23 protein-coding genes, 1 tRNA gene and 1 pseudogene are annotated in these 40482 nt (G+C 43.1%); 19 read left to right on the top strand and 6 right to left on the bottom strand.

Annotation, left to right across the window (positions count from 1 at the left end):
- The coding region (locus F9K33_13360; protein KAB2878419.1) for a GNAT family N-acetyltransferase at positions 1–1186 on the bottom strand (1186 nt) is incomplete at its 3' end.
- Between the two features lie 177 nt (positions 1187–1363).
- Between F9K33_13360 and F9K33_13355 the strand changes: the two genes are divergently transcribed.
- A complete protein-coding gene (locus tag F9K33_13355; protein ID KAB2878418.1) occupies positions 1364–2152 on the top strand; it encodes a hypothetical protein in 789 nt (262 codons plus the stop codon).
- 76 nt (positions 2153–2228) lie between these two features.
- Here the strand turns inward: F9K33_13355 and F9K33_13350 are convergent, their stop codons facing one another.
- On the bottom strand, positions 2229–7211 hold the full coding sequence (locus F9K33_13350; protein ID KAB2878417.1) for a T9SS type A sorting domain-containing protein: 4983 nt from the start codon (positions 7209–7211) through the stop codon (positions 2229–2231).
- 225 nt (positions 7212–7436) lie between these two features.
- Here F9K33_13350 and F9K33_13345 point away from each other — a divergent pair.
- From F9K33_13345 to F9K33_13335, 3 genes and pseudogenes are all read left to right on the top strand, one after another.
- Positions 7437–8647 (top strand): annotated as a pseudogene (locus F9K33_13345) (divalent metal cation transporter).
- A 182-nt stretch (positions 8648–8829) separates the two neighbouring features.
- Positions 8830–9267, top strand: a complete 438-nt coding sequence (locus F9K33_13340) for a universal stress protein (protein ID KAB2878416.1) — start codon at positions 8830–8832, stop codon at positions 9265–9267.
- Positions 9268–9598: 331 nt separating this feature from the next.
- Positions 9599–18541: a T9SS type A sorting domain-containing protein gene (locus F9K33_13335; GenBank protein KAB2878415.1), complete on the top strand. Its 8943-nt coding sequence runs from the start codon at positions 9599–9601 to the stop codon at positions 18539–18541.
- A 161-nt stretch (positions 18542–18702) separates the two neighbouring features.
- Here the strand turns inward: F9K33_13335 and F9K33_13330 are convergent, their stop codons facing one another.
- The 3 genes from F9K33_13330 to F9K33_13320 all read right to left on the bottom strand — a co-directional run bounded on the left by F9K33_13330 (position 18703) and on the right by F9K33_13320 (position 20175).
- Positions 18703–19344: a DedA family protein gene (locus F9K33_13330; GenBank protein ID KAB2878414.1), complete on the bottom strand. Its 642-nt coding sequence runs from the start codon at positions 19342–19344 to the stop codon at positions 18703–18705.
- 21 nt (positions 19345–19365) lie between these two features.
- Complete coding sequence (locus F9K33_13325) at positions 19366–20049, bottom strand: glycosyltransferase family 2 protein (protein ID KAB2878413.1); 684 nt, start codon at positions 20047–20049, stop codon at positions 19366–19368.
- 52 nt (positions 20050–20101) lie between these two features.
- Positions 20102–20175, bottom strand: a tRNA-Arg gene (locus tag F9K33_13320).
- Positions 20176–20368: 193 nt separating this feature from the next.
- On the opposite strand from F9K33_13320, the gene F9K33_13315 reads away from it, so the two are divergent.
- From F9K33_13315 to F9K33_13275, 9 genes are all read left to right on the top strand, one after another.
- Positions 20369–20719: a helix-turn-helix transcriptional regulator gene (locus F9K33_13315; GenBank protein ID KAB2878422.1), complete on the top strand. Its 351-nt coding sequence runs from the start codon at positions 20369–20371 to the stop codon at positions 20717–20719.
- A gap of 6 nt (positions 20720–20725) precedes the next feature.
- Positions 20726–21826 (top strand): permease, encoded by a 1101-nt coding sequence (locus tag F9K33_13310; GenBank protein KAB2878412.1) that lies wholly within the window; start codon positions 20726–20728, stop codon positions 21824–21826.
- A gap of 7 nt (positions 21827–21833) precedes the next feature.
- The gene (locus tag F9K33_13305; protein KAB2878411.1) at positions 21834–24170 is read left to right on the top strand and encodes a T9SS type A sorting domain-containing protein; all 2337 of its coding nucleotides are present in this window, start codon (positions 21834–21836) and stop codon (positions 24168–24170) included.
- 105 nt (positions 24171–24275) lie between these two features.
- On the top strand, positions 24276–24470 hold the full coding sequence (gene rpsU / locus F9K33_13300) for a 30S ribosomal protein S21 (protein ID KAB2878410.1): 195 nt from the start codon (positions 24276–24278) through the stop codon (positions 24468–24470).
- Between the two features lie 70 nt (positions 24471–24540).
- On the top strand, positions 24541–25872 hold the full coding sequence (locus F9K33_13295) for an NAD(P)/FAD-dependent oxidoreductase (protein KAB2878409.1): 1332 nt from the start codon (positions 24541–24543) through the stop codon (positions 25870–25872).
- Between the two features lie 71 nt (positions 25873–25943).
- Entirely contained in the window at positions 25944–27266 is a 1323-nt protein-coding gene (locus tag F9K33_13290) for a 4Fe-4S binding protein (GenBank protein KAB2878421.1), read from the top strand.
- A 144-nt stretch (positions 27267–27410) separates the two neighbouring features.
- The gene (locus F9K33_13285; GenBank protein KAB2878408.1) at positions 27411–29843 is read left to right on the top strand and encodes a DnaJ domain-containing protein; all 2433 of its coding nucleotides are present in this window, start codon (positions 27411–27413) and stop codon (positions 29841–29843) included.
- Between the two features lie 12 nt (positions 29844–29855).
- Entirely contained in the window at positions 29856–31199 is a 1344-nt protein-coding gene (locus F9K33_13280) for a HAMP domain-containing histidine kinase (GenBank protein ID KAB2878407.1), read from the top strand.
- Between the two features lie 16 nt (positions 31200–31215).
- Complete coding sequence (locus F9K33_13275; GenBank protein KAB2878406.1) at positions 31216–31902, top strand: response regulator transcription factor; 687 nt, start codon at positions 31216–31218, stop codon at positions 31900–31902.
- On the opposite strand, the gene F9K33_13270 is transcribed toward F9K33_13275, so the two are convergent.
- Complete coding sequence (locus tag F9K33_13270) at positions 31903–32976, bottom strand: T9SS type A sorting domain-containing protein (GenBank protein KAB2878405.1); 1074 nt, start codon at positions 32974–32976, stop codon at positions 31903–31905. It lies immediately after the preceding gene.
- A gap of 257 nt (positions 32977–33233) precedes the next feature.
- Here F9K33_13270 and F9K33_13265 point away from each other — a divergent pair, with 257 nt between their 5' ends.
- The 6 genes from F9K33_13265 to F9K33_13240 form a co-directional block, all read left to right on the top strand.
- On the top strand, positions 33234–33686 hold the full coding sequence (locus F9K33_13265; protein ID KAB2878404.1) for an Hsp20/alpha crystallin family protein: 453 nt from the start codon (positions 33234–33236) through the stop codon (positions 33684–33686).
- 66 nt (positions 33687–33752) lie between these two features.
- The gene (gene lon, locus F9K33_13260; protein ID KAB2878420.1) at positions 33753–36218 is read left to right on the top strand and encodes an endopeptidase La; all 2466 of its coding nucleotides are present in this window, start codon (positions 33753–33755) and stop codon (positions 36216–36218) included.
- Between the two features lie 50 nt (positions 36219–36268).
- Positions 36269–37507 (top strand): response regulator, encoded by a 1239-nt coding sequence (locus tag F9K33_13255; GenBank protein KAB2878403.1) that lies wholly within the window; start codon positions 36269–36271, stop codon positions 37505–37507.
- Between the two features lie 119 nt (positions 37508–37626).
- A complete protein-coding gene (locus F9K33_13250; GenBank protein KAB2878402.1) occupies positions 37627–38292 on the top strand; it encodes a carboxymuconolactone decarboxylase family protein in 666 nt (221 codons plus the stop codon).
- A 5-nt stretch (positions 38293–38297) separates the two neighbouring features.
- On the top strand, positions 38298–39815 hold the full coding sequence (locus F9K33_13245; GenBank protein KAB2878401.1) for a response regulator: 1518 nt from the start codon (positions 38298–38300) through the stop codon (positions 39813–39815).
- Positions 39816–39829: 14 nt separating this feature from the next.
- Positions 39830–40482 (top strand): sigma-54-dependent Fis family transcriptional regulator (locus F9K33_13240; GenBank protein ID KAB2878400.1); only part of this gene is annotated, 653 nt, incomplete at its 3' end.

The raw sequence follows: 40482 nt of genomic DNA, 5'->3' as shown, positions 1-40482 counted from the left end.
GAGCTACTTCTCGCGCAAATTCCGTCATAGGCGGAACGAAAATGGCCATCATGGAATCGACATTGGGATCGGCCAGTAGGATTTGAAGCGCCTTTCCGTAGATAACGGCGTTTCCCCCTGCCGTCGTGTCGATCGGATTGGTGACGCTTGCATCGGGCGAGAGTATCTGACGCAGATCGTCTTTTGTTTTTTGAGATAATTCCGCTAAGGTCAATCCGTTACTGATCAATGCATCGGTTGCCATGATAGCCGGCCCGCCTGCATTGGATAATATCGCGACGCGGTCGCCGTGCGGCAAAGGCTGCTTATCAAAAGCCATCGCAAGGTCGAATAACTGTTCAATCGAGGGAACCCGGATCACGCCGGCTTGACGGAACATCTCGTCAACTATGATATCCGCTCCGGCTAAGGCTCCTGTATGCGACGATGCCGCGCGTGCGCCTGCTACAGTTCTTCCCGATTTCACGGCAATGATAGGTTTGAATCGGGTGATGCCACGCGCGATCTCTATGAACTTCTTCGGATTACCGAAGCTCTCCAGATACATAAGAATCAATTTGGTGTTTGATTCGTTCTTCCAGTATTCTAAAAGATCATTTCCCGATATATTAGGTTTATTGCCTATGCTGGCGAAACACGAGATCCCAAGCTGAAGTGCGGCGGCATTCTCAAGAATCGCAACGCCCAATGCGCCGCTCTGAGAAATAAAAGCGATCTGGCCTTTACTTAATCGGGTCGGGGCAAACGTGGCGTTCATTTGTACCTGCTCATCGTTATTGATAATGCCCATACAATTGGGGCCGACCATACGCATGCCGTACTGCTTGATTTTATCAACCAATTTTTGTTCCAGAGCGGCGCCTTCGGCTCCAACTTCCCTAAAGCCAGCAGTGATGACGATTAGCCCTTTAATTCCTTTTTCTCCGCATTCATCCACGACACCTAGAACAAGTTGTTTTGGCACGGTGATGATGGCCAGATCAATCTCGCCAGGGATTTCTTTCACTGAAGGGTAACATTTAACGCTGTGAATGGAGTCGGCGTTTGGGTTAACGGGATAAATGGCCCCTGTAAATTCATATTCGATCAAATTATGAATGATTTCACGTCCGATGGTTTGCTTCCTTCTCGATGCTCCAATGATCGCAATGGAGCGGGGTTTGAAGACTTTGTCCAGGTTGTTCAAGTTCTATTCCTTACTATATGAGATTGAGTATGTTGTTTTTTAACACTTACGCCGCCAACATAATACATTTTTTATAAACATGCACTTGTTTTTTGCAGGATAAATTTGAAAAAGGGGACATTTTTGTCGTATATTTATTCCGATGTAATTAAATGATGTTGTATTGGAGAGTGTAAAATGCGAATTGGATATTATCAATTTCGGCCGGGTTTTGGCCAAATAAAGAAAAATTTGGTTAAAGTAATTAATGCGCTTCATGAGGCAACGGCCGACTTGATCGTTTTACCGGAACTACCATTTACAGGTTATTATTTTCGCGATAGAGAAGAGACCATGAAGCTCTCAGAAGATCCGTCGGGATCAACTATTGTCGAAGCGTTAAGGGCATTGTGTAAAGAACGAAATTATCATATAGTCACGGGGTTTGCTGAAAGAAAAGCGGATAAATGTTTTAATAGCGCTTTACTCATCGGGCCGGAAGGACTTATGCACACATATCGAAAACTACATTTATTCAATGAGGAAAAGAACTGGTTTGATCCGGGAGATACTACTCTGCAGGTTCAAACGGTGCGCGGCGTAAAAATTGGAATGATGGTCTGTTTCGATTGGATTTTCCCGGAAGTCATGCGCACGCTGGTTCTGCAAGGCGCGCAGGTGATTTGTCATCCGTCTAATCTGGTGATGAACTATTGTCAGGATGCGATGCGTACGCGTTGTATAGAAAATATGGTTTATTCGGTGACAGCAAACCGTTTCGGGTCAGATAAACGTACTCACGGTGAATTGAAGTTTACCGGCCAAAGCCAGATCACGGCTCCAAAAGGTGTAGTCATTCACAAAGCGCCGTCTCAAAGGGAAATGTTATTCATAACGGAAATAGATCCTGATACCGCCTTGAATAAAAATATAACCGCTCTGAACGATCTGCAAAACGACCGCCGTCCTGAATTTTATTCTTTATAATCTTGTGATGAATGAAATAAAAAACGGATAACCGACATTTCGGTTATCCGTTTCATTGATTGAATTTCTTCTAGAATTATTTCATCAAAATCATTTTTCTCGACGTGTTAAAATTTCCGATTTGCAGACGATAAATGTAAATACCGGTGGAAACGGTTGATCCGGCGTCATTACGGCTGTCCCATAATACTTTCTGAACTCCTGCGCCTTGTAGCTCGCCACGAACCAGTTCCCGAACCTTTTGACCAAGAACATTATAAATCGTCAGTTGCACCCGGCTTTGTTTGGGTAACTTATACGAAATCGTAGTCGAAGGATTAAAAGGATTAGGATAATTCGCCAGAAGTTCAAACCGTTCAGGTACTTTTAATCTCAAAGATTTTTCCCAGTGAAACGTAATATCGCCATTGTATGCAATATCGGCCAATCGATAACTGACACTGTCGCCCGGCTTAACATCGGTATCCACGTATTGGTAATCCGTCGAGGAAGCCTTCGATCCTTGTCCGTCAATCGTTGCGATAGTCACGAATTCGGTATTAAGCGTTTTCTTTTGTACAAACCAATATGCATTTTCAATTTCTGATTCCGTTCTCCAGACGAGTTTTACATGTCCTACATTTTCTAATTCCGCTGCTTCGAACAAAGTCAATTCGACCGGCAGCGAGACGTCTGTATTCAATCCGCCAAAGGTTAGAAAATCTGTGTTCCCGTTCGTTAACGTAAACGACGTGCTGCTCGTCACAGTTCCTGTATTGCTGTTGGGTCCATCCACGTAGGAACCCGTAAATGCGGTTTGACCGCGGCTCGTCCAAAGACCGGTTCCGTTTATGCGCTGGGCTATGACAACATCTGTTGAACTGGATGTACCGCCGCCGGGTCTGCTGGCAACACCGTCTGCGATACCGCCGGCTCCGTTATTATCCCATGACAAACGAATCGTAGGATTGGTCATACTGCCGCTGTTATCAAAGTAAGTTACGTTCCAATGACGAATCTGAGAAACTACGGCTAAAGTTCCGTCAAGAATTCCGGATGTGGATGTAAGAGGCGGAACAATATTCGTTTCGATCTGCTCAACCGTGATGTGCTGGCCGGCGCCTGTAACTGTACCTACCGCTATAGTAACTGGCTGGTAACGGCCGCTTGGTTTTCCCACCGGAAATACACCCGAGACATTTGAACCCGTAGCATAGACCTTACGGACTTTGCCGTTAACGTAAGATGACGATGATCCGCTAGATACGGAAGAGGCGCTGTTTAGAGTGAGATAATCTGCGCCATTTGCAAAATTAATTAATCCGTCTGTCAGCGTTAGGGTTCCCGTTACCGTCGGCAAGCTCCCGTTGCCTATTGTAACGCCGTTTGAATTATTAATCGTCAGAGAAGGAAATGTGACAGCGCCAGTGATGGTTTGACCGGTTCCTGTTTGAAAAGATAACGTTCCGCTAGATGTAACAACCGATCCGCCGTTGGTTTCAAAATCTTTTGAATTTCCGGTAAATGAGGAATTGGATGATAGGGTTAGAGCACCGCCAGTTACAGTCACATCGCTTTGGAATATCAGAGTCTGCGAACCAAATGTTGCGTTGCCGCCAGGACTGAAATCGCCACTGAAAGTAACGTCAGGAGTTGCCCCCGTAGCTGAAACTGTCCCGCTGCCAGAATAGTTGCCTGTAAAGGTAACCAGACCAGCACCCGTATTCATTGATATGGTTCCGGTATTTGTCAGAGTATTAGAAAACGTAGTTGTGCCGGAACCGCTCACATTCAGGGTGCCACCATTAGTGAATGCGCCGCTGAATGTGGAGTTGCCTGTTGCCGTTGCTGCAATGGTCAATGTGCCGCCTGTGGTATTTGTTGTAGTGCCGACATTAATTCGACCGCTGCTTCCATCTACCGTGAGGATTCCACCGCTAACCGTTGCCGATGCTGTCGTATTGCAATTTCCGCCGCTTATGGTTAATGTCCCCGAACCCGATTTGGACAAAGTACCGGTGATTGTCAGATCACCTGTAATCGTAAGGCTACCAACGCCAGATTTAGTGAAATTTTGAGAAGATACATTTCCGCTGGTACTGATGGTTCCGCTGGAATTCGTCACGTTGAGGATGCCGTAAGTGGCTGGGTCAAGGGCTCCGGAACTTGAACTTGCAACGTTTGTTGTACTTGTTGCTCCAAAAGTCCGTTCGCCTGTAGTTGCTAAGCCCGAACCAGTAGTGATATTAAGCGTTGCTCCGTTTGCGAAATTGAAACCCGCATTATTTAACATACTGATTCCGCCTGTAGTTCCATTTATCGTCAATGTACCGTCGCTCAAGACGGACAACGAATCAGTGGATCCACCGGACAGAGCCGTGATGGTGATTGGCGTTGCATTTGTATTTGTAATGGAAAGCGCTACGGTATTTCCCGCACCGTCCCCAATAACTAACGACTGAATGGTTTGTGCCGTTGATCCGGACAAGGTTGCAGTGTATGATCCCGCTACTATCGAATTATCAAGAACTACATCATCAATGGAGCCAGGCAACACATCTCCATCCCAGTTTAGCTGGCTCGTCCACTGTCCATCCCCTGCTCCCGCGTCCCACTTTACTGTTGCACCACCTGAACCAAATGTGATTATTTGGTTATTAGTTGGAAATGCGGTAATGCCTGCAACTCTTATACTATCTACAGTTTCATCGCGCGTTTCTCCGGTTAGCAGCAAATAACTGGGATTAGTTGTCAAAGCTGCATTTTGCAAAAGCAGACGGTTACGGCTTTCCGGATTAAATCCGGCGTCCGTATAACGAGCCGTAAAATCGTAAGTCACACTACTTGGAGCTGTGCCTCCTACCCGTCGGAGTGTGTAGTATGCTGTCGTAGAAATGGATGAAACGCCAGGAGGTACATTACCACCTGGATTGGAGTTAAAATATTTCGCTTCGATCGTATCGTTGGCGCCGCCTGTAAAATCCTGATACCGGAATGTGGCTAACCGGTACTTAGTTCCAGTTTGCACACCTGTTGGAAATCTATAGGTACTATTATCCACCACAACAAAGCGAACTGCACCAGCCACAAATAAAGTTGAACTCTCGCCCCTGAAACCGCTGAGAACGGTCAAAGAGCCGTTCCCTTCTTGGACGAGAAGGCCTGAAGTAAAAATCACAGAGTCGACGATCACATTTTGTGCACTCAGAGTGACGTTCCCTGGATTTGATATCTTGAGTTTGCCATATGTGGGTATAGTGGATGGCACGGTTTCACCAGTGGAACCATTGAACTGAAAAGTACTTCCCGTTGCAAGCGTAAATATCGGTTGAGAAGCGGTGTGTCCAAAAAAAGTCTTACCGCCGGTAATGATGCTTGACGTACTATTTGCATCAACCGCGGGTAATGTAAGGTTATTAGCGCCAGTTGCCAACTCGAAGATACTGGAATTGTTAATGACAATTTTGCTGCCGCTGAGATCTGAAATAGTAAGAGTACCGGAACTATTAAGGAAACGCCCCCGTTCAATGACCAGCCTGCGTTTGACGGTCACTGCAGAAGCGCCTAACGTAACTGTTGAATCGTTCTGGGCAGTTCCAAAAGGTTTGTTAACATAAATTGAATTAATGGTCGAAGATCCAGTGATGGTTTGGTTTTGTGAGCCGATGAAGGCCAAAATTCCATTCAATGCCGTGGTATCGTAGGCGCCGCCGCCGCTGAGTCCTCCGACAAGATTGCCGCCAAGATAGAGTGTATCGTTACCAGCAGAAGGGTGCTTGATTTCGCCTGAATTGAGAGTGAGCACTTTATTTACAAAACGACGCCCTGAAGTAATAGTTACTCCGGCGGAATTATTCATGTAAAGGCTGTCAATGCTGGACGTGGTTGTCCATTCGTATGCTACAGTATGTGCTACGGTGCCATTAAATACAAGCCCTGCTCCGGATCCATATGTGATGCTTCCTGTTCCCGCGCTTAAAGACGGATTAGCTGTTGAACCGTCAACGATCAGTGTACCGCCATCAGGAATTGGTTTTGCCGAATTGATCGTATAAGTGCAGCTAATTGAAGGCGCAAACCGTACCTGGCTGGGCGCCTCGGTTGAGGAGGTCGGCCATTCATTGGAAATAGTCATTGCTGCACCGCCGTTGTTATACAAGAGTTTGCCTGAAGAACCGTAATCCAATAAAACGGGTTGGGTTAAACTGCTTCCAAAAGTGGGTTCACCCGATGTGCGTGCCAATGTACCATTGACGGTGAATGTTCGCGTAGTACCATTATTGCTACGAAAATCAACGGCACCATTCCCGGCGGATGTCGCCGCGGTACTGTTGATCGTGATGTTATTGTATGTTACATTGCGGTCAGACCGTACAACAGCTCGCCGGTTACCGACAAACTCTAACGTACCACTCGAAAAATCAGTTGCAGCAGTAATATCAATGACAATCATTCCGTGCGTTACTGAGTTATTGATATTGATATTACCTGAACCCGAAGTAAAACCTCCCGTTGTAATAGTCAAAATGGTCAAATCGATGTCAGCCGATGTATTGGCCGTCAACCCGCCTGTATTACTTACCGTGAGCTCACTGAATATTGTTTTTTGAGTGCCCTCTATTTTTTGGGCACTACCCCCTTGAAATGTTACTATTCCACCAGAGATATCGACGTCTCCGCTGGCAGACGAATTATTAGTGAAGTGACTGTTGAGGGAAACGTTAAACCCGTCGTTGGTGAGAATTCCACCTGAATTGATAGTTAGACTGTCAACAGTAATATCTTGATCGATATTAACGGCATGGGTATTCTGAATAATAAATGTGCTGTTGCCATCGGTTAGATCGGATGCTATTGGATTACCACCACCGCCACCTGCAATGTTATTCCAATTGGATAATGTACCAAAACTGGCGGTCCCTTGAGAATACCACGTTTGAGCGTTCAGTTGTATAGCTGATAAACACACAAATCCAAACAGCGAAACATACAACAATACTTTCGATCTGTTCCGGCCGCTTTTTGCACAGGACACATTTCGATTCTTAGGATAAACAGGTTCACTGTTACAATCTCTCATGATCCCTTTACTCCAAATGGTGATAGCTAACCGCACCAACTGACTTGTGATTAGTTAGTAATAAAGCGACAGCATGTATCTTAAATTCGATTATTAAGTATAATATCCTTTCCTTGGTACGAAAGCAAGCTTTTTTTGATAAAAATTGAGATTTTTAAGTATATGTATATTCTGCTAAATAGGCGCGATTTTGCCAGGATTTAGTCCCATCTTGCTCAATCTTAAATTAAGACCAAAAATTGCGTATCGTTCTGTTCGGCATTCTGGGCGACGGATCTTGCCGCGGGTTCGAAATACAATTACACACTCTTATCCGTCATTATGATTTCCAATTTGATGCCGATTTTGCTTCAGTCGCTTTCCCTAAAGTTAGGCATCGTAACAGGGCGTGATCTGGCGCAGGCTTGCCGTGATCACTACAGCAAGCCCGTGTCGTTTGGTTTGTGGGTATTGTGCGAAGTGGCTATTGCCGCGTGCGACCTTGCCGAGGTGATCGGTTCGGCGATCGCTTTAAATTTGTTATTCGGCATTCCGCTGATTTGGGGCGTGTGCATAACCGCACTGGACGTATTGCTGATATTGTTTCTGCAAAATAAAGGGTTTCGATATATCGAAGCTCTGGTCATCGCTTTGATACCAACGATCGGAACATGTTTCGGATTGGAAATTTTGTTTTCAAAACCTGAATTCGCCGGCATCATGATGGGATTTATTCCGACTACGCAGATCATCTCGGATCCTGATATGTTGTATATCGCGATGGGCATACTTGGCGCGACGGTCATGCCGCATAATTTATATCTGCATTCCTCGATCGTTCAAACGCGGAAGTATGAACTCAACACTGCTGGAAAACGGGAAGCGATCAAGTTCGCCACAATCGACTCGACGTTTGCCTTAATGTTTGCTTTATTTATCAATGCGGCAATTCTCATTGTCTCCGCGGCGACTTTTTACAGACAGGGTTATAATGAAGTAGCGGAAATTCAGGAGGCGTATCAATTGCTTAGTCCGCTCTTAGGAGTCACCGGCGCGAGCACGCTGTTTGCGCTTGCTTTATTGGCATCCGGCCAGAACTCCACACTAACCGGTACGCTGGCCGGGCAGATAGTCATGGAAGGATTTTTAAATATCCGGATGCGCCCGTGGCTGCGTAGGCTTATTACACGCCTGATCGCGATCATTCCCGCCGTTATAGTAACCGCCATATCCGGCGAACACGGCACGACGCAGCTTCTGATCTTGAGCCAGGTGATCTTAAGTCTGCAATTGAGTTTCGCGGTATTCCACTCGTGATGTTTACCGGCGACAAATTAAAAATGGGCGATTTCGTCAATTCATTGTGGATCAAAATTTTAGCTTGGATTGTTGCGGTGATCATCGCTGCGCTCAATGTGTGGTTGTTGGTTCAAACATTTATAGATTGGTTGAGTTGAAAAAAAATCGTATAATATCTTAACAAGTAATTTTTAAGAAGCTCCAAATCACAAAAAACAAATTTCAAATAAATGCAAACACTCCAATAACCGAGGTTCTATTTGAGATTTCGTATTCGGGTCATTGGAAATTGTTGTTTTTTGAGAATGGTGATTTTAGTTTTGGATAATTTGAATAATCAATTAACCGAGTAACTCATGCAAACATTCTAATCCCTTTGGAAAATAAAGAGACCGATAGCACCATACTGGATCATATCCGGTCACTGGGCAAACTAACGCATTCGAAAATAACGCTTCTTCATGTGGCGGACGGCTGGGCGGCGCGAAATTACGACCAGCTTGATCTGCAGGAAAGCGTAGAGATGAAGACGGATCGTGTTTATCTCGAAAGCCGTGTACAGGAACTTTTGAAAGAAGGATTTGAAGCAAGTTATGTTCTCGCTATGGGCGATCCGGCCGAGGAGATCATTAAAATTGCCAAAGAAATAAAAGTTGATCTGATAGCGATGGCAACCCACGGCCATAGATTTCTCGGCGATATTATTTACGGTAGCACGGCCGACAAAGTGCGCCACCAGGTAGACATGCCTATGTTGCTCCTGAAAGCCCGCAAATAGGGCATCTGCCGAATATACCGTTGTTCCAAAAAATACTCACAGAAATACTGACCGTTTTGTCATTTTAGGGTAAAATTAACCTAAGAACAGTGAAGTATAACATTTTGAATTACTTAATAAATTTTGTTGACTTCATGGGGCTAAAGTATTATTTTAATGGCGATTAAACCAATTTATCCCATTTTTTGGTAATTACATTTAGGTCTTAGAAACACAACATAAAATCGTTACCGGCCACGGAGAGGATACGATTTTGCGTTCAAACACATAAAAATTCAAACACGAAAAAAATATGAAAAAAATAAATTCCAATAACAGAAGGAACTTTCAAATGAAAAAGGTTACAGTTCTGTTTTTTCTTGCAGGTCTTTTTTTTAATAACCTCCCTACTTTTGCTCAGGACGTTTTTACATCAGCCGCTACAGCAAACTGGAATGTCGGCGGAACTTGGACGGTGGTTCGAGACGGTGATAATCCCGGTACGTCGGTCTATCCTGGCCAAACTGCAGGAAGTGTGGACGGAGCCGACATAGTGGTTATTAACGGAGGCTTTACGGTCACGCTCGATTTTAATTTTACTTTATTAAACCCACTTGGCGCGCTGACGGTCGGCGGAGGAACCGCCGGTACTTTGAATTTTCCCGCTTCAGCGGCTGTTGGAGGAAATCGTACCATAACATTTTCAAGTAATGTGACTGTCAACGCTAATGGAACTATACAGACATCTGAACCAGGAACCCCAACGTCACGTACCCACACGATGATTGTTCAAGGCGATTTGTCCAACGCCGGCGTTATCGATCTCGAACAGGTAACAACGGTTAATCGTTTTGTGAATTTGCAGTTCACAGGCGCAAGTAATTCGACGATCACTGGCAGTGGAACTTGGGATACACGCGCAATTACCTATAATAAATCCAGCCAGGCTGTTCGTATCATAAATCAATCAGTAAACTATACGACATCCGTCGGCGGCGGATTGTCGACATTCACATTAGGAACGTACGAACAAGATGTAGATGCGCTGTATACTGCTACGACGGCGGGAGCGCAAACGGTTAATGGAAGATTACATATCAAACAAGGTAAATTCAGCGTTGTTGGCGGTACGTTAACAGCCAACGATTCCGTGACGGTCAGCGGGGACACGTTGTATGCACAAAATCTTACCATTGGCGCTACTAATGGCCGTTTGGTCATTACAACAGGCGGACGCGTCGAAGTTGGCGATGGAACTGCGGGCGGTTTAATTACAATGAACCCTCTATCTCGATTTTTTATTGACGGAAGCACATCTGTTTTTCAGTTACTGACCAATAGCGGATACGTCGGATCATCTTGGATTATTAACGCCGATGTGAATATCACCATTAACAACGGCACCGTAAGTATTGGCGGAAATGAATCTTCTGCAACGGCGCGCATTGCGTTGGAAGTCAATGGACCGAGAGACACTCTGACCATGAACGCGGGCACATTCACCGTTTTTCCGAATGTTATTGCCGACAACTCGCGCTGTATTCGTATAGATGCGGGTGATTGCGAATTTCATTTTCTCGGGGGAAATATCGATTTCGGTAATCCTGTCTCGGGTGAAGGTCGAATCCGTTGGAATAATCTTGTCGGTGATCACACCCTCTTCCACGTTTCCGGAGCCACGACGGTTTTTAATATTGCGGATAATTTTGACAACAATAATAATTCCGACGCAGATTTTATTATCGAAAACGGAGCCACGATTCGTACCGGATACGGTGGAGGTCCCGGTTCTTCTGCAAATGAAATTACCGGATCATGGACCGTTGACAACGCGACCGTTGTTTTGACGCCTACGGGACTAAACATGACTATCGGCACTGCCGGCGTTGTCGATGATACAATGCGTATTCAAAATGGCGCATCAGTCTCGGTTGGTTCTACAACCTCAGGCAATCTGACTTTTAATGCGATCGGTTATATTTCCGGAGCGACGTCGGATTTTCTGATCGGAGGGTCATTGACGATTGGAAGCGGCGCACAGTTCTATCAGTCGGACGGAACTTTCCGCGTAGGTCTTCTTGCCAACAGCGCCGGTAATGTGACTTGGCCCGCTAACGCCACGGCGCCGACCATTTTCAAGTTGTCTGGCGGAGCATTTACATTAGGCGACGGTAATGCTACTTTTAATATGGGAAACAACGACAATAACCCAGCGCTTGGTACAACGACGGCTTTTGACTCGCTTCATATTACCGGCGGCACGCTCAATATTAACGGGCGAATGACAGTTGCCGATGCCAATGCCCGATTCCACATGACGGGCGGTAATATCTATCTGAATCCCTCGGATACCTCGGCAATTCTAGCCCAACAAACATTATTATATTTCCAGCGAGGTATTGTAAATATCACCGGCGGCACGATCACTTTCAAAAACCCAAAAGGTGTTACAGGTACAGGCGTTACAATAAACTTCACGCTCTTGGGAGATCCATCTGCAGCAGCGCGACTGAGCGGCTCTACAACGCCAAACACTCCGTTGGACCTCACCGGCAGTACTCTTCAATTTGGAGACGGAATTGAAAACAGAACGGGTTCAAGTGAAGGTTTTGATATGTCATTGAATAATTCACACAGCTACGGAACCTTTAAAGTGAACAATCCATCCGGATCTAATCGTTTTGTTGTTCTAAACGGCGCCGGAGTGACCTACACTTTTAACGACGGCTTCGATGTAGCTGCAGGTGAACTCAGAATAGGTACTAATATTATCGTTGGGGATGGCGCCGGCACTTTTAACATCGGCCCGACAGGCGTATTGAAAATCAGCAACACCAATGGTGCGAATAACTTCCCGGGAACGTTTGGAGGCGCCGGTGCATACACGCTGGATATTGCCAGCACGGTAGAATATGACGGAGCAACCGGTACTGCCTTTGTTAATTGCCCGGCGGCAACCGGATGGGGCAATCTGACTATTTCCGGTTCAGGAACAACTAAAACTTTGCAGGGAGCCAGCAATATTGTAAGAGGAACTCTGCAGTTAAACGGCGGTACACTTGCGGCAACGAACTTGCTGACTATGGCCACCGGCTCACGCATTGTACGAAATGGAGACGATGCGTCAGGTATATTAACAGTAAGTACCAACGTAGGGACCAACGCCTATTTAATCGAATATGCAGGCGTTACTAAAACGACGCAGGCTGCGGAGTGGAGCGGTTCAGGAGCCAAGTCGCTCAGAGTCAATCTTAATTACGACGACACGTTGACCTTACATACGACGTTTACACTGGGCGACAGTATTATGATCAACGAAGGAAGTTTTTTAAATACAAACGGAACGAACATCACTGCCAGCAAGAATGCGTCTTTTTCAGGTCATAAGGTAGGAACCGGACGTATCATCTTAAATGGCTCATCTGCAAATATCTACGGAAATGGGCGCGGTATCATCAATGCGCTATTGATAAATTCAGCCGACAGCTTAGAAATGCTTGGAGACTCTCTTCGGTTAGACACGCTGGTATTAAGCGCGGGTAAATTGGTTGTAGGAGACAAAGCGCTTGAACTCGGATCAAACACATCGGGTTCGAATGGCGTAGTTTCCGTGTCGTCCCCCGGAACATCAAAAATGATCCAGGTTTCAGGATCTCTAGGTGCAGGCGGCGTGACAAGATATTACACCGGCACATCAAGTTTCACCTGGCCCATAGGCGTAGTAGGTAAATATACACCGGCCGCTATAAATGTTTCATCCACAGGTTTAGCCGGCGCTATTACAATAAGAGCGGTTGATGATACTGTGGCGACAAAAACAAATACCCCCACCTATGCTCCAGCCTTAGTTTATTTTTGGAATGTATCCAGCACGGGATTCTTAAACCCGCAAACTACTCATACATATACTTGGGTAAATGTAGACACGCTGGAGGCAACTTATTCAGGGACGTATGCGTTCAGAAATTTTGTTCCGGGAAGATATGTAGCTTCCGAGACGTCCTGGTTTACGGAGGCGCAAGCGAATGTTTCATTGGCCGGACACACAATTACGTTCAATGGCAATGGAACTTTTCTCAACGCAATTGACGGTAATTATACCATGGGACAAACGAGTATTTCAGGAGCACCGGACGCTTTTGGTTTGGTTACGGTTTACTATAGCAGACAAAGCGATCACTGGGAGATAGTCACCACTTGGTCAAATTTGGGATATGGCGGCGCTGCTGCAACTTCGGCTCCAGGACCGAATAGTCCGGTCAAAATTCGAGCCGGCGACTCAATAACTGTAGACAATAGTAACACACGTTGTGCAAGTTTGGTTGACTCCGGCGTGGTCAATGTATTAGCAACCACAGGAAACAACTTCGGAACCGTGACCGGGAATGGGAAGATTACTTTAGAAAGCGGGAATTTTCCAAGTGGGACTTATACGTCGTTTTTGGGTTCTTCGGGCGGGACTGTGGAATATGGGGGAGCTGGATCTTACACGATTTCAGGTCTTATTAGTATTTACAGGAACCTTGTTTTTTCGGGAGGTGGTGTTAAGACTGGTCCAAATGTAAACGTAATACCATCAGGAAACATTACAATTACCGGCGGTACTACCGTTCTTTTATCTTCCGCCGGAGTGAATGGTAGTTTTTCAGTTTCAGGTAATCTATTATTAGAAGGATCTGGAGATGTTTTGCGATTTCAAAACGGCAATGCGCGTGGAGTTACAGTAGGCGGCAATGTTACGATTAATTCCGGCGCCAAGTTTGTGGTGACTGCTGCGGGGACCGTTGTTGCAAACGGCGTGACAGTCAGTGGTAATCTCGTTAATAATGGGATATTTGATATGAGTGTCGCTGGCGGCAGGTTTGCAAATGTTACGTTTACTGGAAACTCAAGCGCATCTATTTCAGGCACGACAGCCGACACAACCGATTTTGAAACTCTTATCGTTAATAAAGGCACTGGCGTTTCAGCCGACACATCCAACATATTGGACGTTAATATCAATAGGTTTACCATTTCTGGCTCTGCCGGCGGCACAGACAAACCACTGCGTCTGTTAAGAGGCACATTTAAACTAACGAGCCAGGGTACAAGCCCGATTCTTGACCTTAGTACCGGTGGCGGAGATTTCCCGATTCTGGGCGGAACAAGATTATGGATTGCAGGCGGGTCAGCACAGCTAAGCGGAACCGGTGATAATTTAAATCTTAAAGGCCAATTAAAGATATCTGCAGGGTCGTTAAACATCGGAACGAGCACTTCCATATCGAGTTCTATCTTTTATGATTCCACCGCTGCGGGCGTTGAAGTGATCGGGACGGGAGTTCTGCGTGTATCCGGAGCCTTAAGGCCTGCAACAGGAACTATATTCTCTTACATTCAGTCCGGTGATTCTGTTATTGTTGGGCGATACACTACCGTTGCTGCGGGCGCGACATTTCAAGTCGCAAGTAATGCGGCGAGCGTTTTTCAGATGTCAGGCGGGGTCCTTGCTTTGCGAAGAGCTGTTAATAATCAGGCTATTATTGATATTGGGGCATTGGCTGTTCAAAGGATCAGTGGAGGCACGATTCACCTTCTTGATCCGAGCTTGGTAACGGCCAATAATTATTTGATGAGCGCCGCAGGAGCAGTTGACACCGTCAGGATGTACAACCTGACAGTTGGCCCATGCGCTGGATTTACGGGCAATGTATCATTAGATGACCGAATTGACATTCGTAATAATTTTACATTGAATATTGGCGGGACATTCCGTACTGCGAATGGCGGCGGCGCAGCTAACCGCGATTTCCTAATTGGTGGGAATTTCACACGTACTTCCGGGACATTCTCGACTGGAGTTGGCACCGGTACAACAACGGTTGTTTTTGACGGTAATGCCGGTAAACAGACCATTACCGGAACATCAACTTTTAATAATGTCACTATCAATAATACTTCGTCGCCAAGCGATACTGTTATGTTAGGCGCAAGCACGGATTTGACCGTCGCAGGTAATTGGACGATGACGGCAGGAAAATTTGATGCGATCACCAATAAACGTCTCGTGACATTTGCAAGTACGACTGTAGCGCAAAGTATAACCGGATCGACGATATTTAATAATCTAACGCTGGATAATACATTTGGTAATATCACATTAGCCTCAGGTGTCTTGACCGTTGACAGCGTTTTGACACTGTCGAACGGGGTTTTGGCTATCGGAGCTAATTCACTCGTTCTAAATGAGACGGATGTTGCGGCCATTCAAGGAGCCTTTGGTGCTACGCGAATGATTCAAACGGGCGGCCTGGTGGGCGATTTGGGTGTGACTAAAGCTTATCCGGCAAGCACGCATGGTTTCAGATTTCCTGTAGGAACGGGAGCCAATTACACTCCGGCAACGATTCGAATTACCAATGCGGGAACAACTCCGGCCGCGGGCACCATAACAGTTATACCGGTGAATTCAGCGCATCCGAACTTGGCTGATGGTTCTATTGCTTTGCCTTATTATTGGAAAGTTACCAAGACCGGTCTTGCTGCTGATGCGGCTGCGCAACATTATTATGTTTACGGTTCCGGCATTACTCCTTTAGGGACCGAAGCCAGCTATATTGGCGGCTATTTTATTCCATTTACATGGACAAAGCCGACATCCAGTATTAGCACTGCGGGCGACAGCATCACGATTTTTAATCCGGATTCAGCAGTAATAGCGGCAGAGTACACGGCAGGCGAGGATGCGGCTTATGGTACTCCGACTGTATTTTATAGCAGAGCCAACGGTAATTGGCAAACCCTGACCACATGGGCCACCGGGAGCTATGGAGGTCCGACTGCGTTATTTCTACCGAATGGCCAAACCCCTGTGGTAATCGGAGACAGTAAAACGGTTACAATTCCGACTGGCCTGTCGGGCCGAACGGTCTTGGCTGTAACGTTTGACCAGTATGGAGGATCTACACCTGGAGCAGGAACCGTTCTTATTCAGAATACAGCTACCAATGACTTTGGAAATGTATCCGGAGTTGGTACCATTATACTTGATAACACATCGGCAACACCGGTGTTGCCAACCGGAACGTACACAACTTTTGTTGCGAAAGACAGTGGAACAGTTATTTTTGCCGGTTCATCGAACTATACGATACCTAATGGGCAAACGACAACTTTTAATGATGTGGTATTTGCAAACAACACGACAAAGACGATCGGGGCGAATATCACGGTTAACGGCACGATGAGAATCTTAGGCGGCCAGGTAAGTATGGGCACATTTACAGCAAACCACAACGGCGGTGTGGGAGATTCGCTGACCATGGCGGCAGGAACGGTTTTGCGTGTTTCTGGTGCAGCTAATTTCCCGGCTAGTTATAATGTATATGATCTTAATACGACGAGCAAAGCTCTATATGATTTTAATGGCACAACGACTGTCAGCGCGCTGAATGGATACAATTACGGTCGACTTCAGTTTCTTGCGACGGCAGCAACACGAACAAGAACTCTGGCAGGAAATATTAATGTAAGAGATTCTTTGGCTATTGGCGATTTTAATAATCTGTATACCGGTCTGAGCAATTATAATATTACACTTGGCGGGCACCTCCATCTAGTGCATAATACAAGAAGCCTCCTCACGCTGGGTACGAACACGGTTACATTTAACGGTTCCTCTTTGCAGCGAATTACAAGAGCCACTGCTGCGGGCGGCACTGCCAGTTTCTACAATCTAACTATCAACAACAGTGCCGGTGTTTCGTTTATTTACAGCGGAACGCCGGGGGTATTTCAGCAATTGGATACCGTCCAGAATGTACTGACAATTAATGCTGGAAATAATTTGTCGTTGGGACGAGGAAATCGGTGGGTCTTAGGAGGAAATATAACTTATCCGGGCGGTACCGGCACGATCACGTCATCCGACTCGACTGATCTCAGTATGAGCGGCACAACGGTTAACGATACGCTAAGATTTGCCAGCGGCGCCGTGGCCAGATCGTTTAGAGATTTTTCAATTAATAGGACGGCTGCCGGAGCGAAAGTGGTTGTTACCGGAACTAACGATAGCTTACAACTTACTCGTACGTTGACCCTCACTAAGGGAATCATTCGCATGGGAAACAATATCATGCGATTAATGAATAGCGCCATTACTCCGATATCAGGGGGCGATTCAACGTCCTATGTTGACGGCAAAATGGCTATCACGTTCCCGGCTTCGACTAATAATGTTGGAAGAAATTTCGAAGTTGGAAACGGAAGTTTCTATCGACCGGTGAGAGTTACGGGTTCAACAGCTGCTTCAAGAACAAGAGTTCGGGTCGAGATCATACCCAGGGGCGTGACAGTTTCATCTAAACCCGCTGATATCAATGCCATATCGACTGCTCGCTTTTATCGAATCTCAATTGATAGCGGGTTGGTTTTTAATGCTACGTCCGATACAGTACGCATAAGTATAAAAACGAATGTTGGTATCGGTGGTGATATTGAAGGTGTAAGTAAGCCGGACAGCATCCGGGTGATGCGTTCAGCAGATAGTTTAAACTGGACCACACTTGTTGGTGCCGGTTACCAAACGATATCTCCTGCCGGGCGTGATTCAGGCGGTAATGCTAACATTCTGTTTACAAATTCTTCCGGAACAGGAACCTATTATGCTTATGGAACGCTAAGTCCGGACAATAGTGTGCCGGTCTTATTAAGCGGCAAGTTCAAAGCAGTTCCGTATGAAAACAAAGTGCGGCTCGTGTGGAGAACAGAGAGTGAACTTGACAATGCCTACTGGTTTATAGAACGAAAAGAGGTTTCAGCCGATCTCAGTAAGAATCAAGCATTCCAATCCATTATGACGGTTGAAGGCCAAGGCTCAACTAGTTCGGCTACGGATTACAGTGAGATTGATTATTCTGTAGAATTAGGTAAGACCTATCTCTACCGGCTGGCAGACGTTGCTTTTGATGGAAGCGTTACATACCACAATGACGTGACCGTCACGGTGGAATTACCGAATAAATTTACCTTAGAGCCCAACGCGCCGAATCCGTTTAATCCTGAAACGACAATCAAATTCAGATTACCCGTGTCGGCAAAAGTATCTCTGAAGGTGTATAATATTCTCGGGCAGGAAGTCGTGACGTTAGTTGATCGCCGTATGGATGCCGGGTTCCAACAAGCGGTATGGAACGGATTGAATAAATACAATCAATCGGTTGCCAGCGGTATCTACATTTATCGATTAACGGCCGTTTCAGCTGACGGTAAAGATAAATTCACGCAGACCCGCAAGATGATCATGCTCAAATAGCCTTAAGAATAATTGATTACAAAAAACCCCGTAAGATTTTTCTTACGGGGTTTTCTTTTTTATACAATTTTACAAAATTAATTAGAGGCGATTCGCTGTGAGGGTGAGGTTTCGCCTCAATGAAAATTGCTTACAAGTATTAACGTGAGTAATTGCCTTCGTTATTCTCTTTTTATCTTTGCTTGCAAATAGGCAACGAGTCCCGGCAGAATAGAAATAAAAATAATGGCAAGGATCACGAGAGAAAAGTTGTCCTTTACTATCGGGATGTTTCCAAAAAAGTAGCCCGCGTACAATAATGAAACGATCCAAAAAATTCCACCGAAAATATTATATAGTATAAATTTTGAGTAAGTCATGGCTCCTATTCCGGCAACAAAGGGTGCAAAAGTTCGGATGATAGGAATAAAACGCGCCACAATAATCGTCACGCCTCCGTATCGTTCATAAAACTCATGTGTGCGTATAAGATGTTGTTTGTTAAAGAATTTAGAATCTTCATAATGAAATACTTTTGGACCTATTCTTTTACCGATAGCGTAATTCACCGAATCTCCAAGCACAGCGGCCGCAGTCAGCAGGACTGCTAGTGTATGTACGTCCAATTCTGTCGTTGCAGCTAAGGCTCCGGCCGCAAATAGCAATGAATCACCGGGAAGTATAGGGAATATGACTAATCCAGTCTCACAAAAAATAATTAAAAATAAAATAGCATAAGTCCATGCTCCATAGTTGGCTATGAGTTCTGCCAGGTGAGAATCTAAGTGTAGAACAATGTCAATTAAATCCTTCAGTAGTTCCATTCTGCGTGCCCTTTGACTGGGTTAATTAAAAATTGTGTGAAAATACATTTTGATAAAGCGCAATGTATCCTGTATATGTCGAATATGGCTCTTCTCCCCGGCGTATAGGGTATCAATCGGGAAAAACCCAATTCGGCAGTGATTTTGCGCTAAACGTATTAATATTTCCGATTCAGTTTCAAATCGTGACGTTCTAATAGTAATATTTTTAATTGCCGACGTTCGTATAATTCTATAACCGGATTGGCTGTCAAGTATGGGTTGTTTGGCGCGCATAGATATCAGCCGGCTGGTAAGGCGATTCGAAATAATTCGGCTCAGCGACATTTTATTTGCCTTGAACTGTCTAGCTCCGATTATAAGGTCGTAGTTACCGGACATAAATAGAGATAACATTGAAGGTAGTGAAGACGGATCATGCTGAAGATCTGCATCTATAGTAGCTATCACAGCATATTTATTTTTGTCGGCGTATTGGAAAGCTGATTTTAACGCTGCTCCTTTTCCCAGATTCTCAGCGTGATTTACAAGTAAAACGCCGAGCCCTGTTGCTATCCCTGCGGTCAGATCTGTAGAGCCGTCATTTATTACCAAAATATCATACGGGTATCCAGAAGCTGTCAGGTGATGACGAATCTTAGCAATCACATTTCCTAATGAAGACTCGGAATTGTATGCTGGAATTACTACAAGTATTGGTTCCATAATAACAAGGACGGAATTAAAAAACCCTTTGAGGTCAAAGGGTTTTAGTTTGTACACCCGTAGGGATTTGAACCCCAAACCTTCTGATCCGTAGTCAGATGCTCTATCCAATTGAGCTACGGGTGCGTATCATTTTTGCAAAGGCGAATATATAACCGGAGCGAGATAAATGCAAGATTTATTTCAGCGGGATTCGTAACACTTGACATCACGACAGATTTTTTGTATTTAACAGTTAAATGATTGTTTAATTGTTTGTCATATCATGCACACACGAGAAAAAAACACAAAGCGCCTTGATCTTGAAAAATCGGAATCGATGGACGTGTGTGAAGTTGACTTCTTTGACGCAAAAAAGATCAAAGTGTTGCGCAAGAAAATGCGACCCGATAGTGAATTATACCAACTAAGTGAAGTTTTCTCGATTCTTGGCGATACCACGCGGCTGAAAGTTGTTCTGGCCTTAATAGAGACGGAATTGTGCGTTTGTGACATTGCCAACTTCTTAGGTATTACTAAGTCGGCAGTCTCACACCATCTCAGGTTGATGCGTAATCTTAGATTGGTAAGATTTCGCCGTGATGGAAAAATGACTTATTACAGTCTGGACGATCACCACATTGAAAATTTATTAAAACAGGCCACGGACCATATAGAGGAACGTAAATAGATTACTATGGAATTAGCCATATCATATGCGCTGGAAATGGCACTATCGATCTTTCACACGTTGGTAGATGCTTCGTTCTATTTGCTGGCTGGCTTTTTATGCGCAGGTATTGTTAAAGGGTTTGTTCGCGCTGAAACGATTGTTCGCTATGTGGGTCAGCCGAACATGTCTTCTGTATTGAGAGCTTCGTTTATAGGTACTCCGTTGCCGCTATGTTCTTGCAGTGTTATTCCAATGGCGGTATCGTTGCATAAGAACGGCGCAAGTAAAGGAGCGACCGTTAGTTTTCTGGTTTCCGCTCCGGAAACAGGTATCGACTCAGTTGCGATATCATATGCCATGTTGGATCCCTTAATGACGGTATTCAGACCGATAGCGGCTTTTGTGACTGCTTTTATCGCCGGGATAGCCGAAAATTTTCATTCTAAAAATGACCACAAAGGATTGCATGTCAAAACTGCCGATGGCGCGGCATCGGCAGCCGTTTGTGAAGATGATCACTGCCATTGTCATGAGCCGAATGTTGTTTCTGAAACAACAGTGAGTTTTTATACAAGATTGAGGAACGGAATATATTATGCCTTTACGGACTTGCTGGGTGATATTGCGTATTATTTATTGATAGGAATGGTCATTTCGGCAATCATTTCAGTTGCGATTCCTGAAGATTTTTTTTCGACTTATTTCCATAACGATACGTTGACCATGTTTATTATGCTGGTAATTGGAATACCTCTGTATGTTTGTGCCAGCGCATCAACGCCGATTGCCGCCGCTTTAATTATGAAAGGGATCTCTCCGGGCGCGGCGCTCGTATTTCTACTTGCCGGGCCCGCTACCAACATATCGACGATGAGCGTGGTTAAGAGTACCTTAGGGACACGATCTATCATTTCGTATATTTCTTCCATAGCCGTTGCGGCGCTCCTATTGGGATTTATTCTGAACACAATTTACGCTTATTTTGGCATTGAAATGGTTGTCAGTATGGGAAGCGCTTCAGAAATTGTGCCGGATACCGTAAAGTATGGCAGTGCAATTATTTTTCTACCGTTACTTTTTTTGAATCTTGGTAAAGAAATAAAAACACGTCTGTTAAAAAAATAAATCAGGGATGAAATTTACTCATCTATTCGGTCTATTATTATTCTCTATTTTAATCCCACGCAATACCCTCAGTCAGAGTTTTGTCAAAAAAATTAATCCTTTCGTTGTGGAGCATTACGAACACCGGCTTCCCCATGATTTTTTTGGAGGAACTTACGTTCCCAAATCCGATTTTATAGACTATGATGGCGATCTGGATCTTGACCTTTTTATAACGCAGATCGACGGAAGATTGTCATATTATGAAAATGACGGTGCAAAGTTTGTATTGGTTACGGATTATTTTGATTCGCTGAATGTCGGGAATTGGTGCCGTTTTGTTGATATTGACGGAGACGGCGATAAGGATATTTTTGCGGCCGGGCCATCTGCCGCGATGCGTTTGTACGAGAATACAGGCGGACTCGTTCACCCCGTGTTTATTCTAAAAGATGAGGTAGTTACCGATTCATCCGGCAACGCCATCATAACTGAAAATCAGAGCATTCCTTTTTTTTCCGATATCGATGCCGACGGGGATTTTGATTTCTTTACAGGGCGAAGCGTGGGGTCACTTGGTTTTTACGAGAATATTGGAACTGCTTCTAACTACATTTTCCGGTTCGTAACGGATAATTTTGAAAACATTCTCATCATCTCAGGTGCAAAGGCTACGTCGGTTCAGCGCCACGGAGCAAGCGGAATCGTTTTTTCGGATGTCGATAAGGATACTGATCCGGACATTATTTGGGGTGATTTTTTTAGTGTCGGAATGTATTATCTTGAAAATAAGGGAAACAAATTCACACCGGATTTTCCGGAAATTACATCATCCGCTTTTCCAAATGCTATCCTGAATACTCAAGGATTCAATGTTCCGGCATTCGCCGACATAGACGGGGACGGTGATGAAGACCTTTTTGTGAATGTGTTATTTAAAGATCGAGAGAAGGATAATTTTTGGTTTTTTAAAAATAATTCGTTAGCTAAACGTAGAACGGCAGGTTCGCTGCAATTCGATCTGATTACCAAGAATTACCTTGATGGAATAGACGTCGGCAGATCATCGCATCCTGTTTTGGCCGATATTGATGCGGACGGCGACGATGACTTATTTATCGGAAGCTATCAGGGGGGAATCGTTTTTTATAGAAATGTTACGTTGACTGGCAATATTATTAAATTATCACTCGACACGACGATCAGGGTGCCATTCCCGGTTGATGAATTTATTTCGTCTCCGTCATTTATAGATATAGATAACGACAGCGACCAGGATTGTTTTTCAGGGAGTTTTTCCGGTAAAATATTTTACTTTAGAAATAACGGAAATGCAGTAAATCCCGTTTTTGAGTTGACAGATAGTTTTTATCATGGAATCGATGTTGGCAACTACAGCGCCCCTCATTTCGCTGATATCGACCACGATGGTGATTTTGATCTTTTTGTAGGAGAAGAGGACGGTACTATTAATTATTTTAAAAACGCGGGAACATCTTCCGCACCGGAGTTCGCGGCTCCCGTTTTAGACTATCTTGGTATCGGTAGCGGAAAAGCCGAGTCGGTTCCTGAAATTATTGACTCCGATGCGGATGGTGATCTTGATTTCTTTGTGGGTTTTAAGGACGGCCATATGTCATATTATGAAAACATCGGCAGCGATGGAACCCCGCTTTTCCTTGATAATAGTGAGTTATATCAATCACTCAAAGCAACCCAAAACGCCGTGCCAAGATTTATTGATATGGATAAGGATGGCGATCTGGATTTGCTAATGGGAAATATTAGAGGAGGTATTGAGTTTTATGAAGCCGGAAACCAGGCGCCAATCATAAGTGCAATAACGAATCAGACCGTGTTCGCAGACTCGTTATTTGCGCTGTATGTTATTGCATCGGGAAACCCATCTCCGCTATTCTCCATCACAGAAGGTCCCTCGAACATGTTTTTAAATTCAAACTCCGGGCGTATACAATGGATTCCAACATCAGAACAGATAGGGCATCATCGCGTAATGGTTCGTGCGGCAAACACGCTGGGTTTTGACGAAAAAACTTTTGATATCGAAGTTGTGCCTGCAGTGCCGGTGCGCCTGAGTTTAGAACAAAATTATCCCAATCCGTTTAACCCTGAAACGCTTATTCGTTTTGGAATTTGGGCCAAATCAGAAGTAACTTTAAAAATTTATAATATACTCGGGCAGGAAGTTAGGACGGTAATCAAGAAGGAATTTAGTCCCGGCTACCATCAAGTTGCATGGGATGGAAGGGATAATTTTGGTAAAACGCTGTCATCCGGTATATATTTATACCGAGTCAAAGCAGGCCCTTATTCCAAAACAAAAAAGATGATTCTTTTAAAATAAGAAAGATTTCCTTAACGGAAATAAAGTATTTACACCGGGAATAAAAAATGGTCACAGGAGTTTTTATAGTCAAATACTACTCTAAAACTTTCCCGGAGGCGGCACATGCTTTCTACAATCGTTAAAAAAAACGAACCAATAGAAAAAGCAATTCGACGGTTTGAAACCGAGTGCCGAAAAGCCCGCATCATCCAAACCTTCATTGAAAAATCGAACTATACAAGCCCAAGCCAGCGCAAACATCAGATGCGTAAACGTAAAAAACGCATTGATGACTTGGACTACTCATTTACACACTAATCGTATCCTGCAAAATAATATATATTCTTAATCAACCCGGAACATTATTGTTTCAAATCAGAGATGACGCATGTCACATTTAGTTATCATCGGTAATGGTATTGCCGGTATTACAACTGCCAGAAATGTTCGTAAAAGATCGGACACGAAAATAACTATCATTTCTGGAGAAACGGAGCATTTTTTTTCTCGTACAGCTCTTATGTATATTTATATGGGCCACATGAAATATGAACATACAAAGCCTTATGAGGATTGGTTCTGGGCTAAGAATAATTTAACCCTTATAAAGGGTTTTGTAGAGTCTATCAACACCGATGAGCAGAGGCTTAAATTAAATGATGGACAGTTGATTCAATATGACACGCTTGTAATTGCATCAGGCTCAAAAAGCAATAAGTTCGGCTGGCCTGGACAGGACCTAGAAGCGGTGCAAGGCCTGTATTCTAAGCCTGATTTAGATCTCATGGAACGTAATACTAAAGATATTAGTCGCGCGGTTATCGTTGGTGGCGGGCTCATAGGTATCGAAATGGCGGAAATGCTGAATAGCAGAAAAATTCCTGTTACTTTTTTGGTCCGCGAAACATTTTATTGGGATAACATTTTACCCAAAGAAGAAGCGTTGCTTATCGGGAATCATATTGTTGAACACGGAATAGATTTACGCCTGTCTACCGAATTAAAAAAAATTGTGCCTGGCGATAACGGACGAGTTAACTCAGTTATCACCAGCCGAGATGAGGAAATTTCATGCCAGTTTGTTGGCTTGACTGCGGGGGTTTCTCCAAATATTGATGTTGTAAAGAATTCAAAAATTGAAACGAATCGCGGGGTTCTTGTAAATGAATTTCTGGAGACTAATATAAGCAATGTCTATGCAGCCGGGGATTGTGTTGAATTCAGGGCTCCAAAGCCGCGTCACCCCAAGATCGAGCAATTATGGTATACAGGGAGAATGCATGGTGAGGCGCTCGCCAAAACCGTTTGCGGAGAAAGAACGCCTTATGAAAGAGGTATATGGTTCAATTCCGCAAAATTCTTTGATATTGAATACCAGACGTATGGATTTGTCAGCAATGTACCGATTGAAGGTGAGCAGTCATTATATTGGCAGCATCCGGCAGGGAAACATGCGATTCGGATCGTTTATTCTACCAATGATTATTCGGTAATTGGGTTTAATCTTTTTGGTATTCGATTTCGTCAGAATGTATGTGAACATTGGATACGCGAAAAAAAGCCTCTCGAATATGTATTGGAGAATTTAGGTGAGGCTAATTTTGATCCTGAATTTTTTATGCAGTTTGAAGAGAATATTGTCGAATTGTTTAATGAACAAAATCCACAGAAGCCCATAACGCTTAAGAAAAGGCGCGGCCTAGCCAGCTTTGCGGTCTAATGGATACCCATTTGATATAACGCCACTATGATTCAAATTATATGTAAGGAGATCATGTGCAACACGTGTCGATGAACGGATCTGCGGATATATCCATGTCTTTATCTCAAAACGTTCATCAGGATATGAACGTAACAATGAAGGCAGGACTGGGAGTTTTTGGTTTTGGTCTGTTGATGTTATTTGTATGTTTGACGGGCGCTTCAAATGCAAATCCAGCATTATTCTTTTTTCTTAGCTTCGGTTTCTCTGTCGTCGGTGGACTTATGTACATAGTCCCGCAGCTCAAAAAATCTCCAGCCGGAATCAGAAATAATAATATTTTTTTCAGTTCGGCAATGTCACGAGGCGCAATTGCGTGGATAATTGGCATTCTCTTTACCGGCTTTTATATCGTGTTGTACTGGTTCCCTCATCTGATTTCGAACTGGATTAGGTTGGTTGACCCTCTCAGCCTTATCCTGCGTGGTAAAACAGCGGATCAATGGTTTTTGTATGGGACTTTCTATACGCTGGCCGTTCTCATTATGGGAACCCGAATGATCGTAAAATACCGCCATAGTCGTTATCAGATTCTTCGGACTTCCTCGGTTATGTTCTTTCAATTGGGTTTTGCGTTTATTATCCCCTCATTGCTTGAATTGTTAAACCAGCCCGGTTTCTATTTTACCTATTTTTGGCCGCTTCGACCTTATTCACTGTGGCCAAGCGACTTTCAGAATCTGTTAGCTCACCCGGGAGGGCTTGGTATTTTTATGATTTTCTGGGGTGTTATTATGACTTTCATCGCAACTCCGGTGCTGACCTATTTTTTTGGAAAGCGCTGGTATTGTTCCTGGGTCTGCGGGTGTGGAGGATTAGCCGAAACGCTTGGCGATCCATTTCGGCAATTGTCTGACAAGTCCTTAAGAGCGTGGAAAATTGAACGGATCTTGATCTATTCTGTTTTGATTTTTGTGACTGTAACCACGTCCTTACTTTGGTTAAATTCATATTTTAGCGGAACTATTCTAGGGAATTTATCCGGAAATTTTGCATCGTGGTATGGATTTCTAATTGGGTCTGTCTTCTCAGGAGTCATAGGAACAGGATTTTACCCAATTATGGGAAGTCGCGTCTGGTGTCGCTTTGGTTGTCCTATGGCCGCCATTCTTGGGATTCTACAGAAATATTATTCTCGGTTTCGAATCACAACAAACGGCAGCCAATGTATTTCCTGCGGCAATTGTTCTACGTACTGCGAAATGGGAATAGATGTCCGCGCCTATGCGCAACGGGGTGAAAATATTGTCCGTGCTTCGTGCGTCGGATGCGGAGTGTGCTCGGCCGTTTGTCCGCGTGGAGTACTGAACCTCGAAAATGGCCCTTCAGAAAAACGATTTAATATACAATAGAATTGAAAATCATTAGGAGTTGACTGAAACCTTGTTCGTTTGTGCGGGCAAGGTTTTTTAGTATGCATTTGATTTTTTAAACAAAAACCGTGCAAAAAATATTAAAATCGAATACATTCAGTTTACATGCTTATTTAAAATAAAATGCAAAAAATAAAACTATACTTCTTTCTTTTATTGCTATTCATTTTCCATCTTCAGAACCTGAGCTTTGCGCAAGTTCGCCGCGGTTCCAAAAAGGCAGACAGACAAAAATACGCAACGGTCGCTCTGGATGGAAGCGGAAAATATACGTCCATTCAGCAAGCCATAGATCAAGCTGAATTTAATGCCACGATTAAGATCAAAGCCGGTGTATACAATGAAAAAATCTTACTGAAAAATTTTGTGAATCTGGACGGAGATGGAATAGGCAAGACCATAATACAGACAGATGGGAGCACATCTGTGATAGAAGCTTATAACCTTGGCGGCGGGAAAATTGCAAATATGTCGGTAACATTTTCTAAACCGGCAAATCGGCCGTTACTGTATTCAAAGTATTCGACATTTTTTATTGAAAATTGTTCGTTTATGAACGGCGGAAACGGAATTGAAATACTCAGCAGCAGTTCGGTCAACATACGCCAGTCCAGTTTTAGAGGAAACATAAGAAATGGCATTGTCGTCATGGAAAAAAGCCATGGGTATATCATTGACTGCGTTATATCTGAAAATCAGTCGGATGGAATATTCATTGGTACCAATGCTTCGCCAACTATTGAAAAAAACATAATTAAAGAAAATGGGGGTAATGGGATTACCGTCACTACAAATTCTACAAACAAAGTGCTGGGTAATTATATATACCAAAACAAAAAAAACGGTATTATGATCGACAATAATGCCAGTCCCTTAGTTCGGAATAATACCATCGTAAAGAACGGAACAGGAGTCGCAGACAAGTCAGCAGCTGACAATTTTGTTTCAGGTTATGGCATTTTAATACGAAATACGTCCGCCATATCGCTGATAAATAATATATGCGCATTAAATGTATTCGGAATTGGTGTTAAAGAAAGTAAAAGTATTGAATTGTTAAAAAATAATTTGTGGAACAATGATTCTAATTATATAGGTGTTTTTGCCCATTCGACCGACATGAATGTAGATCCTTTTTTTCTGAATCCGGACGAACAGAATTTTAAGATCGCTACTTCGTCTCAACTTTATCGAAAGGGCGAGGATGACGTTTCGATCGGAGCTCATTATGACAATACGAGGATCGAAAAAAAAAGAAGATTAGATTACCTTAAAACACAGGCAACGAAAGATCTTGCGCGTGAGAATTGGTATTTGGCATATCAGTCAGCTCAAGAAATACTTTCAATTGACAAGAGTGATACGGAAGGGAAAACATTATTCAAAAAAGCCGGTTCTGAAATGGCGCGAAACTATCTTCAGAGCGCAAAAATGGATTATGATGCGGGTAATTTTCGCGTTGCTGATAACTACCTGACAGCGGCTTTAAAATACGATCCCGACAATTCAGAGATTCTGGAACTCAAGGCTTTAATTGACGATGAAGCCCAGCTAAGCCAATTGAAGACCCTTTTTATGTTCAGCTTTGGACTCATCGGTGTTTTTGTTTTCGGGCTCTGGTGGAAAAAACGTATTCAAACAGGTGAAATAAAAAGACAGGTATTATGGTGGTTAAACGACTCGGAGGAACAGGTAGAATTGGCCCGGGCTTCCGATGCGGAAAAATATGCGAACGAATATTTTACCGATGCAGTCGTGAAATTGAATGAAGCTAAACAGGCATTTGCAACTAACCAGTTTGATAGCTGTGAGGCGCTATGCAATGAAGCAGCGCGCCATGCTGTACGCGCCAGAGACGAAGCTGAAAAATTTAAACAAATTCGCAAGGACGCGCATCTGGCATTGTCAAATGCCGAAGTGGAGATGCAAAGACAAGCCCACAGTGAAATAGCCGAAAGATTTGAAGATGAAATAAAAGAGTTTTCATTCTATCTTGAGCGCGCCCAGGATGCATTGATTCATAAACAGTTTGTTCTTGCCAAAGAAATTGCCGAAGATATACAATCATCGCTAAAGAAGTTGCACGAACAGCTGCAGGCTGAAAAAGATGATAAAGTACTATGTTTGATCGATGAAACGGAAAAACTGATTATCGAGGCGCTAACCAGCAACACCAGTGCGGATATCATTATTGCGGTAATAGATTTCAAAGCTGAATTAGAAATATTAAAAAATGGTTTTAACAATGGACAGATACAGATCGAGGAAATCACGCACCAGATATTGCAGATCAAAGAATTTGTAAGTGAAGCCCTGCGCCTGGGCGACGAGTTTGATCCCGTTTCCCGCCCAAAACGTAAAAAAAATTACTATGAAATACTCGGTGTAAAAGAGGACGCCACATTGGAACAAATCAAATCGGTTTACCGAAAGCTCAGTATGATCTATCATCCAGATATGAATACGTCCGGAGAATTAGGTATTGCCGGGGATGAACGATTCAGAGAGATTAAAGAAGCCTATGAGATACTTATTGCAGGTAAACCTAATCAATGAAATGGAATTGTAATGTCTTTCAAGCAATCTAATAAAACTAAATTTGTTGACCGTATTCCGGTCATTATTTTTACGGTGATTGTCGTCATTTGCTTAGCGCAGATATTCTGGTGGATATATTATCAGGTTCAGCAGAATACCGTTTTATTTCAATTACATCAGGCGGTCTTATCAGTACGCGTGCAGAAGGCGGTTAATGAGCTGAATCGCGAATATGAGCAGGTCGTGATTCACAATATGGAGGTTCACCGCGAAACTATTGGGTCGCGGCCGCTTGAGTCTGTTCCGGAGATACTCGTTGGAAATCAATATTATAGTACGTTTTATTGCGTCAGCGATACCGTTTTCTATAAAGATACGGACGGAACGATAGTCGCCTCAACAATTGTCTACGGAGAATTGAATAAATGGATGTCCAGCCGTCATCCTGATTTGACGGTAGAACAACTGCCCCGCACAGACCTCAAGGCAGTTTATAGTTTTGGGCCCTCACGAGTCCTTAAATTGCCGATTCTAATTCGACCTAAAACGGAATTTCTAAATGAACTTATCGACAAAACGGAACGCAAAACCATCATGTTCATTTCGGAAGGCATCTTCTTTTCATTGATGGTCCTTCTGGGCGTATATTTTATGTTTGTTATTCTTAAAAAAGAGATTAGACTAGAATCACAGCAAAAAAATTTTATTCTCAGTATTACTCATGAACTGAAGTCGCCTCTGGCGTCAATAAAACTATATTTGCAAACGCTTTTGTCAAGGCCGGTCCCGGCAGATAAACAAAAACAGTTTTTTGAACATTCGTTGTATGATGTAGAACGGCTTGAGCGATTGGTAGAAAATGTTTTGGAAGCAGCCCGTCTTGAGAGGGGCGAATTCCATTTTGAAATGCAACCTCTTGTAGTTTTTAACATATTAAATCCTTGTATTAAAAAAATAAAATCGTATGCGGAAGATGAAGAAATTGATATGACGGCAACGCTCGATGAGAAAATCGCAGTGATGGGCGACCATCATGCTTTACTTTCGGTTTTCAATAATTTAATTGAGAATGCGGTCAAATATTCGGTCACTCCTAAACGTATTTTAATCAAATTATATCATGACAATAAGGACATGATCTTCGAAATTGAAGACAACGGCCCGGGTATCGATAAGGAGGATCTGACGTATATTTTTGATCGATTCTATCGGGCGGGGAATGAACTAACACGGAACACCAAAGGTACCGGCATTGGCTTGTATCTCGTCAAGAAAATAACCGAAGCGCATCAAGGTAAGATTTTCGTAAATCTTCCTGAATCCGGCGTTGGCGCTCAATTCCAGATTCGAATACCTCTTTTGATTAATCATTAACAACATAATCGGATTTATGAAACAAAAAATACTGTTAGTCGAAGATGAAAAAAATATAGCTGAATCTCTGATTTTTAATCTTGAAAGTGATTTTGTAGTTGTCTGGGCTAAAACCGGTGAAGAAGCTCTTTTAAAGTATCAGAGTAATATGTATCAATTGATAGTTTTGGATGTGATGCTGCCAAAACTAAGCGGTTACGAAGTATGCAACTCAATACGAAAAAAGGACAAGGAAACACCGATTCTTTTTCTTACTGCAAAACATGAAGAAAAAGACCGTATTGAGGGGCTAAAGTTAGGGGCGGACGATTATCTTGGAAAACCGTTCAGTTTGGATGAGTTCTTGTTGCGTGTGAAGGCGCTTGTACGCAGAGGTCAGAAGAGTTTGGCGGATGAGGTCGTACAATACAGTTTTGGTTCGAATACCATCAACTTTGAAAATTACGAAGCGGTGGTAGACAACGAAACCATACGTCTGACAAAAAAGGAATGCATGTTACTAAAGCTGCTCATCGAGAAGGAAGGACAAGTGGTAACGCGCGAAGAAATATTGACCAAGGTTTGGGGCTATGATACCATTCCCTCGACACGTACGATCGATAATTTTATTGTTAAATTAAGAAATTATTTTGAGTTAAATCCAAAAGAACCGAAGTACATATTATCGATACACGGGGTGGGGTACAAGTTTGTGTCGAGGTGATTATTTGACCAGAATCATTTTCTTGGTCTGTACAGACCCATTGAATGACAACCTCATAAAATAGATACCGCTGGGCACTGTGATGGATTTGAAATCCATACCATCCCAATACAGTTCGTGTGTTCCTTCCTCTTTTACACCGTCGTATAAGGTGCGCACCGTATTTCCTAACAAGTCGTATATCTTAAGTTCCACGTATCCGCTTTTTTCAAGGATAAACGAAATTTTGGTTGACGCATTAAAAGGGTTTGGGTAGTTCTGTAATAACGTGAAATATTGCGGTATGTCCGGCTTATTTTTTCGTGATTTTGATTTTGACGCGATCTGCAGATGTTGGACGTAATCAAAAATAGTATCTCGTCCTGCAAAAAAGCGAATTTGATCCAAATTGGCTTTCAGAAAATTTGGAGGGCTTGACCGGACGGCCGCGCCTATGTAACTGTTAGCGCCGGTATTAACCTGTGTGATTTTAGTGAACGCCGATTCGCTTGCAATATTACCATCAACAAAAAATGTGACGCTGTCATTGACACCGTCACAGTAGAAGCCGATATGCGTCCATTGGGAGGAAGGAAGAGTTTTTTCAGAAGAGAAAATTTCCTGTATTCCTTCACGAATCTCTAATTTAGGTACGTTGTTCTCTAAAAATAAGCGGTAACCTGAAACAAAACCGTTATCTGCATTAATGATCTCTCCATTGATTCCGGATGAATACAGATAAATCCACATTGATACGGAATAGGAGACATGTCCGTTTAGATTAATATTGGCGTTTCCCGGAGTCTTCAGGAAATAATTTATCCCATTGAGAACCAAAAAATTATCACCGGAGGGACTGCGCTCCGTAAGACCTGAAACTTCAAAATCTCCATTTTGAAACAACTCACTCAACCGGGTTTTACTTGGATCTGGGGAATTGTAGGCGTTATCAAATAAAATATAGTTGTTCTCCTCCCCGAAATTCAATTCCATACGAAGTTGAGCAAAAACATGTGAATTCAAAAGGAATGAGACAAACAAGAGCAAAAATATTTTAAAGAACAATGGGAGGCTTTTTTTTGTATCAATAACCATCAACACCTCATATTTAGTTTAGCAAATAACTGTATTTTATGAGTTTAGATGAATAAGGTTGTCTTTTTTTTCTGTGGCAAAGAACAATATCTACTACAAAGGTACTAAATCATTTTTGATTTAGCAAGTGTTTGATATGAAATATTTTTTGTTCTTTTTAGCGCCACCTTAAAACCCTTGCATTTCCTTGACCATAATGTCTATATTAACTTTCGCAAATACTTGATAAGTTACTTTGTTTCTTTTAAGGAGAGAGCATGGAAGAAATGGATGACGATCAAAAAACACCAACGCACCGGTTTCGCGGCATTGATGACGAAATGGAATTTCTTTTTTCTAATTTTTTTAATTCAAAATATCCAATTTTGATCAGCGCGGAGAAACGATGGCATCCGCCTACGGACGTCATTGAAACGGACGAGGAATTTATGGTGGTAATGGATGTTGCTAATGTGAAACAGGATGACATAAAACTAACATATGAAGCAGGCATTTTGACCGTTTCCGGCTTGCGAAAGGAACTCAGCATAAACCAAAAACGTCATTACCACAAAATGGAAATTGATTTTGGTCCTTTTGAACGGAGGATTAAAATCAAAGCCCGTATCGTGGATAATTCTATTAAAGCGCTGTATGATAACGGATTTCTCATTATTAAATTAAAAAAAGATACAAATACGTCCAGAGTGACTAATATCATAATCGAATAACCTACATGGTGTCAGGTATCTGAAAAGTAACCCCAAAGCGATAACGAAATTATGTCTGATATTACAATGATAACTTCTGAAAAAAGCGGAGAGCTTATTGTTCCGGAAATATTACCCATCCTGCCCTTGCGTGATAATGTGATTTTCCCATTTGTGGTTTTTCCGCTAGTAGTGATAGAGAAACATCTGGTCCAATTGGTCAACGATGCTTTGATCAGTTCTAAACTTATCGGTGTTTTTTTACAGAAGAACTCTGAAAAAGAATTTCCTTCCAGGGAGGATATGTACCCCGTCGGCACGGTAGCCAATGTCTTAAAGATGTTCCAGGTTCCGGATGGGAGCATACGCCTTTTAATTCAAGGGTTTTTACGCGTACAACTCCACGGCATCACTCAACAACGTCCGTATTTAATGGGTTCAGTAAAACCTGTTGATATTCGATTTGAACAGAATATGGAGATAGAAGCCCTCACGCGAGGCGTTTCCGAAAGTTTTCAAAAAATGGTTACCTTATCGCCCGTACTGCCTGATGAACTAAAGGTCATCATCGGTAACATCAAGGAACCGGATCGAATGGCGGATATGGTGGCATCTAGTCTAAATATCGATGTCCAAGAAAAGCAGAGTATACTTGAAGAATTTGGAGTCAAAAACCGGCTGACCAAGGTAATGACGGCAATCAATAAGGAAATTCAACTTCTGGAGCTGAATGATAAAATTCAAACTGAGGTGAATGCCGAATTGAGTAAAACTCAACGCGACTATTTTTTGAGAGAACAGATCAAAGCCATTAGGCACGAACTCGGTGATGACGACGACGACTCTGTCGAGATAGAAGAATTGGGAAAAAAGATCGCAAAAAGAAAAATGCCAAAAGAGGCAAAAAAAATCGCCGGAAAAGAACTGGAGCGTCTGGCACAGATGTCGCCTTCATCTGCCGAATATACCGTGAGCAAGACTTACATTGACTGGATTCTGGAATTACCATGGCAGACAAAAACAAAAGACCAGATTAACATTGTTCGTGCGAAAAAAATTCTTGATGACGATCATTATGATCTTGAAGATGTAAAGAACCGCATTTTAGAGTTTCTAGCTGTACGGAAATTGCGCAAGGACAGCAAGAGTCCAATACTTTGTTTTCTCGGCCCGCCCGGAGTGGGTAAGACATCGTTAGGGAAGTCGATTGCTAAAGCGATTGGCCGGAGATTCGTAAGATTCAGCCTCGGCGGGGTCAAAGACGAAGCAGAAATCCGCGGGCATCGACGAACGTATATAGGTGCGCTCCCCGGGAAAATATTACAGGAATTGCGGCGAGCTCAAAGCAGCAACCCGGTGTTTATGTTGGATGAAATTGATAAGATCGGTCAGGATTTTCGGGGGGATCCGGCTTCGGCGTTGCTTGAAGTTCTTGATCCGGAACAGAATAATACGTTTACTGATCATTATGTAGACATACCGTTTGATCTTTCAAATGTGATGTTTATCGCGACGGCCAACGATCTTTCGCCTATTCCACCGGCATTGCTCGACCGTATGGAAGTGATTCGTTTGTCGGGTTATATCGCAGAGGATAAACTCGAGATTGCAAAAAAATATATTGTTCCGCGCCAGATCAAGGAGAACGGTCTAAAACCTAAGGACATAAATTTTAATGACGATTCGATTTTACAGGTCATTGCGTCGTATACCTGGGAGTCTGGCGTCAGAAATCTTGAACGCGAAATTGCAAACATATGCCGTAAAGTGGCACGCAAAAAGGCAGAGGGCGGTAAATCCAAGGCCGTAATTAAGATCGGCGACATAATCGATTATCTCGGCCCGCAGAAAATATTTCCTGAAATGGCGCATCGGGAAAATGAAATTGGCGTTGCTACAGGCCTAGCATGGACACAAAACGGCGGTGAAATTCTATTTATTGAAGCGCGCCTGATGCAGGGAAATCGAGGATTGCAACTAACCGGGCAATTGGGTGAAGTAATGAAAGAATCCGCTCAGGCAGGTCTGTCATACATTCGTTCAAAAGCGAGCATTCTACACATCAATCCGTCAGTTTTTAATAAGATGGACATTCACATTCATATTCCTTCGGGGGCTACTCCAAAAGACGGGCCTTCCGCAGGAGTAACTATCGTGACATGCCTCACGTCGCTGATGACGGGGCGGCCTGTAAAACATAACGTAGCCATGACTGGTGAGATCACTCTGCGGGGCAAAGTTTTAGCTGTCGGAGGCATTCGGGAGAAGGTTGTCGCGGCGCGGAGAGCAGGTATTAACACGGTGATCATGCCCAAAATGAATAAAAATGATCTTGAAGACGTGCCGGATTACGTCAAAAAGTCGCTGCAGTTTATCTATGTCGAACACATTGATGAGGTTTTAAAACATGCATTGTTAAATAAGCCGGTGAGATACAATGGCGTTAGAAAGAACAAAAAGACATTAGACAATGGAAAAGTACGGTATAAGAAATCACGCATTGTATCCGATCCTGCAGCAAAAAGCTCTGCTAAAAACACAGAACTTCCCTAATGAAATAAAATTAATTTTTTGGTTCAATCATCTGGAGCTCGTCTTTCTCTATGCTGAAAAAATTAGACCTTAAACACGATAACAATAATTCTAGAGCAGAACGCGCTAAAATCCTGTGTGTGGATGACGAGTCTGCTATCTTAAATGTAATGGAGCGCGGCCTTTCAGACGATTTTGACGTGTTGACTGCGCAGAGCGGAAAGGAGGGATTGGAAGTTTTGAATGCCAATCCCGGAATCGTCGTGATCTTATCCGATCAGAAAATGGGCGGAATGAGCGGCAATGATTTTTTAGCAGAATCGCAAAAGGTCATACCCGATGCGATTCGAATTATCGTTTCGGCCTATTCGGATGTGGAACTTCTGATGGAGTCAATTAACCGCGGTCACATTTATAAATTCATCTTAAAGCCATTTGAGATCGAAGGATTACGGATAACCATTCGGCGCGCCGCCGAACATTATCATCATAAGAAAGCTTTTGAAAAAGCATATCGAGAACTGGAGATGACGCAACAGCGTTTAATTCGAAGCGAGAAAATGTCTTTACTAGGCAAATTGATGAGCGGTGTTGCGCATGAGTTAGGCAATCCCGTTGCCAATATACGGCACGCGGCATCGCTGGCCGACCACGAATGGGCCGAATTGAAAGAATTATTTTCAAACATTCTTGATGCCGAATCCATAACCGACATTACCGACATCAAGTTATTTATCCAGGAAAAAAACATTGTACAATCCGTAGAAGACTTTGAGGCGATCATTCATACAATAAAAAATTCTTCCTCCTTTGCTTCAGAGATCATCAAAGATCTAAGGGGGTTTTCGCGTTTAGATGATATTCAATGGGCTGATGTCAGCTTAAAGGATCAGATCGACCGTGCGATTCATTTGGTACAAGCAAAGTACAAATTTAATATCGAATTTCACAAAGAACTAAAACTAATATCTCCAATTAAAGGTCTTCCGGGGCCACTCACACAGGTTTTGGTAAATCTCATCCACAATTCTGCGCAGTCAATAGAGTCCAATGGAGGAATTTGGATCAAGACATGGATGGACAACGGCATGGCTAACATTTCGATCAAAGATAATGGAAAAGGAATTCCAAAAGGCGATTTGGAAAAGATCTTTGAATTAGGTTTTACAACCAAATCGGAAGATGAAGGAACCGGCCTTGGTTTGGCGATATGCCAGGGGATTATAGAAAAGCATAACGGCAAGATTGCAGTACAAAGCGAGATTGGGGAAGGTACAGAGTTCATTATTTCATTGCCGGTAGAACAGTGATTGCCTGTTCATACTTCCACAAATAATTCTAACTCATCGCATCATCTTGCGGTTTTCTATTTTTTCTTGTATCATTACCGGCCTGAATTAATGTTACCATTCAATGTGATGATTTAACAATGAAACCTGACGATCCAGTATTGAGATCGCATATTAAGGATTTGTTATTCAGGCCGGGACTTACGCCACATCTTCGGATATATTCGTGGCTATCCGCTTCAGTCGCCCTTTATCAAAATAATCTCACGCGTTCTTTTATTGAACTTGCCTTCGACGAACAAATTCCGGTAATTAAAGTAAAGGAAATTATTTTACAGAATTATCTGTTTTGCGGATTTCCTAACGCTATTGAAGGGTTGATCGTATTGAACCGTGTTCTGCACGACAGAGGTTTGAAAGATGATAATTTCAAAGAAGATCGGGATGCGCAAAAAATTATTCAGGACGGGCTGAACCTTTGTCAAAAAGTCTATGGTAAAACTTATGAAAAGCTTATTAGAAATATGGAACATGTGAGTTCGGACATTTCCAATTGGATGGTAAAGGAAGGTTACGGAAAGGTGCTGAGCCGGCCAATATTGACGCCACTTGAACGAGAACTGTCCGTGATCTCCGCTCTTGCCGTTCTTCAGCGTGAAAGACAACTGATTTCACATATTCGCGGCGCAGTACATGTAGGAGCAACATACGAAGAGATTTATGAAATTATATCCGGACTTACGGTGACGGTGTCACAGGAATTGGTTAATATAACGTTGGGCTACTTGGACAAAACATTAAAATAGAAACGATGTCCCCCAGTCTTCAGAATATTTCCCTAAAGGGAAAACGTATCCTCGTTGTGGATGATGACTCCGTCATACTCAATACGATTGTGATCATGCTCAGAAATTCCGGAATGGTTCCATTTGCTGCAACCGGAGGTGAGGCAGCATTAGTTGAATTGTCCCGGACAAATCCGCACATCATTTTATTGGACTATATGATGCCGGGAATGAACGGGGTGGATGTATATAAAAAGATCCGACAGGACGCTGCGTATACCTTATATCGGGACACTCCTGTTATTATGTTGACTGCAAAAACCGATAACGATGAAGAGCAAAAAGAACTTCTGCATATGGGAATGAGCGCCTATTTACTAAAGCCCTTTGGATATAAAGAATTAGTCAATATCATTTCAAACGTCCTCACACTCCATGAATCGAAGCTTGAAAATATCCGCCTGCACGCGCAGGTCAGCGATATTAAAAATTATCTCCAGTCGGTTCTTGACGGAATTACCGATTTCATAAGTGTGCAGGACACTTCATTTTATATCAAAAATTATAATAAGGCTGCTGCTGAAGTTTTCTTTACAGGAAATTATACTGTTTCATCAGGTTTCGAAACTCAACCGGAAGGTGAAAAATGTTATGAACGCTACTTCCAACGTGCATCGGTTTGTGAACATTGTCCGGCAGTGATGACGATTAAATTTTCGCAGACCCATACATCTGAAATTGTCAGTGGCGGACGGTATTTCCAAGCCAGCACATTTCCCGTAATGAACGAATCAAAACAAACAGCATATTTTATAGAGATCCTGAAGGATATTACGGAAAAAAAAGATCTCGAACAGCAGTTGGTAGAATCGGTTAAATTAGCCAGCGTGGGAACCTTGGCTGCCGGTGTAGCGCATGAGATCAATAACCCGTTGTCTATCATTCTAGGATTTGCGCAAACGATGCTGAATGAAACAGAACAAGGTCACCGGCTTCATAAGGACCTGCAGATTATTGAACAAGAAGCAACGCGCTGCGCAAAAGTTGTCAAGGATTTGCTTACATTTGCCAGGCCCGGCAGAATGGAGAAATCCGAATCGAACGTAATAGAGCTGATGCAAACATCCATCGGCCTCTTACGTCATTTTATTAAAAAGAACGAGATCACGATTCATGAAGAATATGCGATCGAAGTTCCCGTATTGTGGATTGATCCTAAAAAAATGCAGCAGGTATTTATCAATATTTTGTTAAACGCAATCGAATCGATGCCTAAAGGCGGAAGTTTGTATGTATTAATTAACTACGACGCCGTAACTGAAAAAGTGATTATTCAGATGTCCGATACTGGATGTGGCATTTCCGATGATCGGGTGAGCAAAGTATTTGACCCTTTTTTTACTACAAAAGTCAGTAAGGGAACGGGTCTTGGTTTATCCATTTGTCGTTCGATTATTAAGGAACATCTGGGAACCATCAGCGTTAAAAGCAAAGTAGGCGAAGGAAGTACGTTTATTATTCACTTGCCCGGTAAGGGTCTTTAATAAAGGGTTTATTTGTGACGACGCGAATTTTAGTGGTTGACGATGAGAAAAATATTTTAGCTTTGTTCAAAAAAATGCTGAACGTTGAGGCTTTCAGGAGTATGGATAATCCGTATGACGCCGTAGAAGTAGTAACTGCGCTTACCGGCGAAGAAGCCTGGTCTCTTATTCAGAAGGAATCCTTCGATCTGATCATCTCGGATCTTGCTATGGAAGGAATGAGCGGCATAGAATTGCTCGAACGGGTTAAGTCATTTCAACCCGACATTCCATTCATGATTCTGACAGGCGTTGGAACGATTGAAGATGCGGTGCGGTCAATGAAGCTAGGAGCTTACGATTATCTGACTAAGCCCTTTCAGCATGATGAACTGCTATTATCTATTTGCAAAGCGCTTGATTACGGGCGAATGCATTTGGAACTCAAAACGTTGCGTCAAAAATTAAATTACTCCGTTCCGGCTGACGGTAATTCGATGGTTGGCCGCAGTAAGGCTTTTGTAAAAATGATGGAAATGGTGCATGCCGTCGCGTCCAATGATTCTTCAGTTCTGATAGAAGGGGAAAGCGGAACCGGAAAAGAGCTAGTTGCGAGAGCGATTCATACTGAAGGCTCGCGAAAGAATCGGCCTTTTATTGCTATTCACTGCAGCGCGATAACAGAAAG

The organism is bacterium (genome assembly GCA_008933615.1).
In the GTDB taxonomy this organism is placed as follows: Bacteria; CLD3; CLD3; order SB21; family SB21; genus SB21.
Note: the sequence above shows the minus strand (reverse complement) of the source record. Positions and strands in the feature narration are given on the sequence as shown.

Bases quoted from the DNA above. Each gene is read 5' to 3' on its own strand.
- F9K33_13355 (KAB2878418.1), top strand. From the start codon at position 1,364: ATGCGAATTGGATATTATCAATTTCGGCCGGGTTTTGGCCAAATAAAG.
- F9K33_13350 (KAB2878417.1), bottom strand. From the start codon at position 7,211: ATGAGAGATTGTAACAGTGAACCTGTTTATCCTAAGAATCGAAATGTG.
- F9K33_13335 (KAB2878415.1), top strand. From the start codon at position 9,599: ATGAAAAAGGTTACAGTTCTGTTTTTTCTTGCAGGTCTTTTTTTTAAT.
- F9K33_13330 (KAB2878414.1), bottom strand. From the start codon at position 19,344: ATGGAACTACTGAAGGATTTAATTGACATTGTTCTACACTTAGATTCT.
- F9K33_13325 (KAB2878413.1), bottom strand. From the start codon at position 20,049: ATGGAACCAATACTTGTAGTAATTCCAGCATACAATTCCGAGTCTTCA.
- F9K33_13315 (KAB2878422.1), top strand. From the start codon at position 20,369: ATGGACGTGTGTGAAGTTGACTTCTTTGACGCAAAAAAGATCAAAGTG.
- F9K33_13310 (KAB2878412.1), top strand. From the start codon at position 20,726: ATGGAATTAGCCATATCATATGCGCTGGAAATGGCACTATCGATCTTT.
- F9K33_13305 (KAB2878411.1), top strand. From the start codon at position 21,834: ATGAAATTTACTCATCTATTCGGTCTATTATTATTCTCTATTTTAATC.
- rpsU (KAB2878410.1), top strand. From the start codon at position 24,276: ATGCTTTCTACAATCGTTAAAAAAAACGAACCAATAGAAAAAGCAATT.
- F9K33_13295 (KAB2878409.1), top strand. From the start codon at position 24,541: ATGTCACATTTAGTTATCATCGGTAATGGTATTGCCGGTATTACAACT.
- F9K33_13290 (KAB2878421.1), top strand. From the start codon at position 25,944: ATGAACGGATCTGCGGATATATCCATGTCTTTATCTCAAAACGTTCAT.
- F9K33_13285 (KAB2878408.1), top strand. From the start codon at position 27,411: ATGCAAAAAATAAAACTATACTTCTTTCTTTTATTGCTATTCATTTTC.
- F9K33_13280 (KAB2878407.1), top strand. From the start codon at position 29,856: ATGTCTTTCAAGCAATCTAATAAAACTAAATTTGTTGACCGTATTCCG.
- F9K33_13275 (KAB2878406.1), top strand. From the start codon at position 31,216: ATGAAACAAAAAATACTGTTAGTCGAAGATGAAAAAAATATAGCTGAA.
- F9K33_13270 (KAB2878405.1), bottom strand. From the start codon at position 32,976: ATGGTTATTGATACAAAAAAAAGCCTCCCATTGTTCTTTAAAATATTT.
- F9K33_13265 (KAB2878404.1), top strand. From the start codon at position 33,234: ATGGAAGAAATGGATGACGATCAAAAAACACCAACGCACCGGTTTCGC.
- lon (KAB2878420.1), top strand. From the start codon at position 33,753: ATGATAACTTCTGAAAAAAGCGGAGAGCTTATTGTTCCGGAAATATTA.
- F9K33_13255 (KAB2878403.1), top strand. From the start codon at position 36,269: ATGCTGAAAAAATTAGACCTTAAACACGATAACAATAATTCTAGAGCA.
- F9K33_13250 (KAB2878402.1), top strand. From the start codon at position 37,627: ATGAAACCTGACGATCCAGTATTGAGATCGCATATTAAGGATTTGTTA.
- F9K33_13245 (KAB2878401.1), top strand. From the start codon at position 38,298: ATGTCCCCCAGTCTTCAGAATATTTCCCTAAAGGGAAAACGTATCCTC.